At 42.6% G+C, this 57,671-nt stretch carries 48 protein-coding genes and 2 pseudogenes (1 of these 50 running past the window's edge); 31 read left to right on the plus strand and 19 right to left on the minus strand.

The window, feature by feature from the left end:
- Positions 1–525 precede the first annotated feature (525 nt).
- Positions 526–690, plus strand: a complete 165-nt coding sequence (locus tag BV375_RS36675) for a hypothetical protein (protein ID WP_166507405.1) — start codon at positions 526–528, stop codon at positions 688–690.
- A gap of 123 nt (positions 691–813) precedes the next feature.
- Here BV375_RS36675 and BV375_RS08130 read toward each other — a convergent pair whose 3' ends face one another.
- From BV375_RS08130 to BV375_RS08145, 4 genes and pseudogenes are all read right to left on the minus strand, one after another.
- The gene (locus BV375_RS08130; protein ID WP_086759200.1) at positions 814–2,379 is read right to left on the minus strand and encodes a GMC family oxidoreductase; all 1,566 of its coding nucleotides are present in this window, start codon (positions 2,377–2,379) and stop codon (positions 814–816) included.
- The gene (locus BV375_RS08135; RefSeq protein ID WP_086759203.1) at positions 2,376–3,206 is read right to left on the minus strand and encodes an aquaporin; all 831 of its coding nucleotides are present in this window, start codon (positions 3,204–3,206) and stop codon (positions 2,376–2,378) included. The genes BV375_RS08130 and BV375_RS08135 overlap by 4 nt, the downstream gene beginning before the upstream one ends.
- Positions 3,193–5,868 (minus strand): annotated as a pseudogene (locus tag BV375_RS08140) (glucosidase). The gene BV375_RS08135 and the pseudogene BV375_RS08140 overlap by 14 nt, the downstream one beginning before the upstream one ends.
- 111 nt (positions 5,869–5,979) lie before the next feature.
- Positions 5,980–6,762 carry a glucose 1-dehydrogenase gene (locus tag BV375_RS08145; RefSeq protein ID WP_086759205.1) on the minus strand — a complete coding sequence of 261 codons (783 nt, stop codon included), beginning with the start codon at positions 6,760–6,762 and terminating at the stop codon, positions 5,980–5,982.
- A 257-nt stretch (positions 6,763–7,019) separates the two neighbouring features.
- On the opposite strand from BV375_RS08145, the pseudogene BV375_RS08150 reads away from it, so the two are divergent.
- Positions 7,020–8,513: pseudogene (locus BV375_RS08150) on the plus strand (ISNCY family transposase).
- Between the two features lie 72 nt (positions 8,514–8,585).
- Here the strand turns inward: BV375_RS08150 and BV375_RS08155 are convergent.
- Entirely contained in the window at positions 8,586–10,217 is a 1,632-nt protein-coding gene (locus tag BV375_RS08155; RefSeq protein WP_208099081.1) for a CocE/NonD family hydrolase, read from the minus strand.
- Positions 10,218–10,253: 36 nt separating this feature from the next.
- Between BV375_RS08155 and BV375_RS08160 the strand changes: the two genes are divergently transcribed.
- Positions 10,254–10,625, plus strand: coding sequence for a GxxExxY protein (locus BV375_RS08160; RefSeq protein ID WP_086759208.1), 372 nt, complete (start codon positions 10,254–10,256; stop codon positions 10,623–10,625).
- A 247-nt stretch (positions 10,626–10,872) separates the two neighbouring features.
- On the opposite strand, the gene BV375_RS08165 is transcribed toward BV375_RS08160, so the two are convergent.
- Both BV375_RS08165 and BV375_RS08170 read right to left on the minus strand, forming a co-directional pair.
- Complete coding sequence (locus BV375_RS08165) at positions 10,873–11,328, minus strand: cupin domain-containing protein (protein WP_086759211.1); 456 nt, start codon at positions 11,326–11,328, stop codon at positions 10,873–10,875.
- 37 nt (positions 11,329–11,365) lie between these two features.
- Complete coding sequence (locus tag BV375_RS08170; protein ID WP_086759214.1) at positions 11,366–12,145, minus strand: isochorismatase family cysteine hydrolase; 780 nt, start codon at positions 12,143–12,145, stop codon at positions 11,366–11,368.
- Between the two features lie 82 nt (positions 12,146–12,227).
- Here BV375_RS08170 and BV375_RS08175 point away from each other — a divergent pair, with 82 nt between their 5' ends.
- Positions 12,228–13,631, plus strand: a complete 1,404-nt coding sequence (locus BV375_RS08175) for an amidohydrolase (RefSeq protein ID WP_086759216.1) — start codon at positions 12,228–12,230, stop codon at positions 13,629–13,631.
- Positions 13,632–13,979: 348 nt separating this feature from the next.
- Here the strand turns inward: BV375_RS08175 and BV375_RS08180 are convergent, their stop codons facing one another.
- Both BV375_RS08180 and BV375_RS08185 read right to left on the minus strand, forming a co-directional pair.
- Positions 13,980–14,486 carry a pentapeptide repeat-containing protein gene (locus BV375_RS08180; RefSeq protein WP_086759219.1) on the minus strand — a complete coding sequence of 169 codons (507 nt, stop codon included), beginning with the start codon at positions 14,484–14,486 and terminating at the stop codon, positions 13,980–13,982.
- Positions 14,487–14,549: 63 nt separating this feature from the next.
- A complete protein-coding gene (locus tag BV375_RS08185) occupies positions 14,550–16,061 on the minus strand; it encodes an LCP family protein (protein WP_086759222.1) in 1,512 nt (503 codons plus the stop codon).
- Between the two features lie 115 nt (positions 16,062–16,176).
- Here BV375_RS08185 and BV375_RS08190 point away from each other — a divergent pair, with 115 nt between their 5' ends.
- From BV375_RS08190 to BV375_RS08205, 4 genes are all read left to right on the plus strand, one after another.
- Positions 16,177–17,241, plus strand: coding sequence for a mannose-1-phosphate guanylyltransferase (locus BV375_RS08190; protein WP_086759225.1), 1,065 nt, complete (start codon positions 16,177–16,179; stop codon positions 17,239–17,241).
- Between the two features lie 219 nt (positions 17,242–17,460).
- Positions 17,461–19,104 carry an AarF/ABC1/UbiB kinase family protein gene (locus tag BV375_RS08195; RefSeq protein WP_086759322.1) on the plus strand — a complete coding sequence of 548 codons (1,644 nt, stop codon included), beginning with the start codon at positions 17,461–17,463 and terminating at the stop codon, positions 19,102–19,104.
- A 5-nt stretch (positions 19,105–19,109) separates the two neighbouring features.
- Positions 19,110–20,090, plus strand: coding sequence for an ATP-binding cassette domain-containing protein (locus BV375_RS08200; RefSeq protein WP_086759324.1), 981 nt, complete (start codon positions 19,110–19,112; stop codon positions 20,088–20,090).
- Positions 20,091–20,177: 87 nt separating this feature from the next.
- Positions 20,178–20,966, plus strand: coding sequence for an ABC-2 family transporter protein (locus BV375_RS08205; RefSeq protein WP_086759228.1), 789 nt, complete (start codon positions 20,178–20,180; stop codon positions 20,964–20,966).
- A gap of 21 nt (positions 20,967–20,987) precedes the next feature.
- Here BV375_RS08205 and BV375_RS08210 read toward each other — a convergent pair whose 3' ends face one another.
- Together BV375_RS08210 and BV375_RS08215 are read right to left on the minus strand one after the other, a co-directional pair.
- Complete coding sequence (locus tag BV375_RS08210) at positions 20,988–22,676, minus strand: serine/threonine-protein kinase (protein WP_086759231.1); 1,689 nt, start codon at positions 22,674–22,676, stop codon at positions 20,988–20,990.
- 79 nt (positions 22,677–22,755) lie between these two features.
- On the minus strand, positions 22,756–23,592 hold the full coding sequence (locus BV375_RS08215; RefSeq protein WP_086759234.1) for an alpha/beta hydrolase: 837 nt from the start codon (positions 23,590–23,592) through the stop codon (positions 22,756–22,758).
- A gap of 356 nt (positions 23,593–23,948) precedes the next feature.
- Here BV375_RS08215 and BV375_RS08220 point away from each other — a divergent pair, with 356 nt between their 5' ends.
- The 5 genes from BV375_RS08220 to BV375_RS08240 all read left to right on the plus strand — a co-directional run bounded on the left by BV375_RS08220 (position 23,949) and on the right by BV375_RS08240 (position 28,069).
- Entirely contained in the window at positions 23,949–24,263 is a 315-nt protein-coding gene (locus tag BV375_RS08220; protein WP_208099082.1) for an acyl carrier protein, read from the plus strand.
- Between the two features lie 46 nt (positions 24,264–24,309).
- Positions 24,310–25,194, plus strand: a complete 885-nt coding sequence (locus tag BV375_RS08225) for a class I SAM-dependent methyltransferase (protein ID WP_086759237.1) — start codon at positions 24,310–24,312, stop codon at positions 25,192–25,194.
- Positions 25,195–25,311: 117 nt separating this feature from the next.
- Positions 25,312–25,785: a lipocalin-like domain-containing protein gene (locus BV375_RS08230; RefSeq protein WP_086759239.1), complete on the plus strand. Its 474-nt coding sequence runs from the start codon at positions 25,312–25,314 to the stop codon at positions 25,783–25,785.
- Entirely contained in the window at positions 25,769–26,641 is an 873-nt protein-coding gene (locus BV375_RS08235; RefSeq protein ID WP_086759241.1) for an alpha/beta hydrolase, read from the plus strand. Before BV375_RS08230 ends, BV375_RS08235 begins: the two co-directional genes overlap by 17 nt.
- Before the next feature lie 66 nt (positions 26,642–26,707).
- On the plus strand, positions 26,708–28,069 hold the full coding sequence (locus BV375_RS08240; protein ID WP_086759243.1) for an NAD(P)-binding domain-containing protein: 1,362 nt from the start codon (positions 26,708–26,710) through the stop codon (positions 28,067–28,069).
- Positions 28,070–28,290: 221 nt separating this feature from the next.
- Here BV375_RS08240 and BV375_RS08245 read toward each other — a convergent pair whose 3' ends face one another.
- Positions 28,291–28,671: a response regulator gene (locus BV375_RS08245; protein WP_086759246.1), complete on the minus strand. Its 381-nt coding sequence runs from the start codon at positions 28,669–28,671 to the stop codon at positions 28,291–28,293.
- 274 nt (positions 28,672–28,945) lie between these two features.
- Between BV375_RS08245 and BV375_RS08250 the strand changes: the two genes are divergently transcribed.
- Positions 28,946–31,258, plus strand: a complete 2,313-nt coding sequence (locus tag BV375_RS08250; protein ID WP_086759248.1) for a response regulator — start codon at positions 28,946–28,948, stop codon at positions 31,256–31,258.
- Between the two features lie 239 nt (positions 31,259–31,497).
- Here BV375_RS08250 and BV375_RS38075 read toward each other — a convergent pair whose 3' ends face one another.
- From BV375_RS38075 to BV375_RS08270, 4 genes are all read right to left on the minus strand, one after another.
- Positions 31,498–31,677 carry a hypothetical protein gene (locus tag BV375_RS38075; protein WP_243713879.1) on the minus strand — a complete coding sequence of 60 codons (180 nt, stop codon included), beginning with the start codon at positions 31,675–31,677 and terminating at the stop codon, positions 31,498–31,500.
- A gap of 432 nt (positions 31,678–32,109) precedes the next feature.
- A complete protein-coding gene (locus BV375_RS08260; RefSeq protein ID WP_086759252.1) occupies positions 32,110–32,676 on the minus strand; it encodes a hypothetical protein in 567 nt (188 codons plus the stop codon).
- A 45-nt stretch (positions 32,677–32,721) separates the two neighbouring features.
- On the minus strand, positions 32,722–34,071 hold the full coding sequence (locus BV375_RS08265) for a cytochrome P450 (RefSeq protein WP_086759254.1): 1,350 nt from the start codon (positions 34,069–34,071) through the stop codon (positions 32,722–32,724).
- Positions 34,072–34,139: 68 nt separating this feature from the next.
- Positions 34,140–36,032 (minus strand): lipoxygenase family protein, encoded by a 1,893-nt coding sequence (locus tag BV375_RS08270; RefSeq protein ID WP_086759256.1) that lies wholly within the window; start codon positions 36,030–36,032, stop codon positions 34,140–34,142.
- 406 nt (positions 36,033–36,438) lie between these two features.
- On the opposite strand from BV375_RS08270, the gene BV375_RS08280 reads away from it, so the two are divergent.
- Complete coding sequence (locus BV375_RS08280) at positions 36,439–36,822, plus strand: cyclic nucleotide-binding domain-containing protein (RefSeq protein WP_086759328.1); 384 nt, start codon at positions 36,439–36,441, stop codon at positions 36,820–36,822.
- 150 nt (positions 36,823–36,972) lie between these two features.
- Here the strand turns inward: BV375_RS08280 and BV375_RS08285 are convergent, their stop codons facing one another.
- The gene (locus BV375_RS08285; RefSeq protein WP_086759259.1) at positions 36,973–37,875 is read right to left on the minus strand and encodes a class I SAM-dependent methyltransferase; all 903 of its coding nucleotides are present in this window, start codon (positions 37,873–37,875) and stop codon (positions 36,973–36,975) included.
- 312 nt (positions 37,876–38,187) lie between these two features.
- On the opposite strand from BV375_RS08285, the gene BV375_RS08290 reads away from it, so the two are divergent.
- The 8 genes from BV375_RS08290 to BV375_RS08325 all read left to right on the plus strand — a co-directional run bounded on the left by BV375_RS08290 (position 38,188) and on the right by BV375_RS08325 (position 45,962).
- Complete coding sequence (locus tag BV375_RS08290; protein ID WP_086759261.1) at positions 38,188–39,699, plus strand: FAD-dependent oxidoreductase; 1,512 nt, start codon at positions 38,188–38,190, stop codon at positions 39,697–39,699.
- A 79-nt stretch (positions 39,700–39,778) separates the two neighbouring features.
- On the plus strand, positions 39,779–40,228 hold the full coding sequence (locus tag BV375_RS08295) for a Crp/Fnr family transcriptional regulator (RefSeq protein WP_086759263.1): 450 nt from the start codon (positions 39,779–39,781) through the stop codon (positions 40,226–40,228).
- Positions 40,229–40,708: 480 nt separating this feature from the next.
- Complete coding sequence (locus tag BV375_RS08300; RefSeq protein ID WP_086759265.1) at positions 40,709–41,212, plus strand: SRPBCC family protein; 504 nt, start codon at positions 40,709–40,711, stop codon at positions 41,210–41,212.
- Positions 41,213–41,217: 5 nt separating this feature from the next.
- Complete coding sequence (locus tag BV375_RS08305; RefSeq protein ID WP_086759267.1) at positions 41,218–42,396, plus strand: zinc-dependent alcohol dehydrogenase; 1,179 nt, start codon at positions 41,218–41,220, stop codon at positions 42,394–42,396.
- Between the two features lie 54 nt (positions 42,397–42,450).
- A complete protein-coding gene (locus BV375_RS08310) occupies positions 42,451–43,014 on the plus strand; it encodes a type 1 glutamine amidotransferase domain-containing protein (protein WP_086759270.1) in 564 nt (187 codons plus the stop codon).
- A 164-nt stretch (positions 43,015–43,178) separates the two neighbouring features.
- A complete protein-coding gene (locus tag BV375_RS08315; RefSeq protein WP_086759330.1) occupies positions 43,179–44,249 on the plus strand; it encodes a glycosyltransferase family 4 protein in 1,071 nt (356 codons plus the stop codon).
- 120 nt (positions 44,250–44,369) lie between these two features.
- Positions 44,370–44,621, plus strand: a complete 252-nt coding sequence (locus BV375_RS08320; protein ID WP_279432914.1) for a helix-turn-helix domain-containing protein — start codon at positions 44,370–44,372, stop codon at positions 44,619–44,621.
- Between the two features lie 132 nt (positions 44,622–44,753).
- The gene (locus BV375_RS08325) at positions 44,754–45,962 is read left to right on the plus strand and encodes a chromate transporter (RefSeq protein WP_086759275.1); all 1,209 of its coding nucleotides are present in this window, start codon (positions 44,754–44,756) and stop codon (positions 45,960–45,962) included.
- Positions 45,963–45,965: 3 nt separating this feature from the next.
- Here BV375_RS08325 and BV375_RS08330 read toward each other — a convergent pair whose 3' ends face one another.
- The gene (locus tag BV375_RS08330) at positions 45,966–47,954 is read right to left on the minus strand and encodes a potassium channel protein (RefSeq protein WP_086759276.1); all 1,989 of its coding nucleotides are present in this window, start codon (positions 47,952–47,954) and stop codon (positions 45,966–45,968) included.
- Between the two features lie 56 nt (positions 47,955–48,010).
- A complete protein-coding gene (locus BV375_RS35850) occupies positions 48,011–48,151 on the minus strand; it encodes a hypothetical protein (RefSeq protein WP_166507407.1) in 141 nt (46 codons plus the stop codon).
- 178 nt (positions 48,152–48,329) lie between these two features.
- On the opposite strand from BV375_RS35850, the gene BV375_RS08335 reads away from it, so the two are divergent.
- The 8 genes from BV375_RS08335 to BV375_RS08370 form a co-directional block, all read left to right on the plus strand.
- Positions 48,330–48,569 (plus strand): hypothetical protein, encoded by a 240-nt coding sequence (locus BV375_RS08335; RefSeq protein WP_086759278.1) that lies wholly within the window; start codon positions 48,330–48,332, stop codon positions 48,567–48,569.
- Complete coding sequence (locus tag BV375_RS08340; RefSeq protein WP_086759280.1) at positions 48,569–49,093, plus strand: phage tail protein; 525 nt, start codon at positions 48,569–48,571, stop codon at positions 49,091–49,093. Before BV375_RS08335 ends, BV375_RS08340 begins: the two co-directional genes overlap by 1 nt.
- Before the next feature lie 23 nt (positions 49,094–49,116).
- Positions 49,117–52,137 carry a hypothetical protein gene (locus tag BV375_RS08345; protein WP_086759282.1) on the plus strand — a complete coding sequence of 1,007 codons (3,021 nt, stop codon included), beginning with the start codon at positions 49,117–49,119 and terminating at the stop codon, positions 52,135–52,137.
- An 85-nt stretch (positions 52,138–52,222) separates the two neighbouring features.
- On the plus strand, positions 52,223–52,771 hold the full coding sequence (locus BV375_RS08350) for a hypothetical protein (protein WP_086759284.1): 549 nt from the start codon (positions 52,223–52,225) through the stop codon (positions 52,769–52,771).
- A 77-nt stretch (positions 52,772–52,848) separates the two neighbouring features.
- Entirely contained in the window at positions 52,849–54,588 is a 1,740-nt protein-coding gene (locus BV375_RS08355; protein WP_086759286.1) for a VgrG-related protein, read from the plus strand.
- Between the two features lie 40 nt (positions 54,589–54,628).
- Entirely contained in the window at positions 54,629–55,141 is a 513-nt protein-coding gene (locus BV375_RS37520; protein ID WP_208099083.1) for a PAAR domain-containing protein, read from the plus strand.
- 209 nt (positions 55,142–55,350) lie between these two features.
- Positions 55,351–55,758 carry a GPW/gp25 family protein gene (locus BV375_RS08365; RefSeq protein ID WP_086759288.1) on the plus strand — a complete coding sequence of 136 codons (408 nt, stop codon included), beginning with the start codon at positions 55,351–55,353 and terminating at the stop codon, positions 55,756–55,758.
- A 2-nt stretch (positions 55,759–55,760) separates the two neighbouring features.
- Positions 55,761–57,671 carry the 5' portion of a putative baseplate assembly protein gene (locus BV375_RS08370; RefSeq protein WP_086759290.1) on the plus strand. 315 nt of this gene lie beyond the right edge of the window, so the window shows 1,911 of its 2,226 coding nt (coding positions 1–1,911); it begins with the start codon at positions 55,761–55,763; the stop codon falls past the right edge of the window.

The following is a 57,671-nucleotide window of genomic DNA, read 5'->3' on the forward strand; positions in this document are numbered from 1 at the left end:
CGTTTACGCACTTTATCTCCTTCACGATATGACTCGCGAAGCAACACGGCTGGAGTTGAACATCGATCCCATCAGCAAGGGGCAGAACAGTTGGTACGAGATCCTGTCCGACCTCGATCTTTAGAGCCAAGTTGGTGGCTTTCCCTGTACAGATCAGGTTCGCAATCGCGGCCATTGGTGAAACTTACTTCCAAAAACCTGATTCATGATTAAATTTGGACGGATATCGTCCAGATTAAACTACAACATTCGGACATAAGTGTTTGGCTAATTGGTTCGTTTAATTTGGACACCTGGGTCAGCGTAATCCCCTTAAAATGGCTCTGGATATGGCTTTCGGCTAGTTGTAATTATTGTGGTTTCAGAACACTTGATTGCAGTTTCGTTGCAATTATTGTGGTTTAGTCCGCAATTATTGTGGTTTTGAGACTACCTCTAGTTGGCTTAGTTTTAGCAACGGAAAAATTCTGGTCGTTAAGGCTGAGATGCCCACCAGCTAAATCTTTTAGCGAGCGCTTTGATTGAATGCTTATCGGTTTGAACTGTCCCCTTTCATGGGGCGACTATTGTCGCCAAAGCAAGCCAGATAAAGGTTTAGAGGGTAAAACCCCCTTGAAAAAATGGGCGGATATGGGGCGCTTATTGAGAATGAAGCTTACGGGTGTGGTGGATATGCGGCGGGATGAATAATACTGTTTGAGCGATGCCTGCGGCGGTAAACTACGCTTTTGATTAGTTCTACCTGGGCGATAGCGAAGCGCTGTTGCTTTCCGCAGATCGCTCACACCTTTGTGAGCAATAACTTTAACTCAATCACTTCCAGCAATCGAGTAAATGATCGCCCACTCGCAAGGCATTGGCGATAATGGTCAGCGTAGGATTGACCGCAGAACTAGATGGAAAGAAGCTGCCATCGACAACATAGAGATTATCCACGTCATGGGTACGGCAATTCAAATCTAGTACCGAGGTTTTTGGGTCTTCTCCAAAACGACAAGTACCGCATTGATGACCAACTGATTGCAGCGGCATCATATTGCGGGGATAGAGGCTGAAAGGGATGCAGTGTTCTGCCCGATCTACCTGCTTGAGAATGGCTACCCAGCGTTTAGCTAGGCGATCGCTTGCTTCTAAGTTGTTGGGTTTATAGTCTAAGTAAAGGCGCTCTTTTTCTACCCGCACGCGATTCTCAGGATCGGGTAAGTCTTCTGTTTGCAACCACCAGCCAACTGTACGATCGGCAACTGTTTTCAGTTCTGCTCCTGGTCGCAGTTTTAATAGTGGAGCCAACAGTGCGGGAACTTCGGCGGGTAGCATATCTGCCAAGACGTTGCCAGTATTTTGTACCAAGCCCATTGGGTAGGGAAAATCGGATTCGCCCCAGTAAAAATCACTAATGGCGATTGTTTTTTGGTAAACAGAAGGATTGAGTTTTGTGTTGAGTTGCACCATTGCCATGCAAATATGCTTCATCAGGTTGCGCCCTACCCGATCGGAACTATTTGCTAATCCGTTGGGATGTTGGTCATTGTGCGATCGCAACAACAATGCTGCTGAGTTAATCGCGCCGCAAGCAACTACAACAATATCGCCTGTAAAGAATTGAGTTTCACCGTTAATCTCAGCTTCTACGCGGGTGACTTGTCGACCAGAGGGACTTGTATGTAACCGTGTGACTTTGGCTTCAGTCAATAAAGTAATATTTTCATTATGGCGAATGTGTTGAATGCAGTTAACTTCAGCATCAGCTTTACCTTGAGTTAAACAAGGAAAGCCATCACAGGTATTGCAACGAATACAGTTTCCCACGCTCTGATCAACCTCGTTAAGTTTCAATCCTAACGGCAGATTAAAGGGATGCAAACCAGCTTGCCTCAAACCGTTAACAAGTTCCTGCATTCGGGGTTCATGCTGTATGGGAGGATGAGGATAAGGTAAACTCCTAGCTGCCTCGGTGGGATCGACACCCCCTTGACCGTGAACATCGTAAAGCTCCTCTGCTTGAGTGTAGTATGCTTCAAAATCTCGGTATTTCAATGGCCATTCTGGTGAAATACCGTCTTTGTGTTCCACCCGATCAAAATCGCGTTCCCGTAATCGCAACAATGCTGCACCGTAAACTTTGGTATTACCACCAACCCAGTAATTTGTTGCTGGACGGAAGGGTTTATGATTTACGTCGTACCACTGCTCTGGAGTGTGATACCGTTCTTTTTGGTAAACTTCCAGCGCACTCCAATTTTCCTTTTCTCGCGGTAAAAATTTACCTCGTTCCAGAATTAAAATTTTCTTGCCACTGGGTGCAAGATGATAGGCTAAAGTGCCACCACCTGCTCCAGTGCCGATGATAATCGCATCATAATGAATGTTGGTTGTCATGATTGTTCTTTGGGAATCGGTAGCTTGTCGCTTAAATCGATTTTGCCGTGACGATTGTAATCACAGCGAAAAATACAGCGTTTGTGATTGTCATGATGCAATTTGGCACACTTAACGGCACGTTTGCCAAATAGATATTGATATACTCCCGATGCCAGCAACATCCCCACAGGTGGCACAATTACATATAACCAAAATGCTGTCCAAATGTGGGCAGGTAAGGCAGAAGCCAGGCTGCGGGCAGGATTCATGCCAAAGCCAGATAAAGGAGCTTCAAAAAAGACATAAAGCATTACCAACAATCCAGCAAATAGCCCTGTAAAGTGACTGAGTTTTTGGTTGTTACTACTGAGCAAAACTGTCATCATCATCATAAATGCAATGACTAGCTCGCCCAATAAAGCCACAAACCAACCTGATGTTCCTGGCACGGTGACGATGTAGTTTACAGGCGCTTTAGTGAACACCTGACCCAGCAATAGCGCTACCAAATAAACTCCTAATAATCCGCCTAAACATTGAAACAGAATGTAAAAAATAGCATCCTGACGTTTAACTTTGCCCAAACGATAGAAGGTGAGCGTGACAGCAGGATTCATGTGTGCGCCGGATTGCTTACCCCAAGGCGAATAAATCAGGGTAATTGCCGTCATCCCCATGATTGCGCCGATCAATAACCGACGCAAATCGCCATTGGGAATTGCTTGATGAATCGGAGAACCAGGATACTCAAACACACAGGTAAATACTCCCGCAGCAATCAGAAATAATCCCAGTTCTGCTGCTTCCATTAAGTATTCTGGTAAATGCTTTCTAAATGTTTCCATGCTGTTGCTCTTGCGCTCGGTGTTCAGCATTTTGGAGAATCATTGCGGCGACTAATCCTGTCCAGCCTGTTTGATGACTGGCTCCAATACCCGCCCCTTTATCGCCATGAAAGTATTCATGGAACAAAATATAATTGCGCCAATAGGGATCGGATTGAAATATTTCTAGATTGCCATATACCGGACGACGACCGCCAGGATCTTGCTCAAAAATAGCAACTAAGCGATGAGAAAGGGCGATCGCCACTTCCTTTAATGTCATTTCTTGCCCAGAACCTGTAGGAAATTCCACCTTCAAGCTATCTCCAAAGTAGTCATGAAATCTCCAGAGTGCTTCAATAATTAAGTAGTTTACTGGGAACCAAATCGGGCCGCGCCAGTTAGAGTTACCGCCAAACAGACCTGTGGTAGATTCGGCGGGTTCGTAACGAACACAGTAATCATGTTCGCCTATATGTAAAGTGTAAGGATCTTTGAGGTGATGCTTGGAAATGGCGCGAATTCCGTGAGGACTCAAGAATTCATTTTCGTCCAGCATTCGTTGCAAAATACGTTGTAACTTTGTCTTGTAAGCGATCGCCAATAGCCTTCTTGCTCCTACCCCCGGTGTTTCCATGCAGGCGACATTATCCTTCAAGTCTGGACGGTTGCGGATGAACCATTCCATGCGACGCTTAAAGCCTGAAAAACGCTGTAAAGTTTCTAATTCTAAAACTGTGACAGCGTAGAGGGGAATTAACCCTACCATTGAGCGGATTTTGACGGGAAATTGCCGTCCATCAGGTAAATGCAGCGCATCGTAGTAAAAGCCGTCTTCTTCATTCCACAGTGCAATATCTGCATTACCAATGCCGTCAATGGCATCGGCAATGTAGAGAAAATGCTCGAAAAACTTGCTGGCAATGTCTTCATAGGTAGAATCTTCTTGGGCAAGTTCCAGGGCGATCGCTAGCATATTTAAACAGTACATTCCCATCCAACTTGTACCATCTGCTTGATTGAGATGGCCGCCTGTGGGTAGTTCCTTGCTGCGGTCAAATACTCCTATGTTGTCCAATCCCAAAAACCCACCCTGAAAGACGTTTTTACCTTCGACATCTTTGCGATTTACCCACCAAGTAAAATTCAGCAACAGCTTGTGAAAGACCTTTTCTAGAAAAGCGCGATCGGCTTGTTTGTAAAACTTCTGCTCGATTTGATAAACGCGCAAAGCTGCCCACGCCTGCACTGGTGGGTTAACATCACCAAATGCCCATTCGTAAGCAGGTAATTGACCATTGGGCTGCATATACCATTCCCTTGTCAGGCGGTCTAGTTGCAACTTGGCAAAATTGGGATCGATGACAGCTAGAGGAATCAGGTGAAATGCTAGATCCCAAGCAGCAAACCAAGGGTATTCCCATTTGTCAGGCATGGATAGGATATCTTCACTGAACAGAGAAATCCACTCATGGTTGCGTCCAGTCTGGCGTTCCGGTGGAGGTGGCGGTTGTTGGGGATCGCCCTTGAGCCAGTCATGGACGACATAGTTATAGTATTGCTTGCTCCATAGCAAGCCGGCAAAGGCTTGGCGCTGAATATTGCGCTCATCTTCTGACATGGGGAAGGGAGTGATGCGCTGGTAAAATTCATCAGCTTCGGCAAGGCGTGTTTGGAAAATTCTATCAAAATCTTCGCCAAAAGGCTCTGCCAGTGTTTGCACGTCACTCAACCGCAGGCGCACAACTTTAGTTTCACCTGGATTGATTGTTAATGTGTAATGAGCCGCAAACTTTGTACCTAGACGGTGGGAATTGACGGCTGCTCTTTTGCCATTCACCACATACTCATTAATGCCATCTTTGACATAAGGTGAGCCATTGCTATAACCAAATAATCGTTCGTAATTCGTTTCATTATCAGTAAACAGGAGTTCTGTGTCTCCTTGGCAGTAAAGCCAGCGAGTTCCCAAGGTAGAATGCTCGGCTTCAATTAAACTGAAGTTAGGATCTGAGCTAACCACTTTCATAAAAGGTTTCTCAATTTCGGGATTCCAAACCCAGATATTGCGAAACCAGAGTGTTGGTAGTAAATGAAGTGTGCTGGCTTGGGAACTGCGATTAGCGATCGCAATCTGAATTAAAATATCTTCTGGTGCGGCTTTGGCATACTCAACAAAAACATCAAAATAACGGTTCTCGGCAAAGATCCCCGTATCAAGTAGCTCCAACTCCGGCTCAAATTTGCTTCTGCGCCGATTTTCTTCTACCAGTTGCGTGTAGGGAAATGCTTGTTAGGGATACTTGTACAAGCATTTCATGTAAGAATGGGTGGGCGTATTGTCAAGATAAAAGTAATACTCTTTAACATCCTCACCGTGATTACCTTCTGTGCCGGTTAGTCCAAACAGTCGTTCTTTGAGAATGGGATCGTTGCCATTCCACAGAGCGATTGCAAAACACAAACGTTGCCGACTATCAGAAATACCAGCAATCCCATCTTCGCCCCAACGATAAACACGCGATCGGGCATGATCGTGAGGAAAATAATCCCAAGCTGAACCGTCGCGGCTGTAATCTTCCCGTACTGTTCCCCATTGGCGATCGCTGAGATAAGGGCCCCAGCGTTTCCAGTAGGCAACACGTTCTCGATCCTGCTGCAATCTTACTTCTTCTGGAGTCACGTCGCTTTGCTCCGAGTTCAAAATTTAAAATGGGCAATGGGCATTGGGAATAAGGCTCGGAACTCCATTAATGAGCTTTCTGAACTCCACTCCTCTGCCCCATGTCCCTCTCTATTGCTCTTGATAATTCCAGAGCAATCCACCATCAACAAAGAATGTCGTGCCTGTCACATAATCTGACTCAGAAGATGCGAGAAATGCCACTATAGAGGCAACATCTTCTGGTTGTCCTAATCTTCCTAAGGGAATATTTTTCAGGAGTGCCCCTAACTTCTGTGGATCGTTCAAAAGTTTAGTATTGATGGGAGTTTCAATTGCCCCTGGCGCAACATTATTAATAGTGATCCCATGAGGAGCCAGTTCCACAGCTAAATTACGAGTGAGCATTTTCAAGCCACCTTTACTAGCACAATAGGCAGCAAAGTGGGGAAAGGGTAATTCTTCGTGTACAGAACTAATATTAATAATCTTGCCAGGTTGCTTTGTGTCTAGGCGGTGTTGCACAAATGCCTGTGTAGCAAAGAATATTCCTTTAAGATTCACATTCATCACAGCATCATAATCTGCTTCAGTGACATCCCAAAAGTTGGCATTTTTTTCAATACCTGCATTGTTAACTAAGATATCTAGCTTGCCAAAGTGAGAAATACTGTCTGCAATCATGCGTTGCACATCGGCAACTGTACCTGTATCGGCCTGAATGGTAAATCCGTCTACCATGTGGCACTCACCGCCAGCCGCAGTTACCTTAGATAAGGTTTCTTGGGCACCTTCGGGATGAGAGCGGTAGTTGATAACAATACTTGCTCCTTCTTGTGCTAGACGAATTGCGATCGCCTGTCCTATCCCTTGGCTACTGCCTGTAACCAGTGCAATTTTCCCTGTTAGTTTCATAAGTGTTCCAATGACTTTAATCTGGAAAGCGCTCTGTTACTTCAAGTCTGGTTAATTAACGATGATTCGATATATCTGTGCAAGAATTGCTAACTCTTTTCCCCCTTGCTCTTTGCTCCCTCGGGTCTTAACGATCGCTCTTCCACTGAACATGATAGTACAACACCCTAAAATCCGAAATGTCTCAGTATCTACGATCGACATCATCTGAAGTACTAGAATGCGTGCAACAGAATTGTCCCAGTTGCGGCAAACCCATGTGGAATGAGTACAACAATCTGCGACGCGTGAGGACTCTCACTCGTAGTAGTACAACTGCTGTTAAAAATTCGCCGTTGTCAGAATAAGTCTTGTGAGCGTTACAGAATTAAGTATCGACCAGAACAGGAAGGTTCTTGGGCATTACCACAACAGGAATTCGGGTTAGATGTGATTGCATTGGTGGGAGCGTTGCGCTATCAAGAACACAGAAGCATACCTCAAGTTCATCAACAACTTCGTAATCGCGGTGTAGAAGTAAGCGAGCGAAGCGTTATTTACTTGTTAGAAAGATATGACGAATTGGTCGCACTGTGGTTAAGTGACCACTCAAGACTTAAAGCCATCGCCAAACAACAAGGGGGATTGATATTAGCAATTGATGGGATGCAACCGGATGTTGGACATGAAGTACTATGGGTGATTCGAGATTGTTTATCAGGAGAAATTTTACTAGCAAAAACCTTATTATCGTCAAGAAATGAGGATTTAGCCGCTTTGCTATTAGAGGTGAAAAATACTCTTGATGTCAAGATTGATGGGGTAATAAGTGACGGACAACAGTCAATTCGCAAAGCTGTGGAAGTGGCATTACCTAGAATAGCTCATGGTTTATGCCATTTTCACTATTTAAAGGAAGCAGCCAAGGTGATTTATGAAGCAGATAGGCACGCCAAGAAGGAACTAAAAAAGCAGGTTCGGGGCGTACGCCAGATTGAACGTAGTATTAATGAGTGTGACCAAGCTCAGTCTGAAGCTATACGTGGATATTGTTTAGCTGTACGTGGTTCCTTAACAAATGATGGTCGTCCACCGCTAGATGCTTCGGGATTAAAATTACAAGAACGCCTCAGTTTGATTGAAGCCAGCCTAGAAAAAGTAGCTCAAAAAGGGGGTTACCAAAACCCTTAATAAAGCTCAAACAAATTGTTTCCAAAGGACTGGAACAAACAGCATCTTTATTTGCTCCAATTACTGTTGCTTATAACTGGATTTATCAAGCCGCAGAGATTCTGAACAACGAAACTGGCCTTGATGCAATTGAAGTCAAACGAAGTTTTCAATCTTTACTCGATTCCATGTCACATCAGAAAGGTAAAGCAGGTACTTTAGAGCCTGGTATTACTCATTTCTTAAAGATTACTCGTAGTTATTGGTCTGGACTTTTTCATTGTTATGAGATTGAAGGTTTACCTCGAACCAATAATGACCTTGAACAGGCTTTTGGTGTTTTACGACATCATCAACTTCGTTGTACTGGTCGTAAAGTCGCTGCTTCATCAATTGTGATTCGAGGAACAGTTCAGTTAGCTTCAGCTATTGCTACTGCACTTCATTGTTTTACAGCCCAGGATTTGGCTCAGGTTTGCGTTCAGAATTGGCAACAATTACGCTCTGATTTACGCCAACATCAACTTCATCGCATTCAACAACTTCGATTCCGTCGAAATCCTGAAGCTTTCTTGGATACTCTTGAGACGTTACTTCTCTAGCAAACTTTGCGCTTCTAGGTTTTTTTTGGTTGACCTACTTAGCAGAACTTTGTAAGAATTACAAATAACAAATTACCCCGACCTATTTACAGGTAATAAAAGTCGAGAATTCGCCTCACCGCCACAACTGACTGTTAAGGTAATAATCTGAGCATTCAATAAATCTTCGCTATTAATTACTGCACCAGTTCCAGAGTTCATCGGGTAGGCTGGAAAACAGGCTGCACTCAAACTCAGACGTATAGCATTACCTTGAGGGATACGCGCACAAGTCGCTTGCAGTTGAATTTTAATTGGTGTAGAATTCGTCTCTGCTCGACAATGCACGTAACCCTGAGTCAAATTATACACTTGCCCATCAGGATAAACTTGCGAAAGTACAGCACACAAATCATAACTCGGTTGATCAGCACTGCAAAAGATTTCCACGATCGCATCCCCTGCTAAATGCAAGTCGGCTGCTAGAGGTTGAGTAGTGTAAGTTAATATATCTGAGCGTAAATCAAGATGCGATCGCTCAAACACTCCCGCTGGAATCGCTGCATGGCCACCCAAAGCTGGAACTGGTCGCCAAGGGTCGTGAACTAATACATCAGTAGTGCTGAGTTCTGAGTGTTGAGTGCTGAGTGTTCCAGAATCTTCCCGGATGCTAGCTAATCCGGTAGTTGACAAATAATAGGATTTTTGAGTTGATGTTGGTAACTTGGGGAAAGTGCGCCAAATATTACTTCCCATTTCAAATAAGCAGACAGGCTGTTCTTGCAATAAACCTGTATCTACATCTTTGAGAAACTGGTCAAACCAGCGAATTTGCATCCTATCTACAGGACTAGCTGCTTTCGGGCCAAAGTCAGCATTGCCAACTTTACGCCCCCAAGGCAAATGTGCCCAAGGCCCGACTAACAAATGTTGGGGTGTACTGCTACGGGCTGCCATATCTTTGTATAAATGCAGAGTACCCCGCAGGTAAGTATCAAACCATCCCCCAATGTGGAACATAGGCAAATCGACAGTTCGCAAGTGGCGTTTGGGCGAAAGTTCTTGCCAATAAGCTGCATCTGGTTGGGAATTAGCCAACCAATCGTGATAAAAAGATTCAGGAGCTAGAGTTTGGAGAATTTCTGGATTAGTTAAAGGCAAATTACGAGCAGCAGCAAATAATGCTTGATAAGCTGCTTTATCTTGTCGCAAACGGGCAGTTTCAGTTGCTAATTGAATCGCCCAAGCAAGATTAGTTTGAAAACAGAATGCACCACCCTCATAAGCCCAATCTGTATACAAATCATAGCCAATCATTGCCGGGCAAATTGTTTTTAAAGCCGCTGGTTTAGTAGCAGCAGCATATAGTTGAGTCATCCCTTGATAGGAAAAGCCATACATCCCTACCTTGCCATTACTATAAGGAAGATTCGCCGCCCAATTTACAGTATCTTCGCCATCTGCAATTTCATGAACAAATAATTTAAATTCTCCCTCAGAAGTGCCTCTTCCCCGGACATCTTGAATAACTACAATGTAACCTTGGGCAGCATACCAGGTAGGATGAGCATAGACAACAGTAGATGCGATCGCTCTGCCATAAGGTTGTCGCATTAATAATATTGGAAAATCACCCTCAGCATCAGGACGATAAATATCTGCATCTAAACGCACTCCATCACGAGTATGCATGAAGGCTGTTTGTTTAGAAAGAACTTTGAGCATGAGTATGATGGGATAAATTTATAACTGAAACTATAGATGTATACAGATAATTGCGATCGCGTAACTTCTAAGATTATTGGATGTGCGTATACTGTAAGTAATGTTTTAGGTTCTGGCTTTTTGGAAAAGGTGTATGAAAATTCTCTCGCCCATGAGTTGCGAAAAGCAGGTATGCGGGTAGAGCAACAGTACAGAATAGATATACTATATGATGGCATTGTAGTTGGAGAATACTTTGCCGATTTACTGGTAGAAAAATCTGTGCTGGTAGAACTTAAAGCAGTGAAAGCCTTGGATGGAATTCACCTTGCCCAGTGTTTGAACTACCTCAAAGTTACTCGCATTAAAGTCTGTTTGCTTTTGAATTTTGGTAATCCTAAAGTTGAAGTAAAGCGTGTTGTGCTATAAATTCAACCACAGATGCACACAGATAAACACAGCGAAAAGTCTGATCGGAGGTTTCCTCCGATCAGAACTTTTCAAGACAGATGAATTTATCGGTGTTCATCGGTGTTTATCTGTGGTTCCATATCCTCTAAATCCATTGGTGTACCACTAGAAAATAAGTTGAGAAAATTCAACCACAGATGAACACAGATAAACACAGATGAATTTATTAGTGTGCATCTGTGTTCATCTATGGTTCCATAAAATTTTAACAAGGCATCAAAGCATCTAATCTCCCCAGCACCGCCATATCTTCTGCATCTAACTCCATTGGTGTACCACTACGAATTAGTTCCGAAAAATCTTCATTCGGCACCATAATTGTCAATGTATACAAGCGACTAGAACCTGTATTTTTAATTAAATGAGTGCCTGTAGGCGGTACTAATAAACTATCTCCTGCCTTAATAGGAACTTTCTTGCCATCACAAATAGCCATGCCTTCCCCTTTCAGAATAAAAAACATTTCCACTGCCCATTGATGACGATTAGGCGGTGTTTGCCCACCTACCTCAAAAATTTCTACGCAGCAAGTCAAGGAAGTATTAGCATTTGCCGTATCGAAGATAATCGCTAACCGATTAGAATCATGAGGACTAATTCGGTAAACTTGATAATCTTTGGGAGATTTAATAACAGGAATCACACAACGAGTAGCGTGCATTTATGTATCTCCTCTGAATAATTACAAGATGCAAAACTCAAGACTCAGCATTTTGCAATGCTGTTAAAATCTCTTGTGAGCCAGTAACAAAACCAAAGCATTGTTTTACGTTGTACAACGTCGCCAGCCAACAATAGTTGGGGGATGTTGTAGCGGTGCAATCTTTCACTAAAATGCAGTCATATCCTAAAAAATTGGCATCACATAAAGTAGCCATTACACATTGGTCGGCATTAACGCCAGCAAAAAATAGTGTCGTCTTTCCCAGGTTACGCAAGATACTATCTAAGGGAGTATCCCAAAAGCCACTCATGCGGTATTTATCAACAAGAATATCTTCCGGTAACTGTTGGAGTTCATCTACTACTGCTGCTGCCCAACTACCTGCCATTAGTACCTTAGCACCATTGCTAGGTAGAGGAGCACCCAACCCCACGCCGTCGCCTGTAGGGTTATAGACGTGATGCAACCCAGCACTAATATTGAGCAAATCGGGACGATTACCCCAATTGAGCCAAATTACCGGGACACCAGCCCCACGCAGTTGTGGTAGTAAGTTTTGTAAAGGTTCGATTGGCTTGCGGGCTGGAGTGACATCTACGCCAATATGCGCTAACCAGCCATCGGGGTGGCAAAAGTCATTTTGCATATCAATGACGATAATGGCAGCTTTTGCCAAGTCAAGTCGCAGAGTTTTAGTTTCAGTTGATAAGATAGCGGATTGTGGGGTCTTTTGTGGACGAGTAATGTCTGCGATCGCCTGATTCACTGTCCAAGCATTTGGTGCAACTCCCAATGACCGAAAAGGCTGATTCATAAATTGCAACACCCAAGACCATGTTTTAATTTGTAACCCGAAATTCCCCCAGGCGTTCGATTACTTAATTAAGGTTAAAATCGTGAAGTTTACTATCCAGAACGTTTTAATTCCCACTGATAATGCTTATGCATTCGTTGATGTCCAGATTGTGGACGGTAAAATTGCGGCGATCGCTCCTAATTTAGATGTGATTGGCACAGCAATTAATGGTACACATCAATTATTACTTCCTGGTTTCATCAACGCCCATACCCATTCTTCAGAAATGTGGCAACGTGGAGCGATTCCACCCTTACCTTTAGAATTATGGCTGGCGGAACTCTACGATTTTACCCCCCTGGATTTAGAAAAAGTTTACCTCAGCGCTTTAGGAACGGCGGTAGAAACTCTCCTTTCTGGTGGTACGAGTGTTGTAGATCATTTGGTGTTAATTCCCGGACAAGAGTTTGAAACCATTGCTACGGCTACTCGCGCCTACAGAGAAGTGGGAATTCGGGCTTTTATCGCCCCTTTAATTCAAGATGAATCCCTGACAGCAGGGATACCATCTGGGGAATCGCAACAAACTCATGAACCTTATTTTCGCTCAACTCAAGCAACTCTAGACATTATCGAAGCAGCAGTCAAGCAGTTGCATCGCCCCGATGAAGGTGTGAATATTTTAGTTGCACCTACAGGAATTCAATTATGTAGTGATGCTTTATTTACTGGCTGTATTGAATTAAGCGATCGCTATAATCTTTGTCGTCACTCTCACCTGCTGGAAACCAAAGCCCAGGAAAAACTCGCCCAAGAGAAATACGGTTGTTCTGCTGTGGAACATCTCAAGCGCATTGGCTATTTAAGCGATCGCACTTCTCTTGCTCATTGCGTCTGGTTGAGCGATGCTGATATTGCTATCCTCGCAGAAACTCAATCTACAGTCGTTCACAACCCCTTGAGTAATCTGCGTTTAGGTAGCGGTGTCGCCCCAATTTTAAAATATCGGCAAGCAGGTGTAAATGTCACCTTTGGTTGTGATGGCGCTTCTAGTAATGATTCACAAGATTTGTTAGAAGCGATTAAAATCGGGTCTATTTTGCACAACATTACAGACTTAGATTATCAGCACTGGATTACACCCAGGCAAGCTGTAGCAATGGCATCCTTGGGAGGTGCTAAGGGATTAAATCTTGCAGATCAACTCGGTACTTTATCTGTAGGGAAACAAGCCGATTTAGTACTTTACGATTTGACTAATTTATCTTTATTACCCCGTACAGATCCCATTAGTTTGTTAGTTTTAGGACGCCCTACCAATGTTGTCACGAGTGCTTGGGTAAATGGCAAACAAATTGTCGCTGATGGCAAAGTTACTACAATCAACGTTGACGATTTGCGACAAGAAATATTTAAACACAGCCAGTGGCATAGTCAACGCCAGTCTCCAACTGTAGCCCAACTTGCAGCGCATTATCGTACAGTTATGGGTTTGCCTGAGTGAAAAGAATTGGGGATTGGGGAGATGAGGGGGCATAGGGGAATACAGTTCAGTTAAGAAAATTCATTGACAACAAAGTTCACAAATAATTACTAAACAAAAAACCGAACAATTATTTTGGAGGGGGCTTGGGGGACGCAACCGTCCCCCAATCGGGGGTTTGGGGGATTCTCCCCCAAATCTTGGTTTTTGTTCGACAGATGAGAACACTTATCACCTTAACTGAACCGTATTGGGGCATAGGGGACAAGGAGAGAAGTCTGAGCGCCAGCTTCCGGCGCTCAGAACTTCGGGAAGACAAGGAGGATAAGGAAGATAAATCAGAAATGCCCCATGCCCCATGCCCAATACTTATTTACACCCCAAACTCTCGCGTGTAGAAACACCAGTAACTGAATTGATCCCATCGGCGCGATCGCATAATAATGCCACTTGATAGCGATCAATCAACGCGTCTGTAAAATCAGCACCAGTAATCACCGCATCATAAAAGCGGCTATTGGTCAAAGTTGCTTCTGTAAAAATCGCATTTTTCAGGTTTGCACTATCAAAAGTTACCCGATCGACCAAAGCACCGCTGAGGTTTGCATCTTCTAAATTTGCTTTTAACAAAACGCCCTTAGTCAAAATAGCGTTGGTTAAATTTGCTCCTTGAAAATTTGCTTCCCGCATTTCCGCTGCTACAAATTTCGCACCAGCTAAATCAGTGTAGGAAAAGTCACGATTTTCTAAATGGGTATTGTTATAGTTAATTGTCTTTGCTTGCGCAAAAGCTGGTTTAGGAGTAAAAATCACCCATAAACCAGCCAGGATCAAAATTAGTATTAAACTCAAAAAGCGTAGCCAAAACTTTTTCATAAATTTGACCTCGATCAATTGTCAGTAGTCAGTTGTTATTAGCTACTGACTACTAACGAATGACTACTTCCAATCTTTACCAATTCGGATTGTCAAGTCAGATTCCAAATCACCAGTAGCTGAAACTTCGATTTGACCTAAACCAACAATTTGTTGCAGGTCAATTCCTAGTTCTCGCTTACCTTTTTGGACAATAATTTGAGTTTGGCGTTGAGTATCAGGCCAATCTGGCACTGCGTAAACACTGGTAAAACCTTTTTGTTTGAGATAATTGATAACTTTTTCAGTTAACTGAGGTTGATTAGAAGCATTTTGAATAGCAATTTTGAGTTTAGGCACTGGTCGCACATCGGGCTTAAGACCAGGTACATTTACCCCAACATAATCATTCAATAGGTTCTGTTGCCCAGTCATATTCAACCAATAACTATTGGGGTCTTGGCTGAAACGGCTGAAGCCACCAGGTAACACGGTCATTTGGAAATTATCTCTGTCTAGGTTTACAGAGAAATTCACTAATGCCATCATTTCTTCGATTTTCAGGTTGGTATCAAAGTACTTCCGCATAATCCGAGTTAATTGCGGCAACCTGGGTAAGACAGTAGGACTATTGAGGCGTTCTAGTAACGCTTTCATGAGTGCTTGCTGCCGTTGTACTCTTGGTAAATCCCCCAAACCTGAGTCGCGGTAACGCACAAATAGTTCTGCTTGTTCGCCGTTGAGAGTTTGCCAGCCGCTAACTAAATTAACTGACTGTCGGCTAGAGGTGCCTTCATAAGACATAGCTTTGGGGACAAAGACCTCTACCCCACCCAACTGATCTACCAACTGGCGTAAGCCACTGGTGGAGATCCGCATATAGCGATCGATTGGGGCATTGTTTAAAGTCCGGCTGACTACCCGCGCTGCCAAAACTGGGCCACCTTGGGCGTTAGCATCGGATACCTTTGTCAATCCCTTTTCTGGGATCGCAATCATCGTATCCCTAGGAATTGAAAGCACTTTGATCGATTTATCGCCAGGGTTAAGCCTAACCATCAGCATGGTGTCGCTTTTGCCAGCAAAACTTTCAGGTGAGCCATCAACAGTACCTCTGACTGGTTCAATCCCCATAATTAAAATATTCATGGGTCTTGAAAGCTGATACTCGGAGATTTTACCCCATAATTCCCCAGGCAGAGGGATTTTTTGCTGATCCTTAGTAGCTACTCCTGCGTCTTCATCGGTTTGATCCAGATTACTCCATAAAGGAGTCCACAACGCCAAGGTGGATACTAAAAGCCCAGATAGAACGACTCCCAAAACAACGGTTAAAATCCACAATAGCCATCGCGGCATGGTTAAGCCCAAGCGCTCATAAAGCTGATTGGGGATTTCACCTACAGACTCTACAACACCACGGGAAACATGAGCTGGTTCCTTTGGTGTAACTTCCGGCTCTGGTGCTGGTGCCTGTTGCGGTGTAACCTGATTTTCTGAGTGTTGTAATTGTTGAGGTTGAACTTCATCTAAATCTAAAACTGGTACTTGCTGAGGCGTAACTTGATTTTCCGTCCATTGCATTTGTTTAATCACAATTATCTCCCCACTCAACCACTCCCTAAAAGTATGTTAATGCAAGCTACAAATCTTGCCAGTGGATAAGCCCACTGTAAACTTGTAGTGTTCTTTAGTAGGTGTGTATGACAAAATGACTAATTCATTGTTCCCCGTGATCCTTGCTGGTGGTAAAGGTGAGCGTTTTTGGCCATTGAGTCGTTCTGGGCGACCCAAGCAATTTTTAAGCCTTGATGGTAGCTCTAGGAGCCTACTACAAGCAACCGCCGATCGACTGATAGAACTCGTAGGCGGATGGGATTCCTTGTTTGTCATAACTTCTAAACAAATAGCTGAAGGAGTGCGACAACAACTGCCACAACTGCCGTCACAAAATTTATTGATCGAGTCAGAGGGAAGAGACACTGCCGCAGCTGTTGCTTGGACAAGTTTAGAAATCAAACAGCGTTATGGAGAAGACGCTATCATCGGCTTTTTCCCCGCTGACCACTGGATTGCCGATCAAAATGCATTCACAGACACTTTAAATGCTGCAAGCTCTTTGGCGGCAAGTACAGAAGCGATTGTCACTCTGGGGATCAAACCTACTTTCCCATCAACTGGTTACGGCTATATCGAACAAGGCGCAAAAATTGGTAACTTTAATGAGTTGCCAGCTTATCACGTCAACCGCTTTACTGAAAAGCCCAACCGAGAAACGGCTGAATCTTTTTTGTCAACGGGGCGTTTTAGCTGGAATAGTGGCATGTTCGTTTTTCGAGCTGGGGTGGTTCTGAAGGAACTTTATACCCATGCACCGGAAATTATTGAACCTCTAGCACAAAATGGTCCTGATATTTATCCGCAGTTGCCTAAAAAAAGTATAGACTATGCTCTCATGGAAAAGACCACTTTAGCATATGTCTTACCAGTGGCATTTGGTTGGGATGATCTAGGCGATTGGAATGCAATTGAGCGCTTACTAAAAACAGAAGAGAATCCCAATGTAGAACTTGCTACCCATGTTGGGCTGGATACCAACGGGGCACTGCTTTACGCCACCGATCCCGAAGACGTAATTGTTACCATAGGCTTAGAGGATGTTGTGATTGTGCGCGATCGCAAAGTTACCCTCATAGTCAAAAAAGACCGTACCCAGGAAATTAAGCAGATTCTCAAAACACTCCAAAGCGATCCCCGATTCACCGACTTGCTATAGCTGTAAAAGTTAAAACCCTTGGCAGAGGCTAAAATCCTGCTAGTTTCATTATAACTTGATATAGGCGAGTGACTAGAGGCTAGGGACTGGGAAAAGGGATAAGGGGGACAAGGAGGACAAGGGGGCTACCATACCAATGCCCCATGCCCCTACCCCATACCCCATGTCCCAATGCTCAATGCTCAATGCTCAATGCCCAATGCCCCATCTCCAAAAAAAATGTTCCTCACTCAAACAGTTCCGCGTCAACGAGAAATTATCGAAGTAGTCCTGCGTAACGGTTGGGACTATATGCGTAGGCTACTTACTGGTGGCAAAGCTGATGAACCGCAGTTACCCACACCTGCGGTATTAAAAAATATCTTGGTGGATTTGGGGCCAGTCTATGTCAAACTAGGTCAGCTACTTTCTACCCGTCCAGACTTACTTAGTGCTGGCTACATTGATGAACTATCTACGCTGCAAGATGAAGTTCCACCAGTTCCCTGGACAGAAATAGAAGTACTTTTGCGCCAACAGCTAAAAACCCCGCTGGAACAAACTTTCCAGAAAATTAATCCTGTGCCGGTCGCTGCGGGATCAATTGCCCAAACACATCGAGCTACATTAGCAGACGGTAGGGAAGTTGCTTTAAAAGTACAACGTCCGGGGATCGATATTACAGTTGCCCAAGATATTGCTTTAATTCAAGGGATTGCCGATTTGGTAGCCCGAACTGATTTTGGCAAAACCTACGAAATTAAATCTACTGCCGAAGAATTTACTAAAGCATTAGAAGCCGAGTTAGATTTCACACGGGAAGCGGGATATACAGACCAACTGCGCAAGAACTTATCTCATAGCCGCTGGTTTGATCCCCAACAAATAGTAGTTGCTGAAGTCTACTGGGAATTAACTACAGAAAAATTAATGGTAATGGAGTGGCTGGAGGGCGTACCGATACTCTCAGCCAACTTCAGTAGTAATAATGGTAAAGATCCCGTTATAGAACGCAAAGCGATCACGACTTTACTATTTCGAGCTTTTTTCCAACAACTATATATAGATGGGTTTTTTCATGCCGATCCTCATCCAGGAAATTTGTTTTATCTCCAAGATGGGCGGATTGCCTTGTTAGATTGTGGTATGGTGGGCAGACTTGATCCCCGCACTCAGCAGATATTAACAGAAATGCTGTTAGCGATCGTGGATTTAGATGCTCAACGATGTGCGCAGTTAACTTTACAATTAGCAGATTCCAGCCAGCCTGTAATTTTAGCTCGCCTGGAAAATGATTATGACCGGATGCTGCGCAAGTATCTCAACATCAATTTATCGGAAATTAATTTCAGTCAAGTTATTTACGAAATTTTGCAAGTTGCCCGCAATAATAAAATTCGCTTGCCTAGTAACATGGGCTTGTATGCCAAAACCTTGGCTAATTTAGAAGGATTGGCGCGGGGATTTAACCCAGAACTGAACTTTATCGACGAAATTCAACCATTGCTCACAGACTTGTTTCGCCGCCAGTTAGTAGGAGCTAATCCTTTGCGATCGCTCTTAAGAACCGCATTGGATCTCAAAAGTCTGTCTTTACAATCGCCCCGCCAGATTGAATTGTTATTAGATCGAGTAACTTCGGAAACCTTGCAGTGGAATTTATCGCTACGGGGTTTAGATGGTGTCAGGCGTACTATGGACGATGCTGCCAACCGTCTTTCTTTTAGCATCCTGGTAGGTTCACTGATTATGGGTGCAGCAACTATTTCCAACCACGCACAGACAACTCAACTATCTTTTTTAAGCAGTGTCCTCTTTGCATTTGCTAGTTTGTTGGGGCTGTCACTCATTATTAGTATTTTGCGCTCAGGTCGTTTAAAATGAGGCCTATGCCGATAATCGTGGCTGAAAACCTGAGCAAATTTTATCCAGTGGCGGTGAAAGAGCCAGGCATTAAAGGGACAATTACCCACTTTTTCCGCCGCACCTACCGTTCAATTAAAGCAGTTCAGAATGTTTCCTTTGAAATTGCTACTGGGGAAGTAGTAGGTTTTCTAGGCCCGAATGGTGCAGGTAAAACGACCACCCTCAAAATGCTGACGGGACTGATTCATCCTTCTAGCGGTAGCGTTAGAGTAGCTGGACAGGTTCCCTTTGCTCGCCAAGAAGCATTTTTGCAAAAAATTACTTTGGTGATGGGGCAAAAGCAGCAGTTGATTTGGGATTTACCAGCCCTTGATTCTTTAAGAATTAACGCTGCTGTTTACAACATTTCTGATAACGAGTTCCGGCGGCGGGTGGGTGAATTAGCCGAGATGCTTTCTCTAGAAAGCAAGCTTACCCAACCAGTACGAAAACTGTCTTTAGGTGAACGCATGAAGGCGGAACTTTTAGCCGCACTATTGCACCGTCCCCAGGTATTGTTTTTAGATGAACCCACCTTGGGGTTAGATGTGAATGCTCAAGCAGGAGTACGAGATTTTTTACGCGAGTACAATCAGCGTTACCAAGCAACTGTGCTGTTAACTAGCCATTACATGGCTGATATTACAGCTTTATGTCAGCGAGTGCTGTTGATTCATCAAGGAGAGCTAATGTACGATGGCAGCCTAGATGAACTGCTAGAACGCTTCGCACCTTATCGAGAAATTCACGTCGAGTTAGCCCAATGTTTGCCTAAAGAAAAACTCGCATTTTATGGTGAGATGCAACTTTTAGAAGGGCGGACTGTGCGTTTTTTAGTTCCCCAAGAAGTGCTCACCCAAACGGTGTCTCAGATTTTGGCTGATTTGGAGGTAGTCGATTTAAAAGTAACTGAACCGCCTGTAGAGGAAGTTATTGGCACAGTGTTTCAGGCGGGAGTTGTATAGTAAGTGCTGAGTACTAGTAAGGTGAGCAGTGCCCACCTTACTGAATATGCATATTAATTGATAATACATTATTCCTAATTCTCATCAATGAAGCGGATTATTAGAAAAGCCTTAACTTTGCTTTCAGTTTACTACGCCTATATCCTTGAGTACCGAGCAGAAATGATTTTCTGGGTTTTGTCTGGTTCTTTACCTATTATTTTTATGGGTATTTGGATACAGGCAGCACAGAATGGACGTTTAAATTTAACACCTGTAGATTTTGCTCGTTACTTTCTAGCAGTTTTTATTATTAGGCAATTTACTGCTGTATGGGTAATTTGGGATTTTCAAAAAGAGGTAGTGGAAGGTAAATTGTCGCCCAAGCTTCTACAACCTCTCGATCCTGTATGGCATCATGTTGCAACCCACGTTGCTGATCGAGTTGCTCGCCTTCAATTTACATTTTTATTAATACTATTATTTTTCATCCTTTATCCCCAAGCCTTTTGGTTGCCCAGCTTGGGTAAATTTTTATTGTTTTTGTTATCAGTAACGTTAGCTTTTACTTTACGATTTATCATTCAATATACCTTTGCGATGTTAGCCTTTTGGACAGAACGGGCTACTGCTTTAGAAAATCTTTGGTTGTTATTTTATTTATTTTTATCTGGTTTAATTGCACCATTAGAAGTATTTCCTGAATCTGTAAGAATAGTACTTATGTGGACACCTTTTCCTTATTTAGTAGATTTCCCTGCGAGTATTTTGGTAGGTCTACCTGTAGATTTAGTCCGAGGATTTTTGTCCTTGGTAGGTTGGACGTTAATATTTTTCTTTGTAAATCGCTGGTTGTGGCGTATGGGCTTGAAGCAGTATTCTGGAATGGGAGCGTAAAATTTCACTCATACACATTGCCTACAAATTACTTGGTATTGTCTTAAACTTCTTCGCCGAACCCAAGGAATAATCTTCTAATCTAAAATCAGCAAAAGGTTTCTTCTCTAACCTATTTCTAAGCGCTTCATCCAGAATTACACCGTCTGATTTCTTCTTAACGCCAATAATAATAATACTTCTTTGATATGCAGTTAAATCTTGATTTGGCTGACAATCACTTCGTTGAAATTGCCCCATATTTAATAAGCGATAACCTTTAATACTGGGCGTATTACTGAATAATTTCTTGGCTAAAAGTTGGATTTGCTTTGAACGTTCTAGAGCACGGCGTTGTTCAACTGCTAGGTTACCCTCACAAGAAGCCGTACCTACAGAAATAATTTCGTTAGGATTTTCCATTATATTCTGTATACCTTCTTGTTCTAAATTTAACTTTAAAACTTCCAGACTGATAGTTGTATCGTTATATTTAATTTGAAAATTACTACCTAAAAGCCATTTATATTCTACTGATAAAACAGCTATGTTAAATTCTGCAATTCTCCCCTGACTATCCTTACCTTCTGCATAGGGAAAGTAATCTACTTTGCCTTTTCGTTCTGGTACTTGCCCATAATTAGGAACCAAAGGCAATTTTAAGGTTCCAAAAAATAAAGCTATTACACCCAGTAATCCTAATGATGCCAGGAGTGCTCCTAGTAATGCCAGCAGGGGCATTTTTTCTGGTTGCTTCTCTGGCGATGACAAAGTTTTGCTAGCTGGCGAAGCTAACTGTTCTGTTTGATGATTTCCTTGTATAGTTAGTTTTTCAATTTCTCCTAAACGCTGCAAAATTTCCTGGGCATTGGCGGGACGCTTTTCTATGTCCGGTGCCATTAACCAGTCGATTAAATTTAAGAGCAAGGTTGAGACATGAGTCGCACGATTCCGCCAGTGCAAAACATTATGCTGGATATCGTACATATCTAAGGGATGATATCCTGTCAGCAAAAATACAAAGGTGCGTCCCAAAGCAAAAAAATCGGATTGCGGTACAGCTTGGCCATGCATTTGTTCTGGGGCGCTATAGCCAGATGACATAATTGCATTCATCTTGGTTAAAGATTTTGCTACTTCTTTAGCTGTGCCAAAATCAATCAAGACTAAATTCCCCCAATCTTCCTTACTAAGGGGATCAACAGAAGTGCGAAGCATAATATTACATGGCTTAATATCACGATGCAGGTATTGCTTGCCATGTAATACAACTAAAATCTCTACCAACTGTTTTAACCAGGCTATAGCTTGTGCTTGAGAAATGGGGAGATTGTCTTGCTGCTTTAGCCATTGGTCTAAGTTGAGTCCGTCGATTTTTTCCATTGCCAGACAGTGCAACAGCAAACCATTTCTGGTTTGATACTGGAAGTAACCATCGACTTTGGGTATACCAGGATGATTTAACTGTTGCAGCACAGCTACCTCCTGCTGGAATAGTTCGACTACCTTAGCGTCTCCAGAAAGATCCTCCTGAAGCACCTTGAGGATTTTTGGTATGTCTTGTTCGTATGCTTCATAAACCTTACTAAAGCCAGTTTTGTCACTTAACAGGCGCATCACTCGGTAGCGACCCAGCAATTCCAAGTTGGAACCACAATTTAGGCAAAAGCGCTGTTCCTCTTGGTCTGATTGATTGGGTTGAGGACAAACGGGATTAATACAAAGGCTCATGACTAGCTAATCGGTGATATAAGGGAAGCAATCTTGTATCTGACTTCTAGCGTTCCCGTCAATGATAAGGAGATTTCTCTCATTTGTGCTGTTTTAAGAAAGCTTCCACAGTCTGGTTAAATGCTTCCGGTTGTATCAAGAAGGGCCAATGATTGCCAGGAACTTGGCAGATGCTTAAGTTTTTAAGATGAGTTTTGTAGGGTTTAAGTTGCCAATCTTGACGGTTTACGCCTTTTTCTGGTTGCACGAAGAGAGTTGGTAGATAAATTGGCTGTGTTAACCCAGCTACTCGCATCACATCTTCAAAAATGCGATCGCGGGCGGCTATAGTAAATTTGCTTCCCCAACTACCATCGGGTTTTTGTTCAATTCCGGCTTGGAAGACTTGCTGGTGTAGGGGAGTCCATCCTTGATACTGGCTTAACTGTTGCGCTTGTTGTTCAGCTTCCTCGTAACTAGCAAAAGGCCCCATGCTTTTGAGGAAAGGTAAGACGCGGTACAACATTGGAAATGTCAGCTTGAAGAAGCTGGGCATTTTCCAGATGAAGATGGGATCGACCAAAATAATACTCCGCAAACGTTCTGGATGCTGCCTTGCCCAGATAGCAGCTAGTTTACCTGTCCATGAATGACTGACAACATGGGCACTAGACCATCCTAAACGATCCATGAGGGCTTCTAAATCCGCGATCGCACTCTCAAAACTATAATCCTGTTCCGGCTTGCTACTTTCGCCATGACCGCGCATATCTGGGGCAACTATATGATAATCTGCCGCTAGATAATCCCCTAAGCTAGACCACACAAGGGCATTGTCGGCTAGACCATGTAACAGCAGTAAAGGTTCTTGACCTTGGTGCCACTCTAAGTAAGACAGTTGAAGATCAGATTTGGATAAGGTCTGACGTATAGGCATCATTACATATCCACCTACAGATAGAGAGCTTTGCGCTTATATGTTATCGCGAAAAGCCTGTAAGCTAGAAGCCTTGTCATCAGACAGATTAACACTTCAAATTGGGCAGGCGAGCCTCTTTCGGAGGAGCTTCGCTAACGCTAATAATTTCAGATGCAAGTCCAGCCTTGTCATTAACCACATTTTTGTAACAGTACATGCGATGCGTTATGCCGTAGGCTAACGCACCTGACAACTGAGGGCGATTTGCTACTTAGTCTCGACTGCTGAGATTCTTCTCCCCTAGTTCTCCCCGATTGATCTCTAATCTTTAGAGTATCAAAACAATCTTACTGACACTCAATTAGGTTTAGAAGATGGAAATGACCAGCAGCGCGATCGCAAATGATTCTTTAAACTCTCAAAAATATACTCTGAGTGCAGAGATAATTCAAGAGTCGATAGTTGCTTACATTGCCGAACTATTAGAAATTGAGCCACATCAAGTTAACGTTAAAGCTCGTTTTAATGAATACGGATTAGATTCATTGTCATCAGTCAGTTTAATTTCTCATTTAGAAAATTTAATCGGACAGGATTTATCACCAACTTTATTATATGACTTACCTAGCATCGAAGTTTTGTCACAACGTTTAGCATCAGGCACAACAAAACTCGAAATTGCTCTCTAGGTTTTTAGCAGAAAACATCAATTAATTAGTAATAGCAATAAAACTCATGAATAATACAAATACTGTGTCTCCTGGGGCTTCGCATCAAGCAATACAACACCATTACGATGTCGGAAATGATTTTTATCAACTTTGGTTAGATAGTACGATGACTTATTCCTGTGCTATTTGGGAAGAAGGCGAACCAGAAGCAGCGCTGGAATTAGCTCAAATTAGAAAGGTAGATTTTCATATTAATCAAGCCAAAGCCAAAAATGCCAAGCGTGTTTTAGATATAGGTTGTGGTTGGGGAACAGTACTCAACCGTTTAGTAGACGTACATGGAGTTGAGCAAGCTGTAGGATTGACATTAAGTGAAGCTCAAAAAAATTGGATTGCTGCTAACAACCATCCTCAAATTGAGGTTAATTTAGAAAGTTGGTTGAATTACTCACCGCTACAGCCTTTTGATGCAATTATTTCTATTGGTGCGTTTGAACATTTTGTTAAACCAGAATTATCCAGCCATGAAAAAATTGATGTTTATCGTACCTTTTTTAATCGTTGTCATCAATGGTTAAATCCAGCTGGCTCGATGTCAATTCAAACTATTGCCTATGGTAAAAGAAAACCAGAAGAGGTGCAAAAAACTTTAGGTGCTCAGTTTGCCAACCAAGAAATATTTCCTGAGTCTGATTCCCCACGACTAGCAGAAATTACCGCCGCCGCAGAAGGTATTTTTGAAGTAATTACAATTCGCAACGATCGCCTAGATTATGTCCGCACTCTGCAAGCGTGGTTGACTAACTTAAAAAGCAAGCGTACAGAAATCATAAATTTGGTTGGCAAAACTGTCTTTGATCGCTATGAACGTTATCTATATCTGGCATTGCTGGGCTTTTTAACCGGAGATTTACTACTTTTACGGTTAACTTTTCGCCGTATTGATTAAAAGATTTAATTTGCAGATTTCTTTGTTTGGCTTGTCATTTTTTATTTGTAAGTTGAAATGACGGTAAACATCGAAATCATCTTCTATCAAAACATATCATGTAGGACTTTCAAGAACATGACAAATAATCTGGTGGGTACTTGGAAACTTCTTAGCTGTGAAACTAGAACTGCAAATGGTCAAATTTTTTATCCTTTAGGAGACAATCCCAGTGGCTACATTATTTATACAGATAATGGTTACGTTTCAGTAGCCATGATGAGAGCGAACCGTCCTCAATTTCAAGCAGGAGATATTGCTGCTGGAACTGTTGAGGAAAAGGTGGCGGCGGCTGACAGTTATATTTCCTATTGTGGAACTTACGAATTCCAAGCTGATAAAGTTATTCATCATGTTGAAGTCAGCTTTTTCCCTAATTGGGTAGGTGCGAATCAAGTTCGTTTTGCACAATTTAATGGCGAACAACTTACTTTAAGAACACCTCCTATTCTCGTTAATGGTATTGAGATTGTCGGTAACTTAATATGGCAGCGTGTCGGTAGCATAAATTCGGAGAAAGAATTAGTTTCCTCTCATGCCAGAGTACATTGAAGTTGGCGAACAAGAGTTGATAGCAATAGCCGCAAATCAAAATCAATCAAGGATACCAATTATTTTCCTGCATGGGATAACGCTGTCTGTTAACTTTTGGACAGCCAACTTACCACCCATAGTTAGAGAAAATCTGCCTTGGTATTCTCTCAGTTTACCTGGTCATTATCCAACCTACTATCAAACTGAGTTACTAAACGTAGATATGTTAGCTGAAGTCCTGATGAGTGCAATTCACAAGTTAGTAGGTAAGCAGCCAGTGGCTTTAGTTGGATACTCAGCAGGTGGCTTTGTAGCTTTAAACCTTGCGGCTCATTTTCCAGATTACATCAAAGGTGTTTTCTGTATTTCTGGTTTTTCTCAAGGAAGATGGCAAGGTTTATTAGGATGGTTGCAAAAATTATCACAAAGCGGTGCAATGGGGAAGTTACTTTGTAAAATTCTTTGCAAAATGTTCATGCTCAATCAAGCCTTATACAAATTAGCGAGTAGTATGAACGCAGGCGATCGCCAAACTTACTGGAATGCACCTACCCTACAAACAACAGTTGACGCCGTGTATCCAGATGTCATCAAACACAATCTCAACAATCTTGTTAACTTGTTTGAGTGCTTTGCAGATATGGATATTAGCCACCTCCTAGCCAATATTCGAGTCCCTACCCTCATTTTGAGTGGCGATCGCGATCCTATTATCCCTCTCGAACACGCAAAATTCCTAGCTAGCCGTATTCCTGACGCTGAACTAATCGTATTACAAGGCATGGGTCATATGTTTTTTGCCGAGCGATCGCTTGCTTACCAAAATCTTTTGACAAGTTGGATAGAAACAAAGCTATGCAATCCTAACCAATAAAAATTCAGAAACTTTTAAATTAGATAAGTAATAAAAATAACAATTATCTTTCAAGGAATTACTATCATGGCTCTCGATCGCGTTTGTATTATCGGTGCTGGTTCATCTGGGATTGCTGCTGCTAAAATTTTGCACGAGCGCGGAATTGCTTTTGACTGCTTTGAAAAAGGTTCTGGGATTGGTGGTAACTGGCGTTACATGAATGATAACGGCATGTCGTCAGCTTATAAATCCTTGCATATCAATTCATCTAAGGGCCAGATGTCCTACTCTGATTTTCCCATGCCAGAGGACTACCCGCAGTATGCCAATCACAGCCAAGTTCTCAAATATTTCGAGTCTTATGTTGACCATTTTGGGTTTCGGGACAAAATCACCTTCAAAACTGAAGTTAGTCGCGTTGCGCCAGTTGGCGATGGTACTTACGATGTCACTATTAAAAACGCCAACGGGGAACGCACACAGCGCTATGGAGCAGTAATCGTTGCTAATGGTCATCACTGGTGCCCAAATTTGCCTAAATTCCCTGGAGAATTTACAGGAAAGACAATGCACACTCACGATTATAAAACTCCTGACGGAATGGCTGACAAAAATATCTTGGTTGTAGGTGTTGGTAATTCAGCCTGTGATATCGCCTGTGAGACTTCACGGGTTGCAAATCAAACTTATCTCTCTACTCGTCGCAGCGCCTATGTTTTACCAAAGTACATTTTAGGTAAAACTCTTGATAGTTACCTCACACCTTTATTTTTTGCGTTGCCATTACCTTTGAGACGATTATATGGTCAATTCCTTTTATATCTAGCTCGCGGCCCTCAATCTGCTTATGGTTTTCCCAATCCCACTCATAAGTTCTTGAGTGAACATCCCACCATCTCCTCAGAGTTACTAAATTTTGTTGGCTACGGTAAAGTAAAAATCAAACCAAACATCAAAGAACTTGCAGGCGATCGCGTGCGTTTTGAAGATGGAACAGAACAGCCAATAGACATTATTATTTACGGTACAGGTTATAAAATAGCTTTTCCGTTTTTTGACAAAAATTTTATTAATCCCCAGGACAATGAATTTCCTTTGTACAAGCGAGTTGTACACCCAGAACATCCAAATCTCTACTTTCTTGGTCTGTTGCAACCCATAGGTGCAATTATGCCTTTAGCTGAGTGGCAATCTAAGTGGATTGCTGAAGTAATAGCCAAAAATGTCAGTTTACCCAACAAAGCAGAGATGTTGCAGGGTATAGAAAAAGAACGACGACTGTTGCAAAAACAATATGTCAATTCCAAACGACACACAATGCAGGTAGATTTTTGTCCTTACATCGATGAAATTAAAAAAGAGATGAAAAGAGGACGCAAACGCAAGAATTATAATTTTTTATCTCTATTTTCTGGCGATCGCACTGTAGCAGAACGCTTGGCATAAGGTCAATTTTTAAATATTAACTTTGGAGAGCGGAATTAAAAATAAGTAGAACGTTGTGGAAAAACAAAACTATGTTAATAAAAATCAAATAGGCTTAAACCCTATTCCCTAGTGCCTCCTGCCTTCTGCCTCATCCCAACGATAAATATTCACGCCGACCTACTTAGTAGCAATATAAAGGTTGATGATTTTATTCACAAACCTGTTGAACTAATCTACAGCTATTCGTTGTTGTCAGCTTGTAGAATCTCGTGAACTATTTCAACTAGGTCATCACTATTAACAGGTTTGTGGAGAACTCCATTAACTTTTATATTGGTTAACTCTGGTACAATCATTTCTTTATACGCTGTAATCAGCAAAATAGGTAGAGTTTGCAAATGTTTAACTTGCCGTATAAGCCTAACTACTTCAAAACCATTCATTTCTGGTAGCATTACATCTAGCAGTAGCAGATCTGGTTTATGGAATTTAATTTTATTGATTGCTTCTACTCCAGATGTGACAAACTCAACTTTATATCCTTCTGTTTCTAAAATTACTTGCAGGAGAATACAATTATCAACCAGATCATCACAAATAAGGATGTGTTTCCTTAACATTACTTGGTATTACTCCTTCATGCTCTATTTCATATTTGACCTAGAAGATTTTCTTTAGTTACCATATTTTTGACCTAATTCCAATATTTACTATTGCAATCTTTAGATTTACACGTCATTCATAACGTGTTATTAAACATTAAAAAACTGCAAGCGATCGCCTACGCTATAAAGATGGTACAAACGAACCAATAGATATTATTATTGACGATACAGGTCATAGGTGCATCGAAAAACAAGACGGTAACTCAAGTTATTGAAGACTACTTTAGTAATGAAAATCTTGCTAATCGAAGATGACGAAGTTTTAGTCAGTATCTTATTACATTCTCTGACTCAACAACATTATGTGGTTGACATCGCACAAGATGGATACGTTGGTTGGGAATACACTCAAAGTTATAACTATGATTTGATATTAATTGATGTGGGATTGCCGAAACTGGATGGGATTACGTTATGTCAACGCTTACGCTCCCACGGTTGTTCTACTCCGATTTTGTTAATTACAGCCAAAGATGCAACTAGCGATCGCATTCGTGGACTCGATGCTGGCGCAGATGATTATCTAATTAAACCTTTAGATTTGGGCGAACTCCAAGCAAGGGTAAGGGCGCTATTACGTCGGGGTGATGCTCCTCGTTCCTTAGTACTAGAAATTGGAGGCTTGCGGCTCGATCCAAGTAGCTGTCAAGTAATATTTAACAATCACTTACTTGATTTAACACCCAAAGAATACAGTCTTCTAGAGCTATTTATCCGCAACCCTTCAAGGGTTTTCAGCCGGGGGAATATTATCGAGCATCTCTGGACTTTTGATGATCCACCTCAAGAAGAAAGTGTAAAATCGCACATTAAAGGCTTACGACAAAAGTTGAAAGCAGCCGGAGCCGTAGATTGGATCGAAAACGTTTATGGTTTGGGATATCGGTTGAACCCGTCTGTGAAAGAAGAAAAGCAGAAGGGGAGCACGGGAGAAAAAGAAAAATCCTCAGTCTCTAATTATAGTATTGAACAGCAGTTCAACCAGGCAATGAGTGGGTTGTGGAATCAATATCAGGGGCTGATGCAGCAACGGATGTTAGTACTGCAACAAGCCGCCGCCGCACTCTCTAGCAATCTTACTCAAGAGTTACGCCAATCCGCACAAAAAGAGGCGCACAAGCTAGCTGGTGTCTTGGGAATGTTTGAGCAAGAAACTGGTACTCAAATAGCGCGGGAAATTGAACGGATTCTTAGCAAAGATGGTAACTTGTCTCCAGCCCAAAAAAGTCAGTTGCGATCGCAAATTCAAGAGTTGGGTAACTTAATCAACTTGATGGGGCAAAAGGTCGATAATTCAACTGCCAACTCGATTGCAGAAGAAATTAGTACGCGATTACTACTAATTGACCCCAATCCCCAACTGGGTTTTCAGTTGCAACAACTCGTTGAGAACTTAGGAATGTGTTGGCAGCAAATTACCAACTTAGAGGATGCAAAAAACTTACTACAAACTACATCACCAGATTTAGTGGTGCTCAATGTAGGTGAGGTGGGGTGTAGGGAAAAATGTTTGGTACTTCTATCAGAGTTAGCAACTCGTACTCCTCCTATACCCGTGCTGGTGCTGGCTGCTGCTGATGAGCTAGTAGAGCGCGTAACTTTGGCTCAGTATGGGGCAAGAGGTTTTTTAGCCAAGCCTGTAACAGCTGCTCAAGTCTGGGATATTTCATCTCAACTATTACAGCGTACCCATTCTCTGCGGGTAAATGTATTAGTAGTGGATGACGATCCTGTGGTTTTAACCGCATTGCGCCCAATGTTAGAACCTTGGGGTATGCGAATTACAGGATTAGACGAGCCGCTGCGTTTCTGGGAGGTACTGCAATCTACCACACCAGATTTGTTGATTTTGGATGTGGAAATGCCGCAAATAAGCGGCATAGAACTGTGCCAAGCAGTTCGCATCGATCCGCAATGGCAGGAATTACCGATTGTGTTTCTTACCGCACACCGGGAAATAGAAACCGTGCAGCAAGTGTTTGCAGTTGGTGGAGATGACTATGTAGTTAAACCTGTTGTCGGGGCAGAACTTTTAGCAAGAATTACCCATCGCCTAGAACGCAGTCGCTTACTCCAGTCCCTCGCTACCAAAGATCCCCTAACCGGATTAGCAAATCAGTTACAGTCTAGCCGTGACTTACAACGGTTGATCGTTCAAGCTCAGAAGCATCAACACTCGGTTTGCTTAGCGATATTAACTGTAACTGATTTACGCCAAATAAATAGCAAGTATGGGCATGAAACTGGTAACCAAGTATTGCAACGATGGAGTCGTCTATTTCAATTGGCATTTTATAGTGGTGAAGTACTAGGTTATTGGGGCAATGGGGAATTTATGGTAGGAGTTGCTGGGTTAACAAAAATAGAAGTAAAAGACCGCCTCGGTAATATTTTAACTACCCTCCGCCAGCAAATCTTCACAGCCCCCGCAGGCGATCGCTTTCAAGTAGGATGTAATTTTGCTGTGGTTGAGTACCCCCATGATGGACTAACGATCCAATCTTTATACCAAGTTGCTAATACCTCGGAGCGGAATTTGTAATTAGCTTTTTGCAAGAGTTTCAGACATTGCCAATGGGTGGTTTATTCACCTCGTGCTGTACTATTTTTATTTTCTCACTCTCAGCAGAGTAAACATATAACCCACCCCAAATGCTTCAATTATCCAAAAAATATTTTTAGGATATAGGTAACGAGTGCGACCAAGCAATAGAAAAGCATCCAGATCTAGCTAGGATGCCTTTGCTAAACAGTACTATGAAAGCGAGATTAATACTTTAGTTACCTATCTGTCATTTCTATAATATCTGTCGTCGTATCTGTCGTTTCTATAGTATCTGTCATCGTATCTGTCGTTGCTATCGTATCTGTCGTTATATCGGTCATTTCTGTTGTATCTATCGTATCTGTTGTTTCTGTTGTTTCTGCGATCGCCAACTGAGAACTGAGCTCGGCAACCATTTCTTACCCAAATACGATTTCTGTTAGCTCCCCAATTGTCTCTACAACTGGCGCTAGATAATTGCCTGATCAGGCGCACTCGACCTGTCGTAGATACCGCACAACTAGTGCGCCGATTATTCTGGCTTTCACAAGTTATTACCTGCTGAGCTGAAGCTGGGCTAGCAATGCTTAAAAGGGTACCTATACTAAGGCTGGCAACCATGAAGGTGGCAGCAATTGCTGGAAAGCGGATAATCATATTAAATGTTAGATGGTTTCAAAAAATATTTAGTTGGCTACTATTTTAATCTATATTTTGCAACAGTAAATCTACCCTAAGATTATGTTCTTAGAGGATTATTTTTTGTTGTCGTAAATTAATTACGGGAAAATAAGGCTTTAAGGGAGCCATCGGCCGCTTTGGGCTAACGCACTCCCAACTTCTATTGACTACTTATCTTTTGAATTCCTAACAATTACCAAACACTCGTTTTGTACCTTAGCAAGCATATCAGTGAAGGCGGGAGTATAGCGACTATTTTCATCGACAATTTTACGCAGTGTATAATCACCAAGCCCTGGAATAACTCCAAACCAAACGTTCTTGCGTTGCCAGATCTCTCCATTTTGAGAATTTTCGTCTTGATTCATTGTGAAATCTGCAATCCACTTAGGAATCGGCAGCCCAAAGGCAAAGGGTAGAATTTGCGATCGCCGCAAGGTTTCATCTTCAAACTGAATTTTGTAAGTAAACCGAGCCAATTGAGCACCAACAAGTAATAGCCATCCCAGAATCGAGTTATGAAAAGTCCACTGCACAGGGGCAAAGACAGGTAAAACCAAACTCAGGTTTTGCGTGTCCCATTCTAAGTTGTACATTGTGATGCAAGTATCAGGCAGCGGATTGCCATCCATAAAGAATACACCCTTGAGAGGTGTTGGTAAGTTTGTTTGCGTGATCGGGAGCATCCAGGTTGCAATATTGTCGAGTTGCTTTTTCTTGATTGATTCAATCATTACCTTTTTCCTGTTTTGCAAGTCATGTCAAATCTTCTCTAGTACTCACCGTCTTTGAGAAAAGCCTTGTAACACTAAATTATTGGGAGTAACAGCAGTGACTTTTTCAAAATCCCACTTTACTTCTGTAAATGAGTTCCATTGATAATTTTTCAGCAGATATAGACAAAACATTTGAATTAAGCCAATCGATAAAGATTTGCCAGGACAAACCCGCTCATGCCCCTCACCATTCCAAGATAAGATATCAGAGAAATCCCGCGTCACGTCAAAATTATCTGGATGTTTGTATCTGTTTGCATCTCGATTAGCTGTAAAGATAGAGCCAAGTAAACGAGTTCCCCTTTGGAATGGACAACGCTGCGCGCCAATTTCAACTTCACCCTTTTCAGTGGTAAGTTGACTAACAAATCGCACCGGTGGATAAAGACGAGCTGTTTCTAGAATTACTTTATTAATCAGTTTTGACTGCTCTAAAGCATATCCGTTGCGAGTATTGTTTCCATCCCAGATAGCATTAATCTCTGAAATTGCGTCATTTCTTAAGGCATTATCCAAGCATAAAACACCAATAACAGATCCCAAAAGCGCACTCGTGCCAGCAGTACCAGCAATATGAATCATATCGAATAGACTATTAGCAATTTGGTGTTCGTTCAACTGATACTGGGCACCTGTGGCTAGATATGATGACCATTTTGGCGATTGTTTGTATCGCTCAATTAAACGTTGGCGATGACGAATATTTGCTGCTGTTTTGGAAGCCAGCACATACTTGCTAATGAAATTTGGTAAGGATGCCAGAGCCAGACCTTTAATGTAAGCACCCGATGCAGTAATTTCTTCCTCAGATAATGAAATTTGGAAAACAAGTTCGTGCAAAATTGCCAGCATCATCCTGGGCAAATCGTTACCGATATGTAATTGATTTTGTGCCGCAGCTTTTGACAGCGATTTATTAACTAACTGCCCTAAAGTCTCTGCCTCTTCAAAGGGATCTGGCAAAGCTTGCAAGAACACAGCACGAACTCCTGTATGTTCATTACCGTTCATTCCCAAGCTCAGCGGATTGTCGAGCATGTAGCTAGGGGCTAAAATTCTAATAATGCCTAAATCATTTCCCCTTACTTGAGGTTCAATCTGCATCAGTTTCCTCACTTGAGAATGAGAGGAATGCATAATTGCCTGGTCTACAGCAAAAAATTTATCTCCGATATTGTCCTTGCGGATGTAGAGAAAGTCCCTCCATGCGTTGAGCATGATCGCAGCATCCATATAATAGAGACCTAAGCGCAGCAACTTGCCAATGGGAGTGTTATAACCAACTTTGGCTAGAATACGTGAAAACCGGATTTGGCGGCTGTGGGCTTTGAGGACTTTATCTTTGAGTTCCATAATGTTCAATAAAGGGGACTAGGGACGCGGAGAATAACAAATGACTCTTGATTCTTGACTCTTGACGTTTAAATATTAATGCTTTGCGGAATTCTAGAAGGGAGCAGATACTCATAGGTTGGACGGCTCAAGTTGCGCTGATTGATCTTATGTTCAACCTGCTGGAGATTGTTTTGGAATGTCTGCAAAAAGGATAGTACACGCTGATCGCTAAAGTATCTCTGCGGATATTCGCCAAGCTTGTTGTAATATACAGAACCTAATAAACCGAGTAGGTTATATTGCCGTTGTGCCTGATTTAGAGGTGAAAGTAAATTCAGGTAGTCTTGCTCACTAATTTCTTCTTTGAGCGTTGAGGCTGGCAAATAACCAGCTAATGGCATGGCAGCAGCATAGCCCATGAGATCTTTCTGGGGAAAGTTAACCGCAGCGTGTTGTGCGCTGGCTGTGAAAATAATCAACGTAGCCGCATCTACTAAATATTCTCGCGTCTGGATACGTCCATCTTCACCAAAATCGCTGATGCGTCCACCATCGTAAGCTTGGACTTCAGTTGCCCACGCCTGGAGGGCTGCATCATTCTGAATATCCTTATCTGTAGCGTAGTAAAGGTTGAGGTAGTCCGAAACCCACCGATGAATGGCATCCCATACTAACAGTGCATCATCTCGGTAAGGATAAACAGGTAGCAAATTAGGATCATCTACGCCGCGCTGCTGGAATTGCTTCCGTAACATGGCACTATTAAAGCCATAGCTTTGCAACCCGCGCACTGCTAAAACCCGAGAGTTATCGATTGTCGATGAGAGCAATCTATCGACCCCACCGCCAGGAGCGATTAAAATTCGTTGGGCTGCATCGTTAATTGCTAAGGTGCCTTCAAAATGGGGGCGTAGCAATAACCTGAGTGGATGAGTAGCTGGTAGTTGCCGATAGGTAGCCATCACAAAAGCACCAACGAACAGGTGCGTTCTGGCTAGGTGAGTGACTGGTTCGTGGAAGTTGGCATCTGCTATTTGAACAATAGTTTTGGCAAACAGCCAAGCGTACTTACCAGAGTTAGGAGTAATAATTGGGTAATCGGGACCTGGAGTTTGGCCGCCTTGAATGGCTACTGGACGCAGTAGACGTGTGGGGTTTGAGCCTTTGGGTAAGGCAAACAGTGCTAGGGGCGCATAGACATATTTTTGCTCGTAAGGGTATGTACCGTTGATTGCACCCTCGAAAATTCCATAATCTGCTAGGTAAAGCCTTCCTTCTTCCCCTGCGGCTTGTAATGAATCGTCACTTCCCATCACTCCTTGGTAATGTTCGTCCGTGACTGGGAAGCAATCGCTCAGGCTGGTTACTCGCTCAATCATCACCGGATTGTAGCCAGCTACTCGCATGTAAGCAAAGACTTCATCTTCTTGGAAAGTTTTGCCAATTCTCGGCACTCCAATCACCGGAAACAACTTTTCATAATCATTCAGGTTGGTCACATGACCTGTAGGATGTCCTTCATACAGCAGCTCAATAACCTGATTTAGGGCATCTCTGAGAATTACAAGTCCGTTTTCCTTAAGAATAGAAAATAACAAATCGTCGAGTTCTCTAAAATCTTTAGATATTCCTTTAATTAAAAACTGAGGAACAATTTGCAGCAGCCTAGCAATAATACTGATATTGAAAGGTATCGCCCCCTTGAGCAACGCTTCCCAGATAAACATTTTGACATCGTCGCGGATCGACTTGGAACCGCGATTGCCTCGGTTGGTAATTAAGGTATTGATGAAAATATCTCGTAACTGCTGGGCTAACAAAAAATACCAGTTAGTAGTGAACCGTTCCGCCGGAGGAAGCTCATCCACCATAGCAATTGGTGGAATATGGGTGTAGTTATATTGATATTCCTGCCTAGTAACCTCCAGAGTCGTAGTAACGGGGAGACTTATTAAATTATTTGGTGATGAAGCAGTCATGGATCTTCTTGCATGTATTGTTCAAAGAGAACTTCAAAACTCAGCCGAAAAAACACTCCTTTAATTTTTTCGTTGATGAGGTTTATGGGATGTCTTAGCTCTGTCTCGTAGAGCTTATCGAATATTCTGCCCAAGTGGTCATCATTGAGAGGTTGCGTTGCAAAAATTTGTAGGAGAGAAAACAGCTGTATAAATTTCAACTAATTATGCAGGCATTGCCAAAATTTTGGCAAGAAACTTAAAATTATGCTTTACCAAAGATTAACGCTCTGTTAACCTTGCTTGTTTTACCCTAGCTTGTACTCCAGTCATTGTATCTGACAGAGAGCATCGCAGCTAGCTGCTATACATCCTAGTACCTATGCAAAACATAGGTGGAAAAACAATCATTTGCGGGGCAGTTTTCATGTTAAATCCTGTACAAACTCTCGGTATCTTTCAAAAACAACCAGATCCTAAAGTATTTTCCGCAGGACAAGTCATATTTGAAGCAGGAGAGCTTGGTGATTGTATGTATGGCATTATAGAAGGAGAGGTTGATATATTAGTCAATGACAAAGTTGTAGAAACGATCGCATCTGGTGAAGTTTTTGCTATAGGGGCCTTAGTAGGGGTAAAAAATAGAACTTATACAGCTATTGCTAAAACAGATTGTCAACTTGCTTTTCTGGATGAACAAAGGTTTCTATTTGTAGTGCAAGAAACTCCTATGTTCGCCCTGCAAGTGATGAAAAACTACTCAGAGCGTCTGACTCGTGTTGAGCATCAGCTTTCCAGCCTTACAGTCTGATCCATAGTTGGTATTATTTAGATATTTTGTGCGATCGCCTGGGTAACGTGCTAGATCATGCGATCGCCAGATACGCTGATATAAAATAAAAGAAACCACTGTTTAACAATGGTTTCCATATAATTAAGGATATTCTAGATATTTTCTCGTTTATTCAAGTGGATTGCTGTAGGCACTAAATCCATAAGCTAAAGTTTCTTTCCAAGCATCTGAAGGCTTAAGACTTCTGTTAATTGCTTTAGCAAACGGTACTGGAATCCCTTTGATAGTTTCCGGTAAGATTGCATATTCTGTTGTTGGTTCCACTATATATTGCGGACACTTGGTTTTTACGCCAGCAGCATTCAACATTTCCTGAATTTCAACGGCTGAATATTGCTTGAGATAAATCGGGTTTTTACTAAATATATTTATATTTCTAATAAAATTATGGATAATGTGAGAAGGGCAAGACTTGTTATGAAAAGAATGATTAAAAACGAAACTACCACCAGGCTTTAGCACACGAAATATCTCTGTTAATAAATTTCTTAACTGTGCATCTGGTATATGCATAAATACGCAGTTAGAAATTACTAAATCTATCGAATTATCTTCTAAAGGTAGTATTTCTGCTGAATTGCAAATTATATTGAATTGCGCTTCTGGGAAAAAATCATATTCTTGTTTAACCCTGATCAAGCGTCGCAATAAAGATTCAGAAATATCAATTGCAAAATACTTTTGGCATTTTAGATTTTTCTCTTTTGAAAGATGTAATGGAGCGCGACCGTAGCCACAACCAATCTCCAGAATAGAATCAACAGATTTATTGGTCGGAAATTTATTCCAAGTTCCACCAGGCCTTCCACCTAATAAAGTGTAATCTTGTTTAATAGGTGATGTTTCTGCAACCTGCTCAATTTTTTGGGAACCATAGTAAGTCTTACCAATTTCATCCCATTTTTGTTTATGCTCAGTACTGTTTAGCTGGTCGTAGTTTTTAGGAAAATAAATGCCATCCCGAAGCTGAAACTCACTCAAGCTACTTCTGGATTTTTCTAATTGAGTCATAGGAGTATTTTTGATATATAGCTAGCTATTTTTCTTGTTATACTCTTAACTCTTCATTAAGTGCAAGCGTCATTTTATCTATATGTATTAATCAAAAATACATAAACTAATTATAAAATTACCTCTAGCTTGAACAATTACTCAAAAACGCGGTGGTCTGCTGATATTAAATTTGGTAAAAAACAATATTTGCTCAATAATATAAAATAAAATAATTGGCGATTCTCAGTAGATTTACGCTCAAAGGCTTAAATCGGTTTACAAATACTTTAAATTTAATTATAGATTGCAATTCTTGGAGACTGTGCTGGAATGAATGAAGAGTCACAGAAACAACGGGTAGTAGTGGTAGGTGCAGGTTGGGCTGGTTTAGGCGCAACCTACCACTTGGCAAAACAAGGATATGATGTGACGCTTCTAGAAGCAGGGTCTTATCCTGGCGGACTGGTGGCTGGTTGGAAAACATCCGCAGGACGTTCTGTAGAAGCAGGTATACATGGCTTTTGGTATCCTTATAGAAACATTTTTGCACTGATCAATGAATTAGAAATTAATCCTTTTACATCTTGGACTCGTTCTGCCCAATATTCCCCTGCGGGGTTGGAAGTAGAATCGCCAATTTTTCAAGATTTACCGCGACTCCCCTCACCGCTAGGAACTTTTCTCTATACTCAGTTTCAGCGTCTACCATTAATTGACCGTCTGAGTGCCTTACCTTTACTTTACTCTGTGGTTGATTTTGATAATTCTCATGATGCTTGGCGGCGTTACGATTTTGTAACGGCGCGGGAATTATTCAAAGATTTTGGTGTTTCGGCGCGACTGTATAAAGAAGCGTTTGAACCAATGTTATTGGTAGGCTTGTTTGCTCCTGGCGAACAGTGTTCAGCCGCAGCAACTTTAGGGATGTTGTACTTTTTTATTCTGGCTCACCAGCCTGATTTTGATGTAGTTTGGTGTCGGGGAACTGTGGGAGAAAAAATATTTCGTCCTTGGGTAGAACGTATTGAAAAAGCTGGTGCCAAGGTTTTATCTAAGCGGCGAGTAACTGACTTAATTGTTGATAGTAACAATCGTGCAACAGGTGTAGTTTGTGATGATGAAGTGTTTAACGCTGACGCTGTAATTTTTGCAGTTGGCATCACTGGTATGAAAAAAATTGTTGCCAATAGTCCTAGCTTACAAAGTCGTCAAGAGTTTCGCAATTTAAATAATTTAGGCGCAATTGATGTTTTAGCAACTCGGTTATGGTTTGACCGCAAAATTAATATTCCTCGTCCTTCTAATGCTTGTTTTGGATTTGATGCCACTACAGGATGGACATTTTTTGATTTAAATACACTTCATGATGAATATAAAAATGAAGCAGGAACGGTAATTGAAGCTGATTTCTATCATGCAAATCAGTTTCTCAATTTAAGTGATGAAGAAATTGTGCCAATAGTCCAGCGTTATTTAACAACTTGCATACCAGGGTTTCAAGAAGCAAAGGTAATCGACAGTAGTGTAATTCGTTTAGCAAATGCGGTAACGCATTTTGCACCTGGAAGTTATCGTTATATGTTGCCAGCCAAGACAAGTTTGGTAAATGTGTTTATGAGTGGAGATTGGATTGTCAACCGTCACGGCTCATGGTCGCAGGAAAAGGCTTATGTTACTGGTTTGGAAGCAGCAAACTTGGTAGTGTCTTATTTAGGCAAGGGTCAGCCATGTAAGATTTTACCTGTAGAAGCAGATGAAGCGCATATAGAAGTAGCGCGATCGCTCAATCAAACAGTCCGTCACTTGAGCAAATCTATTCTGCCTGACTTTTGGTTGCCTTAGGGCCTAGCTCAAAAATTCCGTATCTTTTAAATTATCCTCTCTACTGCTTAATTTTTGAATACCTACTGAGGCATCTGTGATGACTACCTATCAAGATGTACCAATACTTATGCAAAATAGACTGCTTGCTAAATTAGCTCCTGATGAGTTAAAACGCTTGCATCCTCATCTAGAGATAGTTTCGCTCTCACTGGGCCAGGTGATCATCTCGCCTAATGAGCCGATCTCTTTTGTCTATTTTCCTATTAACTCATTGCTCTCTGTGGTCACGGTGATGGAGAACGGCTCAACAGTCGAATCCGGCTGTATCGGGCGTGAGGGGATGGCAGGTGTGTCAATACTTTTAGATACAAACACAACACCGATGCAGACTTTGGCACAAATCCCAGGACAAGCCGTGCGTGTCAAAGCTTCTATCATCAGACAGGCCTTCGACACTGGCGGCTCGCTGCACAAGCTTCTCCACCGTTACATACATACATTTAGGACTTACGCATTGACAGGAAATGGACTATGTGAATTGCCTTAAAGGGAAGTGAAGCGGGATAAATTAGCATAGGTCAAAGCCTCATGCTGGGAAGCCTACTCCCAGTATACTTTGCCTAAAAGAAGACATTCTCAGCAAAGTTAAGCATCTAAAAATCCTTGAGTGAAACACTTGTCTAGTTATGTTTGAATGTCTAGATTGCAATAGGTGACAGCTTCCCTAGCATGACGCCAAGATACAAGCGAGAACTAACTAACTTAACACCAACCTCATTCTTTAGTTAGAGGTTAGGTTTAGTTGAAAGCTTTAAGGTTCAGGTATTCATTTGTAGTAGTTAATTTTTTTAGTAGTCTAGAAGGCTGATACGAAGGGTAAATTTTTTCAAGAGACTTCTACATACCTCTCGCTAATAAGCTTTTATCCTACACTGTTCTCCGCTCCTGGTATTAGGGTTTGGACAAATTTGTTTGTCCAAACTGCGATAAACAAAGCACCATACAGCAAGCACGGGAGACAATAGACATGAGCCAACCAATTAAAGTTGAAAAAACGGTAACGATTAACAAACCAGCAGAGGAACTCTACCGCTTTTGGCATAACTTTGGGAACTTGCCGCGCTTCATGAAGCATCTCAAAGACGTAAAAGTACACGATAACAAGCGAGAGTCCTCCGGACACGCTACGCGAACGCACTGGACGACCAGTGGGGTGTTAGGTGGAAGTGTTGAATGGGATGCAGACATCATTGAAGATCGGGAAAACGAATTGATTGCTTGGGCTTCGGTTGAAGGTGCAGATGTTGATAACTCTGGTTCTGTCCGCTTTCAGCCAGCACCCGCCAATCGCGGTACACAGGTAAAGGTCGTCACGGAATATAACCCGCCTGGTGGTGCGATTGCATCTGTGTTTGCCAAACTCTTCGGCGAAGAACCAGAACAGCAGATTGGAGATGATTTACGCCGCTTCAAAATGCTGATGGAAGCAGGCGAGATTGCAACAACAGAAGGTCAACCAAAGGGAGGTTAAAGATTATGAAAGCAGTTTGCTGGCACGGCGCTAACGATGTACAAGTTGATACAGTACCCGATCCAAAAATCATTAACCCGCGTGATGCGATTGTTAAAATCACGTCAACGGCGATTTGCGGTTCTGATTTACATCTTTATGATGGTTACATCCCCACGATGGAAAAGGGCGACATCCTTGGTCATGAATTTATGGGGGAGGTCGTCGAGCTAGGTAGTGCCGTCAAGAATGTAAAGATAGGCGATCGCGTTGTCGTACCTTTTACCATTTCCTGCGGCTCGTGTTTCTTCTGCAAAAAGGATTTATGGTCGCTGTGCGATAACTCCAACCCTAACGCTTGGATACCGGAAAAACTCATGGGTCATTCTCCATCTGGTCTTTTCGGCTACTCCCATATGATGGGTGGCTATGCTGGAGGTCAAGCTGAATATGCCCGCGTTCCCTTTGCCGATGTCGGTTTATTCAAGATTCCTGATGGACTAGCAGACGAACAAGTCCTGTTTCTGACGGATATCTTCCCCACTGGCTATATGGCAGCGGAAAACTGCGATATCGAGCCAGGAGATACTGTAGCGATCTGGGGCTGCGGTCCAGTCGGACAGTTTGCCATTAGAAGTGCATATATGCTAGGTGCCGAGCGCGTCATTGCAATCGATCGAGTTCCCGAACGCCTACAGATGGCGAAAGACGGCAAGGCAGAAGTCCTTAACTATGAGGAAGTTGATGTTGGTGAAGCATTGAAAGAAATGACGGGTGGTCGCGGCCCCGATGCTTGCATGGATGCTGTGGGAATGGAAGCCCACGGTACGGGCCCTGATGCGTTTTACGACCAGGTAAAGCAAGCCGTGCGTATGGAAACCGACCGACCCACTGCCCTAAGGCAAGTGATTGTTGCCTGTCGCAAAGGTGGCACTGTTTCAATTCCTGGTGTTTACGGCGGCTTTGTAGACAAGATACCGATGGGTGCTGCCATGAACAAAGCTTTGACGTTTAAAACCGGACAAACGCACGTTCATCGTTACCTGCGCCCGCTACTTGAGCGCGTCCAAAATGGCGATATCGACCCATCTTTTGTAATCACTCACCGTTTACCGCTAGAGCAAGCACCGCACGGCTACGAAATTTTCAAGCACAAGAAGGACAACTGTATCAAGATCGTGCTCAAGCCAGGTCAGGCTGCCTAAAACCCCACAAGAACACGAAAAAACCAAGTCTAGCCAACACTTTAGGAGGTAGAGATGACAGAAGAACTCACAAATAAGAAAGTTGCCATTCTGGTTACAGATGGCTTTGAGCAAGTTGAAATGACTCAACCAAAGCTTGCCCTTGAGTCAGCAGGTGCTCAAACCCACATTATTTCACCGAAGAGCGATCGCGTTCAGGGCTGGAACCATTATGACAAGGGGGATTTTTTCCCAGTAGATGTCCCCCTCGATCAAGTAAATTCAGCCGACTATGATGCCCTCCTGCTTCCCGGTGGTGTTGCCAATCCAGATCAACTTCGGACTCAAGCTAAGGCGATCGAGTTTATAAAGTCTTTCTTCGATACTGACAAGCCGGTAGCGGTGATCTGCCACGGACCTTGGACTCTGATCGAGGCAGATGTGGTGCGCGGACGGCGGCTCACCTCGTGGCCGTCGCTCAAGACCGATCTCCAGAACGCAGGTGCCCAGTGGGTAGATCAGGAAGTTGTAGTTGATAGCAACCTCGTGTCGAGCCGCAAGCCAGACGACATCCCAGCCTTCAATCGGGAAATGATCGAGCTGTTCAGCCATGCAGGGCAGGTACGGCAGATGGTGTGAGGACTCGGAGCGTTAGGAGGATAGGTATGGAACAAGCAGGGGGAGTACAGAATGTCTTTTCTCCCTCTGCCTTAAGAGCTTCCTCAGCCCAAGGTGCTTGCCACCATGCAAAGTTTGCTTGGTGGACTACTAGGTCTAGTTGTATACATCCTGAGGAGAGCATTATGCGAATCGCTCAAGTTGCTCCATTGTGGCAACAAGTACCGCCTCCTGCTTATGGAGGAATTGAGTTGGTGGTTAGTCTCTTGGCTGAAGAACTCATTCGTCGTGGTCATGAAGTGACTCTGTTTGCATCGGGTGATTCGAGTAGTTTTGCCAAGATAGAATCTGTTCACTCACAGGCATTGAACTTAGACCCTACCGTTAAGGAACCAAGCGTTTACGAAACACTGCAGCTAATGCGAGTGTACGAACAGGCGCACAAGTTTGATGTCATTCACTCTCACGTTGGCTACCCTGCACTACCCTACGCCAGATTGGTGGAGGCACCGACCATTCATACGCTGCATGGCATCTTGACACCAGATAATGAAAAGGTGTTCAAGTATGCTCGCTCTCAGCCGTTTGTCAGCATTTCCAACGCGCAGCGAGAACCAAGAGTGGGACTCAATTACGTTGCCACTGTCTACAACGGCATTAATCCAATGACTTACAAGTTTTACCCGCAGGCAGAGTCGTCTCCCTATCTTGCATTTCTGGGTCGAATCTCACCTGAGAAGGGGGTGCATTTAGCGATCGAAATTGCTAAACGTTCGGGCTGGCACTTAAAGATAGCAGGTAAAGTCGATGTAGTTGATGTGGATTATTTCGTGCAACAGATCAAACCTTACATTGATGGAACGCAGATTGAATACCTGGGAGAAGCTAACCATGCCCAAAAGAGCCTCCTGATGGGAGGAGCAGTTGCGACTTTATTCCCGATTACCTGGCGTGAACCCTTTGGACTGGTGATGATTGAGTCGATGGTAACAGGTACACCTGTGATTGCTATGAATTTGGGCTCCACCTCTGAAGTGATTGTTCACGGTAAGACAGGATTCTTGTGTCGCTCAGTCAAAGACTGTCTCTCTGCCATTGATAGAGTGCCTGAGCTAAACCGCTACGCCTGCCAAGAGCATGTGCTGAGAAACTTCACGATTAAGCAGATGACAGATGGCTACGAAGCTGTCTACAGCAAGTTTGCTAGTCTTACAACCCAGGACCTTTGTATGATGTACCCCGAAACCTGGACATAGGCGTAAATGGAAGGTTCGCGCAACCAGGGGCAACCTTGTAAAATTTAGTAAAAATAACCATTTATTGTCTTTACTTCACAAAGCACAGCCTGCAACCGTCTTCATCATATAGAAGCAAGGCTGAGCCGCTGGTTGTTAATGAGCAGTGACGGTATAAATTCAGACACACTTGCTCTCACGCAAGAATTTATGTCCACAATGCTTGGCGTTCGCCGTTCTGGAGTCAGCGAAACTGCTAGTAAACTTCAGAGCAGAGGCTTAATCTCTTACCAGCGCGGGCAGATACAGATTGTTGACAGAAAAAGCTTGGAAAAAACCGCTTGCGAATGTTATGGCATAGTTAAGGCAGAATACAAGCGCTTGTTTGATTGAAGTACAACTCAGTTTCTTCAATGCCGCTGATTGCCAAGATGCGCAGAGATGAAATTCTAAAATATAGGATTTCGTTATCGAATTTCGATATATTATTTCTGTCAATGCCTTGACAGAATCAGGAGAATCACAGTGACGCAGGAAACTGAGGGTATCCAAGGAGAGCCTTCCTATAACGCTCTGACTCGCAGTCAGCAGCAGCAGCGATTAATCCAATTGGCAAGGGTGTTTTTGCGACTCGGAACGATCGCCTTTGGTGGCCCTGCTGCTCACATCGCCATGATGGACAATGAGGTGGTAAATCGTCGTCAGTGGATGAGCCGAGAGAAACTGCTAGACCTGCTGGGGATTACAAATTTGATTCCAGGGCCCAACTCGACAGAATTAGCCATTCACATTGGTTACGAACGAGGCGGATGGCGTGGTTTACTAATTGCAGGAAGCTGCTTTATTCTGCCTGCTATGCTCATTGTTTGGACGCTAGCAGCAATTTACGATCGCTACCAGACAGTGCCGCAGGTGGAATGGCTGCTTTATGGGATCAAGCCTGTGATTATTGCGATCGTGCTGCAAGCTGTGTGGAATTTAGGTAAAAAGGCAGCCAAGGACTTGCCAACAATTATTGCAGGGATGACAGCGATCGCTGCCTACTTTGCGGGATTGAATGAAATTTTGGTGCTGATTTTGCTAGGTATCGCCGTCATGCTAGTAAAGAATTGGCATAGAGGACACACAACTGGGGCATTCCTCTTACCTTTCTCAGGTGTTTTGGCACAGGTTGGTAGTACGGCCGCCGCAGTCACGTCAGTCAGTTGGGTCAGCGTCTTTCTATTCTTTCTCAAGATTGGGTGTGTTCTTTATGGTAGTGGTTATGTGTTACTGGCATTCCTACAACGGGATTTAGTCGAGCGTAATCATTGGCTGACCTCACAGCAGTTATTGGATGCTGTAGCAATTGGGCAGTTTACACCTGGCCCTGTTTTCACCACCGCAACATTCATTGGATATTTGCTGGCAGGAAATGCTGGGGCGATCGCTGGTACAATTGGGATTTTCTTACCAGCTTTTGTGTTGGTATGGGTAGTTAACCCTTGGGTTTCTAAGTTGCGTCAATCTCCTTGGGCTAGCGGATTTTTGGATGGTGTGAATGCGGCTTCTATGGGATTAATGGCAGGAGTCACCTACACCTTGGGACGAGCTGCACTGCTAGATTGGTTAACAATTATCGTGGCAATTGTCAGTGCGATCGCAGTGTTCCGATTCAAAATCAATTCTGCTTGGTTAGTGTTGGCAGGAGGAACACTCGGACTAGCCTCACATATATTAGGATTCATTGGCTGATTGCTAAATTATGTAAGCCTGCACTTGAGATTTACTCAATTCACTGACCAGACGATGAGCTTGGTGCTTGTAGAGTGGGTACTGTAAAGTTTTTGGCAGTTGGCTCATGAGTATTCTGGCTGTATGTATATCACAACCAGAAATTCGCGCAATTACTGCTGCGCCTTCAAACGCGGCTTCTGATGAAAACGCAGATTCGACTCTTACCAGTAATTGTGCAGATGCGATCGCTCCCCGTTCGACTCTTTGCAATCCTTCAATAGTTGCCAAAACCACCAGGCGATCGCCTACAGCCAGCTTGATATCATCGGAGGGCATAAACTTAGAAGTTGATTGACTAGCTTTGGCGTGAAGAATTGGCACTATCCCATAACCGTAAGCAATCTCAGCCAGCAATTTGCCGTTGAGGGTATCATCAGCTTCAATTTGATATTCAGTCACTAGTGTAGTTTGGTTATTTAGACGAAATAGATTGAGGACATTTTCACCAAACGCCGCCGCCGCAAATGCTTCAGCAGCAAGAGCATAAACACCCAAAACTCTGGCATAGGGTAGCAGTCGCGCCACATTCTCGCTAAAACGGGGGTCGAAGGTGCGGATTATCAAATTGGCTGTAGGATTGCTAGCATGAGTCATCAATCCAATTTCTAAATTAGTTACCTCATCATCAGTTACGACAATAACGCTTTTAGCAGTGGCAAGATTGACTTGGCTGAGGGCATTTTTGATATTTCCTATAATGAGAGGCATTGTGGACAATATGTCTGAGTCAAGTTCAGTGGCATGAACGCCTACCAAAGGTTGCTTAAGTTCTTGCAATAGCTGGGCCACACGCTTACCTACTCTCCCCAAGCCAATTAGCACTACATGGTCTGCTTTTGGTATTGGTAGACGACGCCGAGAAAACTGGAATTTAGCAGCTAAGACGCGTTCAGTCATGATGGCATAAAGAATACCAACAAAAACTGTACCCGCCACAGTCTGACTGATGCTGAATAGATGCAGCCACCAAGGAATTTCAAAAGGCAGTTGTAGCTGTCCAAATAGGTTGTCGTAGCCACCGATGCTTAAAACTAGGGAGACATTCAGAGCATCTTGGAAGCTGATTTTAGGATATTGCAACTTGTATAGCAAAGTCCCACAGAAAAACCAACTCACCATAAAAATCCCGCCGACTAAGGCTACGCGACTGGTTTGGCTACCTTCTTGCCAAAACTGAGTCAGCTGGTGTCGCAGATTTTGCCACCTCATACCAGAGATCCTTGCACCCCACAATTGCCTGCGACTAGTAACGGGTTGTACTGTGCGAGTAGCAAGGTGATCGGTTACTTCAATATAAGCAACAGTGTCTCCAGGAAAGATTTGAGTGTGGGGTTCCCATTGATAAAATGCTTTGGGTAGAGGATTTCCAGCTCTAGCGTGAGCAAAAACTCGTCGGTGAGCAGTATTAATTTCGTGAATTTGGGGATGCGTACCCCAACGATGGGAAACATCTACGGGTGCTCTAAACACTCGTAGTAAACGGTTTTCTAGAGTGAAAAATCCTCTAGTTTCACTGCTGAGAGCTGCAAGGGCAAAGCTTTTGGCTGGTAATTGCGTAGCTTCAAAAGCGACAAAATTTCCTAGATTTTGACTGAGTAATTCATTGAGATTTTCTTGTGCTGAGCGAATAACTAACCGAACATTGGGATTGAGCGATCGCGCGGCAAATGCTGCGGCAATATTCACGCGTTCATCACTAGTTACAATCAGAATTGCCCGACACTGCCGAATTCCCGCCTGTTCTAATGTTTTGGGTTGACAACAGTCACCAATTACTAGTTTGTCTACTAAATCAGGTAATTCTGGAACTTCCCATCTTTGAATATTTGCAACTTCAATAGCATTTACCTTGACGCCAAACTCTTTCAGCACAGACACACAATACTGCCCCAGGTTGCCAAGCCCACAAACTAAAAAGAAGTTTGTATCTATAGTTGCATTTTGTCCCATAATTAATGCTGATTTGTTTTGGACATTTAATATCATGTCCAGCTAAATAATTGTCATTACGAACGCAGTGATATTCGGCTAATGTCATGACTGAGGGGTTGACTGTGAGATTGTACCTCAGTCACAGCTTGGGGCGAAGCTTCAGACGATTGTAAACCGAAGCCACGTTTTGATTGCCTGAGAGTAGGTATTGACACAGGCGTGGTGTCACCTTTCTGGCTCCCAAAGGGTAGGGCTTGTCGTAGACATCGCATTTATCAAAACTATTCTGCCAAAGTCTAAATTAGGCGAAACTTAAGTTCGACTTTTGGCTAGTGTTGATTCTGATGCACTACCTTTAGCCTTGATTTTAGGATGAATTTTTATTTTTAAGTTATGGACTCGCAAGGAAAGCAAACTTTTTTTACACCTGTTGGCGAAGTTGGAGGTAGTGTTGGTTACGCGGGGCTGTCAGTCACCTCTAACGCTAGCCAAACAGCTAAAGCGGCCGATAAGTACCTCAAAGACTCATTGCTTTTGAACAAGCTCACCGAGCGCGTATATGAACTGTTAAATGAAGATCTGCGTTATCAGCGTGAAAGGTTCAATAACTATAGTCATCAAAGGTGGTTGTAATGGCTGAAAGTAATAATAACGGCAACATTTCTCACGAGTTAAAGTATGTCACTACCAATCATTTTTACGTAGAAATAGATAGTTCTATTGCTGCGTCTTTTACTGAATGCTCTGGATTAAGTTTGCAAATGAAGAAAAATGTTTTTTTTGAAGGAGGTGTTAACGATCAGCAAAGAATTTATTTAGGGCATACAGAATTTGCCGATGTCACTCTTAAACGTGGTGTGACCGACCACCCTGGTTTTTGGAACTGGATTAATGCAGTATTTGATGAAAATAAAGCCACATCTCGACGTAATGTCAATATTCTGGTTTTTAATCAAGGTGGCGAAACAATGATGAGTTGGACATTGATTGGTGCTATTCCTATATCTTGGAAAACACCAACATTACAAGCTGATGGTAATGCAGTTGCTATAGAGGAATTAACTTTAGCCTATGAAGGTTTGCAATTAGGCAAAGCAAAAGGAGGAGGCAATCCACAAACACGAGAGATGAAGACGGGATTCTTCTTGTCTCATTAATTTAAAATCTTCCAACTATAACTATGCACATCATTCAACCATTACTAGGAACTAAAGTAAAACCACTTGGGGTAAGACAGCCTCTAGGTTATTCTCATAGACTTTTATCCAGAAAAGAGTCTAGTTCTCTGCATGGGCATAGCAGTACGATCAAGCCTTTAGTAAATCATATACCATTAGTCACCTACTCACAATTTTTAGCACCTCATGAAAATCAAGCATTTAACGACTCATTAATAGAAGTTAATAGTCCTGAACCTGAGTTGCCATTAATTCAATTTAATACACTTGATTCATTTATAGAAGATAGTAATCACTATACTAATGAAGATATACAAGGTGATATCCCAAATATATTACCTGGTGAAATTATAAGTAATACAAATAATATTACGCCTGAATTAAATATTACAGCTAAATTTAGTAGTTCTCAGGCGAAATCAAAAGCTAAGTCTAAAAACAAAAAAGATGTCAATAAGCAGGTTGATAAAATTCATATTATTAGTTTAAACGATGTCGATTTACTCACACAAGATGAGCCTCAAGTTGCTAATTTTGAAAACCATCAAGCCCATAAATCACAACCAAATATTATTTTAGATAACAGTAGAGATGATAATGATTCTATCAATATTACTCCTATTGAGAGTTTGGTAAGTTCGCCGATTATTAATGATCGAGCTGTCTTAATTGATAATTTTGCTAGTGATGAAACACAAGCAATTAGTGATTCAGCAACAATAGTCTATACTGCTAATCTCCCTGAAAGCATGATGCTACAGCCACAAAATACGGACTTAGAAACTATTGCTAGTGTCTCACCCAGAATTTCATCGCTAGAACCTCATGGAACAAATAATGATGTTAAATTTACTCTTTTGAGTAACTTAAATAATAGCGAACAGACTGTGATACATGAAGGATTACAAGCTGTTGATAACTCAAATATTTCAATTAGCCCAAATTCACAAAAACAAGAGGTAGTTACTAATTCAAATATTCTCAGAAAACATGAGGAATTCTCTCCACAACAGCATGAGGTTTTACTGAATAATAATAATGATGATGAAGGAATTACAGACATTGCAACCGACTTAATATCTAACAGTCTTCCAAATAGCAATTATTTGTTAACAACTACTCCACCTGGCATTGATGACGCGCCTAATTTATTTCGCGATTTGGCAAATCAAGAACAGCCTCTAGTCTCCGAAATATCATCTGCTATACCTAGCCTTGAATCTTCAACCACAGTTAATTCTTTAGGTGCGGGAAATATTACAACTGTAAGCACACCTGAGATTATTAACAGTCAGGCTATAGCAAATGTACCTGTTCAATTAGCACCTATCTCACCTGTAATTGCAGATAACTCGATAGTTGTTTCAGAACAACAATCTGCTGAAGCAGTTAATTTTGTGGATGCGTCAGAAAATATGACTCTCTTGCAAACTGATAGCGCCAGCAATATACCTGTTGAGTTAACGCCAACCTCACCTGTAATTGCAGATAACTCCATAGTTGCTTCAGAATCACACTCTACTAACTCGGTTAATTTTGTGGATGCGTCAGAAAATTTGCCTTCCAGACAAACTGACAGTACCAAAAGTGTACCCGTTGAGTTAGCGTCAACCTCATCTGTAATTGTAGATAACTCGATAGTTGCTTCAGAATCACACTCTACTAACTCGGTTAATTTTGTGAATGCGTCAGAAAACGTGACTCTGCTACAAACTGACAGCAGCAACAATGTAGCAGTTGAGTTAGCGCCAACCCCACCTGTAATAGCAGATAACCCAATAGTTACTTCAAAATTACAGCCTGCTGAAGCGGTTAATTTTTTGGATGTACCAGAAAGTGTGCTTTCATCGCCAGATAACAGCCAACCAAACACAGATATTCAGACTGTTGTAACGCTGCCTATATTGCCCGAAACTAAGGAAGTGGCTAGATTAGATGGGGATGCGATGTCTGATCTCCAGCCACTCCGTGTCTACGCATCTGCTACATCACCAAATTTTACAAAAACATCGAGCATTTTTCGGGACGTTGTTAATCTCGAACAAAGTGTAGAACAAGATTTTCCATCTGCGGTTACAAACTTTATTGATACCTCCTATACTTCGGAGAGCCAAACTTTCCTAGAAAATCAGGCAGAAACCTTAGATAATTTACCTGCACCCCAAGGTTTCGCTACGGGGGGACAAGTAACACAGTCTTCAGTCGAAAATCCGCAGATAGCATCTTCGGATACTGTACCTGCTATGCTCACACCTGGAGAGTTTGTAGTTAATGCTAATGATGCGCAGAAAAATCTTCACATACTCCGGCATATCAATATAGGTGGGACACCAGAAGATATCATTCTTCCCAGTTTAGAAATATCTACTGAACAGACTCCGACTAAAGTCGATTCTTTTGATGGCATTTCATTACAGCGTCAAAACTCTGATAGTCGTGCAGCTGAAGAATCTAACTCCTTAATTCCTTCTTCATTAGGGGCAGAAATTGGTAAGCAAAGGCTTTTATCACACAGTTCTTTGCAACTTAATACTGTGGAAAATAAAACCACTACGGGGAATGAATCCTCTGCTCATTACTCATTACCCAGATTAATTTTCCGCAAACCGAGTTTTAATACTAACGCATCTTACGACACACCCACCCAATGGTCGAGTGTAGAAGAATTACTAAATGGGAATAACGATTCATTTACATCTGTTAATTTTAGTAGTGGAGAATCTAACTCGCAAAATTCAGAATATTCTCAAGTTTCACTATCATCAGAATCGCCACAAGTTTTTACTAAAAGCCTAAGTTCACCGAGAGGCTTTGCTAATGGTGGAGAAGTCACAGCACCTGATATAGCTAGTGATATCCAGCCAATAAAGGAAACCATACAAAGTCCATCTGCTGCTATTCCAGAAGCTGATGAATCTGGAAATCTGGAAGCTTTAGCTTATGAAATATATAACAGATTACGACAACGAATAGAAGTTGAGCGAGAGCGTCAAGGTATCTATTTAGGTCGCTTACCTTGGTAAATTATTTTTCAACGAAAACCAACCACAAATTTTATTTTTATACTCTTTGCGTGAACTTTCAATCTAGTAATTTCATAATAATCAAATGGCTAGTCAAACAATTGTTATCCCTCAAAAGAAAAATCCTCAACTTGAGAAAGCTAAACTCGTAGCCTATAACAGTGAAGCACCTGATATCGAATTAATGTTTAATCCTACAGAAATTAGTTTTTCTCGCACTGTTAGTTGGAAAAGTGACCCAGGTAATAGAGGAACTACTCTACTACCTAAAGTGAATTTTTCTGGTGTAGAACCTTATAAATTCACCCTAAAACAACTACTCTTCGATACTTATGAAACCAAACAATCAGTAATGAAATATATAGACATCATCAAGAAAGGGGTAGAAACTATTGAGCAAAATCCAGATAAACGTCCACCTGTTTACATATTTACCTGGGGAAGAGAATATTTTCATTGTGTAATCACCAGTCTTACCTACAATTTAAATATGTTTCTGACTGATGGTACACCAGTCAGAGCAATGGTTGATATATCTTTACAAGAAGTAGATAAAAATAACCTTCCTGGCGGACGAGAATCAGCTTCTAAAGGCAGCAATCGTCAACCACATCCTAGCCTAGGAGGTACTTAAAAATTCGTAATTAAATTTGAAATATGGCGGGCATTGCCCAACCTACATTTATTTGTTAATTACGAATTAGTTTTATTATGTCAGACCAAAGTCTTTATTTAAGCCAACCTAAACTTGAATTAGGAGGACAAGCCGCTTCTCCTGAGCTAATCAAGGATTTATTACAAATAACTATAGAAGAAAGTTTGCATTTACCAGCAATGTTTACACTGGTAGTACATAATAGCTATATTCCTACCGTTGACCGTGCAGAATACAAACCTTGGCGGCATGAAAAGCTGTTTGAAATAGGTAAAAAAGTAAGGTTGGGTTTTGTTTCTAGCACTACTCAAGATGCTGATTTTGACGATAGATTAGAAGATTTGCTGATTGAAGGTGAAATTACAGCAATGGAAGTTCACTTCAATGAAAAATCTGAAGCTCATATGATTATTCGTGGTTATGATATCTCTCATCGGCTTCACAGAGGTCGTTATAATCGTTCCTTCTTGAATAAAACTGATAGCGATATAGTTAAACAAATAGCTTCAGAAGTAGGAATAAAAATTGGCAAAATAGACCCAAGCGGTGAAGTGCATGAGTATGTATTTCAAGAAAACCAAAGTAATATGGAGTTTTTGCGAGAACGGGCGGCTCGGATTGGGTTTGAACTATTTATTCAGAATGACAAGTTATATTTTCGGAAACCTGAAAGTCAGGAATCTATACAACTAAAATGGCTAGTTGATATTAGTAAATTTAGTACCCGCGTGACGAGTGCGGAACAGGTGAGTGCTGTAGAAGTCCGTGGCTGGGACTATACCCAGAAAAAAGCGATCGCTTCTACAGCCAATGCAGAAACGGTAATAACTGACACAGGTAATAAAAAAGGTAGCAGTAGTAGTACTAAATTCTCCAATTTAAAGCCACCGAAAATGACGGTTGTAGATCAACCAATTGCTAGCACAACACAAGCACAGAAAATGGCGCAGGCTTTGTGTGATGAACTGGGAGGAGAATTTGTGTATGCAGATGCTAAAGCGGTAGGTAATCCCAAAGTCAGACCAGGGAAAGTGATTACGCTTACAGGTATGGGCGATCGCTATAGTGGTAAATATTATGTGACCGAAACTCGCCATTTCTACACTCAGCGAATTTATACCACAGAGTTCAGCATCCGAGGGTTACGGGCTGGTAATTTATTCACAACTCTCTCTACCCAAACCCGCCTCCAACCCGGTCAAACTTTCTTAGTCGGAATTGTCACTGATATCAAAGACCCCAAGGGATGGGGACGAGTGAAAGTTAAATTTCCCACCCTCACAGAAGAACACGCTAGCAACTGGGCCAGAGTTGTGGCTTTAGGTGCAGCAAATCAACGGGGATTTGATTGTTTACCAGAAATAAACGATGAAGTCTTAGTCGGTTTTGAACATGGTGATATCCATCGTCCTTATGTACTGGGCGGTGTTTGGAACGGTAAAGACGCGCCACCAGAAGCAGTAGATGATACTGTTGTGGGTGGTAAAGTGCGATTACGCACTGTCAAAACCCGTACAGGACATACCTTGCAGTTTGTTGAAGAAGATAAAGGTAGCAGTAAAGCCGGGGTACGCGTTCAAACAAAAGGCGGTCACAAAATTTATCTTAATGATAGCGATCGCTGTATTGAAATTGAAACCAACGGCGGTCATAAAATCAAAATGGACGATCAAGGTAGAGCTAAAATTTCAGTGGAATCCACAGGCGATCTATCATTAGATGCTCCCAGTGGTAACATCGATATTACAGCAGGCATGAATGTGACAGTCAAAGGTACACTGATTCGTTTGAATTAAGATTTATATCTCACGCAAAGGCGCAAAGGCGCAAAGAAGAATGACTGGAAGACCAGCAGCAAGAATTACTGACTCTGTGGCACACCCCTTACCGCCAGTTTTAACACCAGGCCTGGGTAGTAACAATGTGTTAATTGGAAATTTACCAGCGTGGCGGGGTATACCGGCGGCGGCGGTACCTGCTTTGCAGACTGCTAAAAAAGCGGCTGATACGGCTATTCAAGTGGCTGAGGCTGCTTCTAAAGCGGCAGCGGGGACACCAGGCGCACCAGCTGCGATCGCAGCTGAACAAGCTACAAAAGCATCTATGGGAGCTAGTATGAGTAGCATGATCTCCGCTGCTGCTGCGGCTGCTATCCCTGGTGCTGATATTCATCAATGTACGACACCCTTACCCCTACCTCCCCACGGGCCTGGGGTTGTGATTGACGGGAGTCAGACAGTATTGATTAACGGGCTACCCGCTTGTCGGATGGGTGACACTGTTTTGGAGGCATTAGGCCCACCTAATAAAATTACCAAAGGTGAAATGACTGTTTTGATTGGTGGCTGAGGGAAGAGACGCAAAGAGAGGGAGAGGCGGGGACGCGGAGATAGAAAGACGGAAAATGACAATTTTCTAATGTCCTCGCTTCCGCACGTCCTCATGTCTTTGCGTCCCAATCTCTCCGTGTCCTCTTCAACCTCGACCTTTGGCGAATAGGCTTAAATCTGCTGTGCCGATATCTTTGAAAGTATAGATATCACAGCCATATAGCAATTATGGTTTATGGTCAGCAACGAGATTATTTAGGAACAGGTTGGGCTTTCCCCTTGCGTTTGAGTTTGCAAGGCGGAATACAACTCAGCAGTGAAGCGCAAAAAGTTAAAGAATCTATTTGGATTATTCTCCGCACTGGAGTGGGTGAACGAGTTTATCGCCCTAATTTTGGGTCGCGCTTGTCGGAATTGGCATTCGCACCGATGAATAACGACACTCTACTGCGAATTCGTATTTATGTTTTAGAAGCGTTGGAAGTTTGGGAACCACGCATTATTGTCGATCAAGTAATAACTGAACCCGACCCAGTCCGTGGCCGAGTGGACATCAATATTAATTATCGACTTAAAGACAATCCTGATATTCACAGCTTTGTTTATCCTTTCTATTTAATGTCGGGTGGAGAGTAACTGTGAAATTTGACTTTTTACCGCAATTACCATCTTCCAACTTAGACGATCGCACTTTTGATGATCTGGTCGAAGAGTGTACGATGCGTATCCCGCGCTACTGTCCTGAGTGGACTGACCACAACCTCAGCGACCCAGGGATGACGCTAATTGAGTTATTTGCTTGGTTAACTGACCAGATGTTGCTCAGATTTAACCAAGTACCACGAAAAAATTATGTAGCTTTTTTAGAATTATTGGGCATTCGCCTCCAACCCCCCGCCCCAGCCCATACAGAATTAACTTTTTATTTAAGTTCTGACCTACCTGAAGCTTATACGATTCCTACAGGCATTGAAGTCTCAACTATCCGCACCGAAACAACACCAGCGATTACTTTTAGTACAGATTCGCCTTTAATTATTGGTAAACCTCGGTTACAGCATTTCCTTACAGCCCAAACTGTCGAAGATATTCCCCAATCTCTGCGCGAACGCCTCTCGAATATCTGGACTCGTCAGCCTAATGGTTACTGGACTGGTAGTGAACAACCTGTATTTAACGAACAACCGCAAGCGGGAAATTGCTTTTATTTAGTTATTAATTCCGATGATCCTCTAGATGGTAATGTCCTAGAAGTCACGATCCAAGGGGCTGCGGCTACCCCTACAGGTATTGACCCCAATCATCCACCCCGAAAATGGGAAGCTTGGGATGGACAAGATTGGCAACCTGTGTTAGCGAAAGAGTCTGACGACCAAACACGGGGTTTCAGTTTTTACGAAATTAACCAACAGGGAGGGAATCCGGCGCAAGGTGCAGATGTGCGGCTACATTTACCGCAATCTTGGCCTGTGACTACGTTTACTGCTTATCGAGGACGTTGGTTGCGTTGTAGCTTTACTACCCCAGAAGCCAATCAAGAAGGTTATAGCCGTCCGCCACGCATTACTGGTTTAGCGGTGCGGTCAATTGGCGGTACAGTTAGAGCGAGTCACAGTACCTTGCTGCAAGATGAACGCTTAGGGATTAGTAACGGTACACCCGGACAAACCTTTCAATTACAAGCACCCCCAGTTTTAGAACGCCGCGAAACTGAGTACATCATCGTCACTCCCCCTGGTGGCTTACCGCAAACTTGGCATGAGGTGCGAGATTTTGCCGATTCTACACCCCAAGACCGTCACTATATTATTGATTCGCTCACTGGTGTAGTCCAGTTTGGGCCGTTAATTCGGGAACCAGGTCAACTGCAACGCCAAACACAAGTGCGTAGAAGCTCTGCTTCTTGTCGTCAGACATCGCGTATCCAGCAACCGAGAACCGAAGACACCGTTGTGCAAGTAAGCGATATTGAAAACCAACTCGAACACCAATACGGGGCAGTTCCTCCACGTGGCTCCGAGATTAGAATCCTCGCTTACCGCACAGGAGGAGGCAGAGAAGGTAATGTACAGATTGGCTCACTCCAGTTTTTGAAGTCAGCTGTTCCCTACGTAGCCAGTGTCACAAATTACAAACCTGCCATTAACGGTGCAGATGCCGAATCTCTAGAACAAGCGGTGATGAAGGCTCCCCGAATTCTTCGCACCCGCGATCGCGCGGTGACTGCGGAAGACTTTGAGGTATTAGCGCAGCAAGCTGGTGCAGGTGCGATCGCGCGTGTGCGGTGTTTATCTGCGCTTTCCAGTGCCCAAGCGGGTACAGTGAGTTTATTGGTAGTTCCGCAAGCCAATACAGATGCGATTTTTCAAGGCGAAGGTATCGCACCAACACAATTCGCCCTCAGTCCCGCACTGCAAGAGCAAGTTTTACAATACTTAGACGAAAGAAAGTTATTAGGAGTGCAAGTCAGACTCTTAGAACCGGATTACATTGGTGTTTCCGTCCAAACAGAAGTCATCCTCGAACCCGCTTATGACAACCCTTTAGCT

Origin of the sequence: Nostoc sp. 106C (assembly GCF_002154725.1) — a bacterium.
Classification (GTDB): domain Bacteria; phylum Cyanobacteriota; class Cyanobacteriia; order Cyanobacteriales; family Nostocaceae; genus Aulosira.

What these genes read in the sequence shown, in the direction of transcription:
- BV375_RS36675 (WP_166507405.1), top strand. Translation starts at nt 526, where the DNA reads ATGCTTATCGGTTTGAACTGTCCCCTTTCATGGGGCGACTATTGTCGC.
- BV375_RS08130 (WP_086759200.1), bottom strand. Translation starts at nt 2,379, where the DNA reads ATGACAACCAACATTCATTATGATGCGATTATCATCGGCACTGGAGCA.
- BV375_RS08135 (WP_086759203.1), bottom strand. Translation starts at nt 3,206, where the DNA reads ATGGAAACATTTAGAAAGCATTTACCAGAATACTTAATGGAAGCAGCA.
- BV375_RS08145 (WP_086759205.1), bottom strand. Translation starts at nt 6,762, where the DNA reads ATGAAACTAACAGGGAAAATTGCACTGGTTACAGGCAGTAGCCAAGGG.
- BV375_RS08155 (WP_208099081.1), bottom strand. Translation starts at nt 10,217, where the DNA reads ATGCTCAAAGTTCTTTCTAAACAAACAGCCTTCATGCATACTCGTGAT.
- BV375_RS08160 (WP_086759208.1), top strand. Translation starts at nt 10,254, where the DNA reads ATGTATACAGATAATTGCGATCGCGTAACTTCTAAGATTATTGGATGT.
- BV375_RS08165 (WP_086759211.1), bottom strand. Translation starts at nt 11,328, where the DNA reads ATGCACGCTACTCGTTGTGTGATTCCTGTTATTAAATCTCCCAAAGAT.
- BV375_RS08170 (WP_086759214.1), bottom strand. Translation starts at nt 12,145, where the DNA reads ATGAATCAGCCTTTTCGGTCATTGGGAGTTGCACCAAATGCTTGGACA.
- BV375_RS08180 (WP_086759219.1), bottom strand. Translation starts at nt 14,486, where the DNA reads ATGAAAAAGTTTTGGCTACGCTTTTTGAGTTTAATACTAATTTTGATC.
- BV375_RS08190 (WP_086759225.1), top strand. Translation starts at nt 16,177, where the DNA reads ATGACTAATTCATTGTTCCCCGTGATCCTTGCTGGTGGTAAAGGTGAG.
- BV375_RS08195 (WP_086759322.1), top strand. Translation starts at nt 17,461, where the DNA reads ATGTTCCTCACTCAAACAGTTCCGCGTCAACGAGAAATTATCGAAGTA.
- BV375_RS08200 (WP_086759324.1), top strand. Translation starts at nt 19,110, where the DNA reads ATGCCGATAATCGTGGCTGAAAACCTGAGCAAATTTTATCCAGTGGCG.
- BV375_RS08205 (WP_086759228.1), top strand. Translation starts at nt 20,178, where the DNA reads ATGAAGCGGATTATTAGAAAAGCCTTAACTTTGCTTTCAGTTTACTAC.
- BV375_RS08210 (WP_086759231.1), bottom strand. Translation starts at nt 22,676, where the DNA reads ATGAGCCTTTGTATTAATCCCGTTTGTCCTCAACCCAATCAATCAGAC.
- BV375_RS08215 (WP_086759234.1), bottom strand. Translation starts at nt 23,592, where the DNA reads ATGCCTATACGTCAGACCTTATCCAAATCTGATCTTCAACTGTCTTAC.
- BV375_RS08220 (WP_208099082.1), top strand. Translation starts at nt 23,949, where the DNA reads ATGGAAATGACCAGCAGCGCGATCGCAAATGATTCTTTAAACTCTCAA.
- BV375_RS08225 (WP_086759237.1), top strand. Translation starts at nt 24,310, where the DNA reads ATGAATAATACAAATACTGTGTCTCCTGGGGCTTCGCATCAAGCAATA.
- BV375_RS08230 (WP_086759239.1), top strand. Translation starts at nt 25,312, where the DNA reads ATGACAAATAATCTGGTGGGTACTTGGAAACTTCTTAGCTGTGAAACT.
- BV375_RS08235 (WP_086759241.1), top strand. Translation starts at nt 25,769, where the DNA reads ATGCCAGAGTACATTGAAGTTGGCGAACAAGAGTTGATAGCAATAGCC.
- BV375_RS08240 (WP_086759243.1), top strand. Translation starts at nt 26,708, where the DNA reads ATGGCTCTCGATCGCGTTTGTATTATCGGTGCTGGTTCATCTGGGATT.
- BV375_RS08245 (WP_086759246.1), bottom strand. Translation starts at nt 28,671, where the DNA reads ATGTTAAGGAAACACATCCTTATTTGTGATGATCTGGTTGATAATTGT.
- BV375_RS08250 (WP_086759248.1), top strand. Translation starts at nt 28,946, where the DNA reads ATGAAAATCTTGCTAATCGAAGATGACGAAGTTTTAGTCAGTATCTTA.
- BV375_RS38075 (WP_243713879.1), bottom strand. Translation starts at nt 31,677, where the DNA reads ATGGTTGCCGAGCTCAGTTCTCAGTTGGCGATCGCAGAAACAACAGAA.
- BV375_RS08260 (WP_086759252.1), bottom strand. Translation starts at nt 32,676, where the DNA reads ATGATTGAATCAATCAAGAAAAAGCAACTCGACAATATTGCAACCTGG.
- BV375_RS08265 (WP_086759254.1), bottom strand. Translation starts at nt 34,071, where the DNA reads ATGGAACTCAAAGATAAAGTCCTCAAAGCCCACAGCCGCCAAATCCGG.
- BV375_RS08270 (WP_086759256.1), bottom strand. Translation starts at nt 36,032, where the DNA reads ATGACTGCTTCATCACCAAATAATTTAATAAGTCTCCCCGTTACTACG.
- BV375_RS08280 (WP_086759328.1), top strand. Translation starts at nt 36,439, where the DNA reads ATGTTAAATCCTGTACAAACTCTCGGTATCTTTCAAAAACAACCAGAT.
- BV375_RS08285 (WP_086759259.1), bottom strand. Translation starts at nt 37,875, where the DNA reads ATGACTCAATTAGAAAAATCCAGAAGTAGCTTGAGTGAGTTTCAGCTT.
- BV375_RS08290 (WP_086759261.1), top strand. Translation starts at nt 38,188, where the DNA reads ATGAATGAAGAGTCACAGAAACAACGGGTAGTAGTGGTAGGTGCAGGT.
- BV375_RS08295 (WP_086759263.1), top strand. Translation starts at nt 39,779, where the DNA reads ATGACTACCTATCAAGATGTACCAATACTTATGCAAAATAGACTGCTT.
- BV375_RS08300 (WP_086759265.1), top strand. Translation starts at nt 40,709, where the DNA reads ATGAGCCAACCAATTAAAGTTGAAAAAACGGTAACGATTAACAAACCA.
- BV375_RS08305 (WP_086759267.1), top strand. Translation starts at nt 41,218, where the DNA reads ATGAAAGCAGTTTGCTGGCACGGCGCTAACGATGTACAAGTTGATACA.
- BV375_RS08310 (WP_086759270.1), top strand. Translation starts at nt 42,451, where the DNA reads ATGACAGAAGAACTCACAAATAAGAAAGTTGCCATTCTGGTTACAGAT.
- BV375_RS08315 (WP_086759330.1), top strand. Translation starts at nt 43,179, where the DNA reads ATGCGAATCGCTCAAGTTGCTCCATTGTGGCAACAAGTACCGCCTCCT.
- BV375_RS08330 (WP_086759276.1), bottom strand. Translation starts at nt 47,954, where the DNA reads ATGGGACAAAATGCAACTATAGATACAAACTTCTTTTTAGTTTGTGGG.
- BV375_RS08335 (WP_086759278.1), top strand. Translation starts at nt 48,330, where the DNA reads ATGGACTCGCAAGGAAAGCAAACTTTTTTTACACCTGTTGGCGAAGTT.
- BV375_RS08340 (WP_086759280.1), top strand. Translation starts at nt 48,569, where the DNA reads ATGGCTGAAAGTAATAATAACGGCAACATTTCTCACGAGTTAAAGTAT.
- BV375_RS08345 (WP_086759282.1), top strand. Translation starts at nt 49,117, where the DNA reads ATGCACATCATTCAACCATTACTAGGAACTAAAGTAAAACCACTTGGG.
- BV375_RS08350 (WP_086759284.1), top strand. Translation starts at nt 52,223, where the DNA reads ATGGCTAGTCAAACAATTGTTATCCCTCAAAAGAAAAATCCTCAACTT.
- BV375_RS08355 (WP_086759286.1), top strand. Translation starts at nt 52,849, where the DNA reads ATGTCAGACCAAAGTCTTTATTTAAGCCAACCTAAACTTGAATTAGGA.
- BV375_RS37520 (WP_208099083.1), top strand. Translation starts at nt 54,629, where the DNA reads ATGACTGGAAGACCAGCAGCAAGAATTACTGACTCTGTGGCACACCCC.
- BV375_RS08365 (WP_086759288.1), top strand. Translation starts at nt 55,351, where the DNA reads ATGGTTTATGGTCAGCAACGAGATTATTTAGGAACAGGTTGGGCTTTC.